The 51614-nt window shown below is 48.0% G+C and carries 53 protein-coding genes and 1 riboswitch; of the genes, 22 read left to right on the top strand and 31 right to left on the bottom strand.

What is annotated here, in order from left to right:
- Nucleotides 1-179: 179 nt before the first annotated feature.
- From D1831_RS07445 to D1831_RS07455, 3 genes are all read right to left on the bottom strand, one after another.
- On the bottom strand, nt 180-872 hold the full coding sequence (locus D1831_RS07445) for a GTP pyrophosphokinase (RefSeq protein WP_125072305.1): 693 nt from the start codon (nt 870-872) through the stop codon (nt 180-182).
- 48 nt (nt 873-920) lie between these two features.
- The gene (locus tag D1831_RS07450) at nt 921-1208 is read right to left on the bottom strand and encodes a hypothetical protein (protein ID WP_125072306.1); all 288 of its coding nucleotides are present in this window, start codon (nt 1206-1208) and stop codon (nt 921-923) included.
- A gap of 96 nt (nt 1209-1304) precedes the next feature.
- Nucleotides 1305-2699, bottom strand: a complete 1395-nt coding sequence (locus tag D1831_RS07455; protein WP_125072307.1) for an FAD-binding oxidoreductase — start codon at nt 2697-2699, stop codon at nt 1305-1307.
- Nucleotides 2700-2953: 254 nt separating this feature from the next.
- Here D1831_RS07455 and D1831_RS07460 point away from each other — a divergent pair, with 254 nt between their 5' ends.
- Nucleotides 2954-3982, top strand: coding sequence for an LCP family protein (locus D1831_RS07460; RefSeq protein WP_125072308.1), 1029 nt, complete (start codon nt 2954-2956; stop codon nt 3980-3982).
- 189 nt (nt 3983-4171) lie between these two features.
- Here the strand turns inward: D1831_RS07460 and D1831_RS07465 are convergent, their stop codons facing one another.
- Nucleotides 4172-4426 carry a hypothetical protein gene (locus D1831_RS07465; protein ID WP_125072309.1) on the bottom strand — a complete coding sequence of 85 codons (255 nt, stop codon included), beginning with the start codon at nt 4424-4426 and terminating at the stop codon, nt 4172-4174.
- 233 nt (nt 4427-4659) lie between these two features.
- Between D1831_RS07465 and D1831_RS07470 the strand changes: the two genes are divergently transcribed.
- Nucleotides 4660-4971, top strand: a complete 312-nt coding sequence (locus D1831_RS07470; RefSeq protein WP_125072310.1) for a hypothetical protein — start codon at nt 4660-4662, stop codon at nt 4969-4971.
- A 104-nt stretch (nt 4972-5075) separates the two neighbouring features.
- Here the strand turns inward: D1831_RS07470 and celB are convergent, their stop codons facing one another.
- From celB to D1831_RS07485, 3 genes are all read right to left on the bottom strand, one after another.
- Nucleotides 5076-6398 carry a PTS cellobiose transporter subunit IIC gene (celB, locus tag D1831_RS07475; RefSeq protein WP_125072311.1) on the bottom strand — a complete coding sequence of 441 codons (1323 nt, stop codon included), beginning with the start codon at nt 6396-6398 and terminating at the stop codon, nt 5076-5078.
- A 310-nt stretch (nt 6399-6708) separates the two neighbouring features.
- Nucleotides 6709-7440, bottom strand: a complete 732-nt coding sequence (locus tag D1831_RS07480; RefSeq protein ID WP_125072312.1) for a MurR/RpiR family transcriptional regulator — start codon at nt 7438-7440, stop codon at nt 6709-6711.
- A gap of 80 nt (nt 7441-7520) precedes the next feature.
- Entirely contained in the window at nt 7521-7808 is a 288-nt protein-coding gene (locus tag D1831_RS07485) for a hypothetical protein (RefSeq protein ID WP_179950305.1), read from the bottom strand.
- A 165-nt stretch (nt 7809-7973) separates the two neighbouring features.
- Here D1831_RS07485 and D1831_RS07490 point away from each other — a divergent pair, with 165 nt between their 5' ends.
- From D1831_RS07490 to D1831_RS07510, 5 genes are all read left to right on the top strand, one after another.
- On the top strand, nt 7974-8675 hold the full coding sequence (locus D1831_RS07490; protein ID WP_125072314.1) for a response regulator transcription factor: 702 nt from the start codon (nt 7974-7976) through the stop codon (nt 8673-8675).
- Entirely contained in the window at nt 8665-10044 is a 1380-nt protein-coding gene (locus D1831_RS07495) for a sensor histidine kinase (protein ID WP_125072315.1), read from the top strand. Before D1831_RS07490 ends, D1831_RS07495 begins: the two co-directional genes overlap by 11 nt.
- Before the next feature lie 1019 nt (nt 10045-11063).
- Nucleotides 11064-11312: a hypothetical protein gene (locus D1831_RS07500; RefSeq protein WP_125072316.1), complete on the top strand. Its 249-nt coding sequence runs from the start codon at nt 11064-11066 to the stop codon at nt 11310-11312.
- A gap of 41 nt (nt 11313-11353) precedes the next feature.
- Nucleotides 11354-11647 carry a hypothetical protein gene (locus tag D1831_RS07505; RefSeq protein WP_125072317.1) on the top strand — a complete coding sequence of 98 codons (294 nt, stop codon included), beginning with the start codon at nt 11354-11356 and terminating at the stop codon, nt 11645-11647.
- A gap of 30 nt (nt 11648-11677) precedes the next feature.
- The gene (locus D1831_RS07510) at nt 11678-12319 is read left to right on the top strand and encodes a hypothetical protein (protein WP_125072318.1); all 642 of its coding nucleotides are present in this window, start codon (nt 11678-11680) and stop codon (nt 12317-12319) included.
- A 25-nt stretch (nt 12320-12344) separates the two neighbouring features.
- Here D1831_RS07510 and D1831_RS07515 read toward each other — a convergent pair whose 3' ends face one another.
- Entirely contained in the window at nt 12345-13709 is a 1365-nt protein-coding gene (locus tag D1831_RS07515; RefSeq protein WP_179950306.1) for an Nramp family divalent metal transporter, read from the bottom strand.
- 201 nt (nt 13710-13910) lie between these two features.
- Nucleotides 13911-14600 carry a TetR/AcrR family transcriptional regulator gene (locus D1831_RS07520; RefSeq protein ID WP_125072320.1) on the bottom strand — a complete coding sequence of 230 codons (690 nt, stop codon included), beginning with the start codon at nt 14598-14600 and terminating at the stop codon, nt 13911-13913.
- Nucleotides 14601-14783: 183 nt separating this feature from the next.
- On the opposite strand from D1831_RS07520, the gene D1831_RS07525 reads away from it, so the two are divergent.
- Complete coding sequence (locus D1831_RS07525; RefSeq protein ID WP_125072321.1) at nt 14784-15227, top strand: Rrf2 family transcriptional regulator; 444 nt, start codon at nt 14784-14786, stop codon at nt 15225-15227.
- A gap of 260 nt (nt 15228-15487) precedes the next feature.
- On the opposite strand, the gene lpdD is transcribed toward D1831_RS07525, so the two are convergent.
- The 4 genes from lpdD to D1831_RS07545 all read right to left on the bottom strand — a co-directional run bounded on the left by lpdD (nt 15488) and on the right by D1831_RS07545 (nt 19755).
- Complete coding sequence (lpdD, locus tag D1831_RS07530; protein WP_125072322.1) at nt 15488-15898, bottom strand: prenylated flavin chaperone LpdD; 411 nt, start codon at nt 15896-15898, stop codon at nt 15488-15490.
- 2 nt (nt 15899-15900) lie between these two features.
- On the bottom strand, nt 15901-16464 hold the full coding sequence (locus tag D1831_RS07535) for a UbiX family flavin prenyltransferase (protein WP_125072323.1): 564 nt from the start codon (nt 16462-16464) through the stop codon (nt 15901-15903).
- 200 nt (nt 16465-16664) lie between these two features.
- A complete protein-coding gene (locus D1831_RS07540; RefSeq protein WP_125072324.1) occupies nt 16665-17477 on the bottom strand; it encodes a chitosanase in 813 nt (270 codons plus the stop codon).
- 94 nt (nt 17478-17571) lie between these two features.
- Nucleotides 17572-19755: a glycoside hydrolase family 65 protein gene (locus D1831_RS07545; RefSeq protein ID WP_158610647.1), complete on the bottom strand. Its 2184-nt coding sequence runs from the start codon at nt 19753-19755 to the stop codon at nt 17572-17574.
- Between the two features lie 196 nt (nt 19756-19951).
- Between D1831_RS07545 and D1831_RS07550 the strand changes: the two genes are divergently transcribed.
- Nucleotides 19952-20734: a hypothetical protein gene (locus D1831_RS07550; protein WP_125072326.1), complete on the top strand. Its 783-nt coding sequence runs from the start codon at nt 19952-19954 to the stop codon at nt 20732-20734.
- A gap of 60 nt (nt 20735-20794) precedes the next feature.
- Here the strand turns inward: D1831_RS07550 and D1831_RS07555 are convergent, their stop codons facing one another.
- The 4 genes from D1831_RS07555 to pnuC all read right to left on the bottom strand — a co-directional run bounded on the left by D1831_RS07555 (nt 20795) and on the right by pnuC (nt 26215).
- Nucleotides 20795-22795 (bottom strand): glucose PTS transporter subunit IIA, encoded by a 2001-nt coding sequence (locus D1831_RS07555; RefSeq protein ID WP_125072327.1) that lies wholly within the window; start codon nt 22793-22795, stop codon nt 20795-20797.
- Between the two features lie 16 nt (nt 22796-22811).
- A complete protein-coding gene (treC, locus tag D1831_RS07560) occupies nt 22812-24461 on the bottom strand; it encodes an alpha,alpha-phosphotrehalase (RefSeq protein ID WP_125072328.1) in 1650 nt (549 codons plus the stop codon).
- A 24-nt stretch (nt 24462-24485) separates the two neighbouring features.
- Nucleotides 24486-25214, bottom strand: a complete 729-nt coding sequence (gene treR, locus D1831_RS07565) for a trehalose operon repressor (RefSeq protein WP_125072329.1) — start codon at nt 25212-25214, stop codon at nt 24486-24488.
- A 221-nt stretch (nt 25215-25435) separates the two neighbouring features.
- Entirely contained in the window at nt 25436-26215 is a 780-nt protein-coding gene (gene pnuC, locus D1831_RS07570; protein ID WP_125072330.1) for a nicotinamide riboside transporter PnuC, read from the bottom strand.
- Nucleotides 26216-26606: 391 nt separating this feature from the next.
- On the opposite strand from pnuC, the gene map reads away from it, so the two are divergent.
- Nucleotides 26607-27398 carry a type I methionyl aminopeptidase gene (gene map, locus D1831_RS07575; RefSeq protein WP_125072331.1) on the top strand — a complete coding sequence of 264 codons (792 nt, stop codon included), beginning with the start codon at nt 26607-26609 and terminating at the stop codon, nt 27396-27398.
- A gap of 150 nt (nt 27399-27548) precedes the next feature.
- On the opposite strand, the gene D1831_RS07580 is transcribed toward map, so the two are convergent.
- Together D1831_RS07580 and D1831_RS07585 are read right to left on the bottom strand one after the other, a co-directional pair.
- Entirely contained in the window at nt 27549-28097 is a 549-nt protein-coding gene (locus D1831_RS07580; protein ID WP_125072332.1) for an NADPH-dependent FMN reductase, read from the bottom strand.
- 136 nt (nt 28098-28233) lie between these two features.
- The gene (locus tag D1831_RS07585) at nt 28234-29583 is read right to left on the bottom strand and encodes a DUF2252 domain-containing protein (protein WP_125072333.1); all 1350 of its coding nucleotides are present in this window, start codon (nt 29581-29583) and stop codon (nt 28234-28236) included.
- A 159-nt stretch (nt 29584-29742) separates the two neighbouring features.
- Between D1831_RS07585 and D1831_RS07590 the strand changes: the two genes are divergently transcribed.
- The 3 genes from D1831_RS07590 to D1831_RS07600 all read left to right on the top strand — a co-directional run bounded on the left by D1831_RS07590 (nt 29743) and on the right by D1831_RS07600 (nt 31355).
- On the top strand, nt 29743-30255 hold the full coding sequence (locus tag D1831_RS07590) for a hypothetical protein (RefSeq protein ID WP_125072334.1): 513 nt from the start codon (nt 29743-29745) through the stop codon (nt 30253-30255).
- 85 nt (nt 30256-30340) lie between these two features.
- Nucleotides 30341-30805 carry a nucleoside-diphosphate kinase gene (ndk, locus tag D1831_RS07595; protein ID WP_125072335.1) on the top strand — a complete coding sequence of 155 codons (465 nt, stop codon included), beginning with the start codon at nt 30341-30343 and terminating at the stop codon, nt 30803-30805.
- A gap of 163 nt (nt 30806-30968) precedes the next feature.
- Nucleotides 30969-31355, top strand: coding sequence for a hypothetical protein (locus tag D1831_RS07600; RefSeq protein WP_125072336.1), 387 nt, complete (start codon nt 30969-30971; stop codon nt 31353-31355).
- 137 nt (nt 31356-31492) lie between these two features.
- Here D1831_RS07600 and D1831_RS07605 read toward each other — a convergent pair whose 3' ends face one another.
- Both D1831_RS07605 and trxA read right to left on the bottom strand, forming a co-directional pair.
- Nucleotides 31493-31732, bottom strand: coding sequence for a hypothetical protein (locus D1831_RS07605; RefSeq protein WP_125072337.1), 240 nt, complete (start codon nt 31730-31732; stop codon nt 31493-31495).
- A gap of 232 nt (nt 31733-31964) precedes the next feature.
- Nucleotides 31965-32300, bottom strand: coding sequence for a thioredoxin (gene trxA, locus D1831_RS07610; RefSeq protein WP_125072338.1), 336 nt, complete (start codon nt 32298-32300; stop codon nt 31965-31967).
- 178 nt (nt 32301-32478) lie between these two features.
- On the opposite strand from trxA, the gene D1831_RS07615 reads away from it, so the two are divergent.
- Complete coding sequence (locus D1831_RS07615; protein WP_125072339.1) at nt 32479-32985, top strand: MerR family transcriptional regulator; 507 nt, start codon at nt 32479-32481, stop codon at nt 32983-32985.
- Between the two features lie 73 nt (nt 32986-33058).
- Here the strand turns inward: D1831_RS07615 and D1831_RS07620 are convergent, their stop codons facing one another.
- The 4 genes from D1831_RS07620 to D1831_RS07635 are packed head-to-tail and all read right to left on the bottom strand — an operon-like array spanning nt 33059 to nt 38632.
- On the bottom strand, nt 33059-34216 hold the full coding sequence (locus D1831_RS07620) for a mannitol-1-phosphate 5-dehydrogenase (protein ID WP_125072340.1): 1158 nt from the start codon (nt 34214-34216) through the stop codon (nt 33059-33061).
- A 1-nt stretch (nt 34217) separates the two neighbouring features.
- A complete protein-coding gene (locus D1831_RS07625; protein WP_057706266.1) occupies nt 34218-34667 on the bottom strand; it encodes a PTS sugar transporter subunit IIA in 450 nt (149 codons plus the stop codon).
- Nucleotides 34668-34681: 14 nt separating this feature from the next.
- Nucleotides 34682-36757 (bottom strand): BglG family transcription antiterminator, encoded by a 2076-nt coding sequence (locus D1831_RS07630; protein WP_125072341.1) that lies wholly within the window; start codon nt 36755-36757, stop codon nt 34682-34684.
- A gap of 36 nt (nt 36758-36793) precedes the next feature.
- Complete coding sequence (locus D1831_RS07635) at nt 36794-38632, bottom strand: PTS mannitol-specific transporter subunit IIBC (protein WP_125072342.1); 1839 nt, start codon at nt 38630-38632, stop codon at nt 36794-36796.
- A 382-nt stretch (nt 38633-39014) separates the two neighbouring features.
- On the opposite strand from D1831_RS07635, the gene D1831_RS07640 reads away from it, so the two are divergent.
- Together D1831_RS07640 and D1831_RS07645 are read left to right on the top strand one after the other, a co-directional pair.
- Nucleotides 39015-40430 (top strand): C69 family dipeptidase, encoded by a 1416-nt coding sequence (locus tag D1831_RS07640; protein ID WP_125072343.1) that lies wholly within the window; start codon nt 39015-39017, stop codon nt 40428-40430.
- Between the two features lie 433 nt (nt 40431-40863).
- Complete coding sequence (locus D1831_RS07645; protein WP_125072344.1) at nt 40864-41520, top strand: hypothetical protein; 657 nt, start codon at nt 40864-40866, stop codon at nt 41518-41520.
- A 77-nt stretch (nt 41521-41597) separates the two neighbouring features.
- Here D1831_RS07645 and D1831_RS07650 read toward each other — a convergent pair whose 3' ends face one another.
- Entirely contained in the window at nt 41598-42311 is a 714-nt protein-coding gene (locus tag D1831_RS07650; RefSeq protein WP_125072345.1) for a glucosamine-6-phosphate deaminase, read from the bottom strand.
- Between the two features lie 324 nt (nt 42312-42635).
- The gene (locus tag D1831_RS07655) at nt 42636-43592 is read right to left on the bottom strand and encodes a L,D-transpeptidase family protein (protein ID WP_125072346.1); all 957 of its coding nucleotides are present in this window, start codon (nt 43590-43592) and stop codon (nt 42636-42638) included.
- Between the two features lie 157 nt (nt 43593-43749).
- On the opposite strand from D1831_RS07655, the gene greA reads away from it, so the two are divergent.
- Nucleotides 43750-44220, top strand: coding sequence for a transcription elongation factor GreA (gene greA, locus D1831_RS07660; RefSeq protein ID WP_125072347.1), 471 nt, complete (start codon nt 43750-43752; stop codon nt 44218-44220).
- 78 nt (nt 44221-44298) lie between these two features.
- On the opposite strand, the gene D1831_RS07665 is transcribed toward greA, so the two are convergent.
- The gene (locus D1831_RS07665) at nt 44299-45129 is read right to left on the bottom strand and encodes an aldo/keto reductase (protein WP_125072348.1); all 831 of its coding nucleotides are present in this window, start codon (nt 45127-45129) and stop codon (nt 44299-44301) included.
- 36 nt (nt 45130-45165) lie between these two features.
- Complete coding sequence (locus D1831_RS07670) at nt 45166-45642, bottom strand: glutathione peroxidase (RefSeq protein ID WP_125072349.1); 477 nt, start codon at nt 45640-45642, stop codon at nt 45166-45168.
- Nucleotides 45643-45791: 149 nt separating this feature from the next.
- A riboswitch (TPP riboswitch) is annotated at nt 45792-45886 on the top strand.
- Between the two features lie 105 nt (nt 45887-45991).
- On the opposite strand from D1831_RS07670, the gene D1831_RS07675 reads away from it, so the two are divergent.
- Genes D1831_RS07675 through D1831_RS07685 form a run of 3 tightly spaced genes read left to right on the top strand, consistent with a single transcriptional unit; the run spans nt 45992 to nt 48659 of the window.
- On the top strand, nt 45992-46567 hold the full coding sequence (locus tag D1831_RS07675) for an ECF transporter S component (protein ID WP_125072350.1): 576 nt from the start codon (nt 45992-45994) through the stop codon (nt 46565-46567).
- A gap of 21 nt (nt 46568-46588) precedes the next feature.
- Complete coding sequence (locus tag D1831_RS07680; protein WP_125072351.1) at nt 46589-48010, top strand: ATP-binding cassette domain-containing protein; 1422 nt, start codon at nt 46589-46591, stop codon at nt 48008-48010.
- Complete coding sequence (locus D1831_RS07685) at nt 48000-48659, top strand: energy-coupling factor transporter transmembrane component T family protein (RefSeq protein ID WP_125072352.1); 660 nt, start codon at nt 48000-48002, stop codon at nt 48657-48659. Before D1831_RS07680 ends, D1831_RS07685 begins: the two co-directional genes overlap by 11 nt.
- A gap of 76 nt (nt 48660-48735) precedes the next feature.
- Here the strand turns inward: D1831_RS07685 and D1831_RS07690 are convergent, their stop codons facing one another.
- A complete protein-coding gene (locus D1831_RS07690; RefSeq protein ID WP_125072353.1) occupies nt 48736-50259 on the bottom strand; it encodes an ABC-F family ATP-binding cassette domain-containing protein in 1524 nt (507 codons plus the stop codon).
- A gap of 323 nt (nt 50260-50582) precedes the next feature.
- Between D1831_RS07690 and D1831_RS07695 the strand changes: the two genes are divergently transcribed.
- The gene (locus D1831_RS07695; protein WP_125072354.1) at nt 50583-50966 is read left to right on the top strand and encodes a fluoride efflux transporter FluC; all 384 of its coding nucleotides are present in this window, start codon (nt 50583-50585) and stop codon (nt 50964-50966) included.
- The gene (locus D1831_RS07700) at nt 50966-51319 is read left to right on the top strand and encodes a CrcB family protein (RefSeq protein ID WP_125072355.1); all 354 of its coding nucleotides are present in this window, start codon (nt 50966-50968) and stop codon (nt 51317-51319) included. The genes D1831_RS07695 and D1831_RS07700 overlap by 1 nt, the downstream gene beginning before the upstream one ends.
- A gap of 213 nt (nt 51320-51532) precedes the next feature.
- On the opposite strand, the gene D1831_RS14930 is transcribed toward D1831_RS07700, so the two are convergent.
- On the bottom strand, nt 51533-51614 hold an 82-nt coding region (locus D1831_RS14930; RefSeq protein ID WP_341483886.1), incomplete at its 5' end, for an IS3 family transposase.

The following is a 51614-nucleotide window of genomic DNA, read 5'->3' on the forward strand; positions in this document are numbered from 1 at the left end:
TAATTTCGTGGAGTATCGGGTGCGACCGGTACTCTTTTTTATTTTCCATTATATCAAAAGCCAGTCCGGAAAAATCCGAAGATTTTTCCAGACTGGCTTTGTTTTTAGAGACTTATGTCACAGCCTCGTTTGGCTAAGTTACGTTCATCTTAACGGGGTGAAAAACGTGTCCAATCAAGTTACAACTTTTTCGGTGGTCGGTTGGGATCGTACATTCGCTGCTTGATATCATCCATTTCCTGGTCAAGCTCCGTAATTAGTTGCGCCTTTTTCGTTAACGACCGCTGCAACGCGGCCTGGTCGGGAACGTTCTTTTTATAATTTAATTCGTGCTCCAAGGACGCCCAAAAATTCATCGCAATCGTTCGAATCTGTAACTCAACTTCGATAATGTTGGGTCCGTCGACCGTGTAAACCGGGACACCCAGTATTAAGTGCAAACTTTGATAGCCGTTGGGCTTCGGGTGGTGAATGTAGTCTTTGACCTTTAACACCTTAATATCCGCCTGAGTCGCCAACAAGTCTTCGACCGTTTTAACGTCACTTAAGAAGCGCACGATCAAGCGAATCCCGGCAACGTCGTGTAGGTTAGTGAAAACGGCGTTCAGCGTTAGCGGGAGGTGTTTACGTTTAAGCTTTCCAACGATACTTTCCGGGGATTTGATCCGGGACTGTTTGCTATCAATTAAAGCGTAACCGTAACGTAATTCGTACTCCCGACTAATGTAATCTAACTTATCTAAAACTAGTTTCATCGCCACTTCGTATCGTAGCGAGTAGGCCTTTAGCTGGTCAACCGCCTGAAGAAGTTCCGGTGGGGCCGGCAAAAACTGATCCCCCGCCGCGGTTGCTTGAGAATTTGCTGTGCTCACTAAATTTCGCTCCAATTATAGACTCTTCAACTCTCTCATGCTTACTGATTACTGAATCGTAACCATCCATTCACGGACAATTTGATCATAATCAATCTGGTACTCTTCGTCACCGGCCAGGTAGGCTAACCGACCCGCTACGTCTTTGAATTCACTTGGAATTAAACCGTGACCTTCGAGGACGTTTAAGTGTCCAACCACCATGCGGTCGGTTAAAAAGTGCTCAAAGCGCTGCCAAAACCGCTCAAAGGTGGCGAAGTCGTGCACGTCAAAGATTTCGTTTCGCAAAACCTCTGCATCAAATTCTAAGCGTACGTTTGAACTTTTTGGCGTCAATAAGCTTCCCTCCATGAATCTGATAATAATTTAATCATAATCATAATTAAAGCGTTCCGCAACCGTTCCGGACGGTCCTCATGATAATCTTAGGGTTTAATTAATCTTCCGCTTCGGGTTAAGAAGATTCATCGGATCAAAAAGGGCTTTGATCTGGTGCTGTAACTGATCAACATCTTCCCCGAGTTCGGCGTTATTCCACTGGTTTTTCAGCATCCCAACGGCGTGTTCACCCGAGATCGTCCCACCTAGTTCCAACGTCTTTTTAAACATCTCCTGGAGCGCAACGATGATCTTTTCCGGGACCGCTTTTTCCGTCTTAGGCCAAACCAGCGTTGGGTGGACGTTTCCGTCACCCGCGTGGCCGGCGGTGTAAATGTCAACGTCGAGGCGTTTCGCCAAGTCCTGAATATAATCCATCAACGGTGCCAACTGTGACAGCGGTACCGCCATGTCCTCCATAATATGGTTCTGTCCCGCAAAGACGGCCGGCAACATATCCCGCCGTAACTGTTCCAGCTGGGCCTGTTCGTCCGGTTCGGTGGTAATCTTGACGTTACCGGCATGCTGTTCGGCCAGTAACCGCTTAACCACGTTCATGCTGGCCTCGCCACCGTTATCGAGCTTAAAGATCAACATTGCCGCACTGTCCTTGGCGTAGTGGGTCTTTTCGTAACGGTCCAAAGCGGCCACGGTATTACCGTCCAGTGCCTCCAGCATCGTTGGGTAAACGCCGGAGATGCGAATTGCGGTAACGGCCTTCGCCAGCGCGGTCATGTTATCAAAGAAGGCCACTCCCATGACCGGGGTCCCCAAAGGAATTGGCAATAGTTTAACCGTCACTTCGGTAATGATACCGAGCGTACCTTCCGAACCGACCATTAACTGTGTCAAGTCATAACCAAAGGCCTGCTTTAACGTCCGCCCACCAAGTTTCAATTCACGCCCATCGGCTAGGACGACCTTAACGCCCAACACGTTATCCTTAGTGGCGCCGTACTTAACCGTGCTCATCCCACCGGCGTTCGTGGCGACGTTGCCACCAATACCAGAGATTGGTTTTGAACCCGGGTCCGGGGCGTAAAACATCCCCTGCTTGCGGGCTTCCTTATCCAAGTCACCGTTAATAACGCCCGGTTCGACGACGGCAATGGAATCGGCCTTACTGATTTCCAAAATGTGGTTCATCTTAGCTGTGGAAAGAATCAGGCCGTCGGTAATCCCATCGGCACCAATTACGGTACTCGTTGTTTGAGCCTGGGGAACGACCGGAATGTGGTATTTACGCGCAACCCTTAACGTTCCCTGAATATCTCGAGTTGAATGGGCTTCTACGTACGCTAACGCCAAGCCGCTATCGTCGTCCGTTAGCTTAGGACTAAACGAATACTTTTGTAACGTTGCGTGATCCGTAAAGACTTCACCGTCTAACACTTGGGCTTTTAAATCATTTAAAACCGTTTCATTACTAAACGCTTTAAAGACTGTCATTATCAAAACCTCGCTTATTTAAATTAAGTATACGGTCAGTATAAAACAAGAATCTAAATCCAACACAAATGCTGTCCGTCCGTTGTATTCAACCTATTTGATTAGTTACCAATCTAAGTTCTTTTAGTGGTATCTATTTTTTGAATTGAGTACACTCAAAATAAGTATTTTCCGGTCGTATACTTACCGGAGTATGCTGGTTATTGAGGTTTTAAAAATTTTGGGGAAGTTTCACTAAGAGAGAGGTTTTTAACATGCGACACATGGGAAAGTCTAAACTCCGTCCAATTTTAATTGCGGGCGGATTGATTGTTTTGATGGTAGCCATTGCGGCGGGACTCATTATTCGGCAGGCTCAGGCCCGCTACCAGTCCGCCGTTTACACTGGCAATAGCCAAAAGGTGGATACCACCAAGCCACTGAGTATCCTACTACTGGGGGTCGATACCGGTGCTGACGGTCGAATCGATAAGGGGAATTCAGATACGATCATGATCGTCACGATTAATCCCCAAACTAAAAAAACGGTTATCACCAGTATTCCGCGGGACTCCTTGGCGGAAATGATTGGTGACAAAAAGACCAACGTTCAAAAGTTAAACGCCGCTTATAACATTGGCGGGTCCAAGATGGCCAAGGCCAGCGTGGGACAATTGCTTAACATCCCCATCAACTACTACGCCACCATTAACATGGGCGGACTTAAGCAGATCGTCGACGCGGTCGGTGGTGTCACCATTACCAGTCCTATCGATAGTAACTTTGACGGTGTTAGCATCTCTAAAGGGACCCACCACCTAAACGGTAAGGAAGCCCTTAGTTATTCCCGGATGCGTTACCAAGATCCCCGTGGGGACTATGGTCGCCAACTCCGGCAACAACAGGTCATGCGAGCCGTCCTCGTCAAGCTGACTAAAACCGGCACCTACAGTCGTTATAACCAATTATTATCGTCCCTTAAGGGTAATCTCAAAACCGACTTAAGTTTTGACGACTTAGTTGGATTAGCAACCCACGACCGGGCTAATTTGAAAAACATTCAGTCGACCCAAATCGTGGGCCAACCAGCGTGGATCAACACGAGTTCCTATCAGATTTTAAGCACCAGTACCCTGCAAAGCGCTTCTGACCGTTTACGGAAAGAGTTGGGTCTGCAACCAACCAAGATCAGTAACATGGAAACAAAACTCAACGCTAAGAACACCGCTTACGACGGTAAGACTAACCTGAACTACGATACTGACGGGTTGGATACCATCACCTATACGGATAGCACTAATTAACGTAAAAGAAGCTGTGACAAAAGTCACAGCTTCTTTTTTATCTCCGAACAATTATTGTCGAAACGTGCGCCAAAAGTCAGCGGGCTCCGCTTAACCACGCATGGCAAACAAGCCAAGCCCAGGATTATTCACCATACGCCGTTAATGCTCACCAGCTAACCGACTTTTGGCACACTCTATTTTAGTTTGTCAGTGGACCCAGGTTTTTAACTGGGTCAATAGCCCACCGGTATCATCGTTAAATTCATATTTCTTACTGCCCCAAGCCGCACTTGCCTGGTCGTGGCTAATTCGTAAGTCACTAACTTTAAAGGCTAATTCTAACGGCTTAAACGCCTGAATTGAGCGAATCCAAATTCGGTCTGCCCGCCGCTGAGCCTCCACAAAAAAGTACCGTTCATTGGTGGTTTTTAAATCAATTTGTTTTAAAATTCCCGTTTCCATCTCAACCGCTCCCTCACTTATTCTACGCACTTACTATAAATGATGGAACGCGTTTCAGGTCAAGTGACAGCGTTTACTATTTTAATTGCAAGTTTTTTTATTACATTTTGGTAACAGCGTGCTAAAACGCTAGTCAAATTAGTCAAACGGTTGTACTATGTCTATAGGAAAATTCATTTAAACACAACGTTATTTGAATGACCAAAAATCCAAGATGAAGGAGTTTTCCCGTGATGATCAATTCTGATTCAGTTCATACACAAGAATACTGCTACTTTATTGAGCTCACCGGCGACCAACAAACCGAATTACTAGCCGCACTCACTCCCACCGAAAAGGCCCTGGGTGACTGGGAACGGGTCTACTCTGCTAAGCTGCCGACGTGGCGTTTATGGACGAATGCAAACGCTGACACGGTTCGTTTTACCGTGACCCATTTAATTGCTCGTTACGGCTTACCCCAAAACGATTATTGGTTAATTCAATATCAGGGGGCTAACCACGGCCACCCGCGAATGTTACACCCCCAATTCCACACCCACTAATGCTTCCAACACGTTGCACACTTACAAGTGCTAAACGTGTTTTTTTATTGCACGCAAAAACGAACCCGCGGACTAACTCCACGAGTTCGTTTAGCAAACCCAGCTTAAGCTTTAGCAGCTTCAGCAGCAGCTTCTTTGGCTGCAAAGGTCTTTTCTTCCTTAACCTTATCACGATCTAAGGCCTTGAAGAAGAAGTAGTAAATGGCACCATCGATAACGATATTAACAACTTGCAATACCGCACCGGAAATGTGACCAGTTGCTAAGAAACCGGAAATAATTGGCGGCGTGGTCCAAGGAACCATGACACCCATGGTCCGGGCTACTAACCCCGTCGACATTGCGAAGTAAGTCGTCGTAACGTTGACTAATGGCGCAGCGATAAATGGAATGGCCATCCGGTAGTTCATAACGATTGGTAAACCAAAGACAATTGGTTCGTTGATGTTGAAAATTGCAGGACCAACGATCAATTTACCTAACGTCTTAAATTCGGCACTCCGTGAAACAAAGGCAATCATGAAGGCCAACCCTAAGGTCGCACCAGAACCACCCATGTGAACAAAGTTATCGAAGAATTGTTGCGTAACGACATTTGGTAAAGCCTTGCCGGCCTTCAAAGCGTCCGCGTTTTGTTGCATGGCAGCCAACCAGATTGGTTGCATAACCCCAGAAACAACGTTGGCACCGTGAATCCCGAAAATCCAAAGTAAACATACGACGAATTCGGCAACCAAGGCCCCTGGTAAGGTGTTACTCAACATCCCTAATGGGCGGGCCAAAACGAAGGAAATCACGTTTGGAATACTTTGCATTGGTGTTGCTTCAACGATCATCCGAAGAATCCACATCAAGAACAAAATAACAAAACCGGGAACTAAGGCCGCAAATGAGTTGCTGACAGCTGGTGGAACACTGTCGGGCATCTTAATCGTCCAATTGCGGTGAACCATAAACACGTAGAAGTCGGTAATAAATAAACCAATTAAAAGGGCTGTGAACAAACCGGCTGAATCAAGTTGTGTTAATGGAACCCAGAGTGCGCCTGCTTTATCCGTGTTTAACGGAATCGTTAACATCCACGCACTTAGAGAAACGATGGAAGCTGAAATTGGATCAACTTTATAACTCTTTGCCAGGTTATAAGAGATCCCGATAACGGCAATCAAACCCATGATATGGAATGAAGCGTTAGTTGGATACTGAACAATTGTTTGCCAGTTCTTACCAAAGGTACTTAACATAAAGTTTTGGTAACCTTGGATTGGGAACTGGGCAATGATCATGAAGACTGACCCAATGATAATCATTGGTACGGCTAGTGTCATCCCATCACGTAACGCGATTAAGTGACGAGAACCAGCAATCTTACCAAAGAACGGAATGAGTCGGTCATTGACGAAGCTAGACTTATTGTTTTCGCTCATGTCGTGACCCCCTAGAATAATTTAAAAACTGAAACCACACCCGTTAACAAGTTTGTCCCGGATATCGCGGAACGGACCCGCAAACTAACCTACTCCCGATAATGGCCAATTATCGTTGATTACGTTGCGTAACTTGTTTCAAAATACTAACTTTTTTATTAGTCAGCATCGTTGAATGCGCTTCCTACAAAATTAATTATACCCGTCACACCACAAATGTATACCCTTTCAAAACAAAGAGTGTACCGTTTCAAATAAAAGAACATGTTCCATTTAAGGAACATGTTCCGATTTCCTATAAAAAATTGGTCTACGCTAGCGGTTGAACCGTCATTGCAAGCTGTTCCAAATAATAAACGACCGGCATTTGCGAGATAATACTACTCCCACTAATCGCCCGAACTTCCGGGGTATCGTATGTCAGGACCGTATCGGCGATCCCGGCTAACGTCGAATGGCTGCTGGCGGTAATGGCAATCAGTTTCGCCCCGTTTTGTTGATAATAAACGCCCTGCTGGATAACGTCGTCGGTTTCACCCGATACCGATAACATCAACAGCACGGTTCCCGATAAGTCGTGGGGCCGGACGGGGCGCGGTTGAAAAACGTTACTCAGCATCATGCTATAAATTCCGAAGTCCGCTAGTAAATGAGTGCCGTAACTGGCCAACCCAGCGCTGGTCCCGGATCCCACTAACACCACCATGTTCGCGTCACGAATGAGCTTGGTTGCTTGCTTGATCTTAGTTGTCACGTCGGGTAAGTTCATCCGGTCAAAAAAGACCCGCATCGGCACAATTGTTTGGGAGAGCGGCTGTTCGGCATCTTTACGCAACTGTTCCTTGAGCATGAACTTAAATTCCGCGTAACCGTCATAGCCCATCCGTTTCAAAAAGCGCAGAATGGTGGTCGCCGAAACGTGACTATGGTCAGCCAGTTGCCGAATCGTCATCGTACTGACTTCGACCGGATGTCCCATAATATATTTATAAATTTCAATTTCCAGCCGGTTAAGCTGTTGAACTTGATCATATGAAAACATCGGCTCACCTCAAATTTTAATAATATTGGTCTATCAGAATATTGATAGTCACAACTGCAAGTTATGGGAATAAATTCCGCTTATCGGTCACCCCAACGACCATCAATCTGTGGTTTGATCTCTAAATCACTCATTTTTAAGTCGCAAGTTGCTACGGCCGCGGTGAGCTTTTCGGTAAATTCGGCCGTTTTATACGGAGAATCAATTGACCACGTTTTAAAATTAGGCGTGCGGTTTAGACGCCCTAACGCCGCAATCGCGGGCACTTCCTTCGGATCAACCGCGGGCGCGGTCTTCTTAACGTTAACGTTATATCCGTAGTGACCACTGTGATATAGTGCGTGCATGGCATCACCAAAAAGTCCCATTGGAATCACTTACCTTCCGTTATTTAATTAATACAAGTTTATCATAAGTGCCATAACGCTTTCGGCCGGAAGCTAAAATCGCCAAAAATAAATCAAAATATCGGTCTTCCATCATAATTATTCGCTATAATTGAACACAAATTGGGTCGTCAGGAGGATATTTTAATGAAAAATACGATTTTAATCGTTGAAGACGAACTGAGTTTGTCAGGATACCTTACAAAAGAATTACAATTTGAGGACTTTAACGTCCTAGTTGCGAACGACGGACTAGCCGCAATGGAAACGTATCAAGCTCACCAAAACGAATTATTACTTATATTATTAGACTGGATGTTGCCAAAACTAGACGGGATGGAAGTACTCCGGCGCATTCGTAAGCACGACCAAGTCCCCGTGATCATCATGACCGCGCGCGACTACGTTGGTGATAAAGTGGCCGGACTTGATAACGGCGCCGACGACTACATTACTAAGCCGTTCGAAATTGAGGAACTTCTGGCGCGGATTCGGGTCGTTCAACGCCGCGCTGAAAACCAAGTGGAGCCTAACCAGATCTACCAATTAGACGACGTTATCTTGGATACTAAGGCTCACCGCGTCACCAACGCCGGTGCGGAAGTCCAACTGACACACCGTGAATACGACTTACTTCAATTCTTCTTAGCCCATCCCGACGAAGTCTTTACCCGTGACGACCTGCTCGACCAGGTCTGGGGTGCGGACTTTCTTGGTCAACAAAACGTCGTCGACGTTTACGTTGGCTACCTGCGCAGTAAAATCGAAACGCCTAACGCCCAGCCACTGATCAAAACGGTACGGGGCGTTGGCTATAAACTAAGGGAGCCGATGACCAATGACAACTAATCAACCGACCCCGACTTACGAACAACTGATCAACCGGGCCATTCGCCGGTTAATGCTGACAATCACCCTCATGGTCAGTATCGTTACCCTGCTGATCGTTGGGGCTCAGCAAACCTTAAATACGACCCGAGAAGCCCACGACTTGATGTCCAGCTTGAATCAGGCCAACATTAAAGACGTACCGAGCTTTATTCACTGGAACAACACAACGACGCGTAATACTAAGCAACCGGCGTTTATCCGGGTCACCACTAAAAAAGCAACCTTGACCACCGCAACCAAAACTAAACAAACTATTTTAACGACGCCCTCTTCTAAAGCTTTTTTCACTAAACGTCAAACGAAGATTTGCGGCCCGTTAGTTTACGTCCGGGGGTTCGGCTTCTTCTTTTCCTATACGCAAAAAAGCGGACAAAATACTTACCAACTCTGGGTCAGTTTGCGCCGCTTGATCAATAGTTTACTGATTTTGATCTGTTTAATGGTCCTCGTCACTCTGTGGGCGGTCACCGTTGGGACTTGGTGGGCCCACCGCTTAGCCACCCGGTTAAGCGCACCGACGATTGCACTGCTTCACGAGACGCAGTATACGTCCAACAATCCCGACCGTGACCAACCGACCCTAAAGGTCCCGGACAGTCCGCGCGAAATCAACGACCTCGGTCAAGCCTTTAACGTCCTATTAGTTGCCCAAAATGAACGTTTGCAACACGAGCGCCAGTTTATTTCGGACGCCTCCCACGAGTTACGGACGCCCATCGCTGCTATCCGTGGTAACCTCAGTCTGATCCGGCGGCGGGGGGACGCCCACCCGGAGGTCATCCCGGAGTCTCTGAAATTTATTGATGAAGAATCGCTGCGGATGCAACACTTAATTGAAAATTTACTCCACCTTTCCCGGGCGGACCGGGCCAAACTGGAATTGACGGACCAAGACCTTTCGTTTTTACTTCTACAGTTAAGCGAGCACTACCAGCCGTCCATCGACCAGCCCTTAAAACTCGCCATTGACCCGAATATCCACGTGGCCGGCAACGCCGAAATGCTTCAACAAATCGTGGTCGCGTTACTCGACAACGCCCACAAGTATTCGCCGCATGACCAGCCAATCACCCTCAGTCTCAGTCAAACGGAGACCCAGGTTAACTTAGCGGTTGCCGACCTGGGCGAAGGTATCCCGGACGACCAAAAACAAGCCGTGTTCCAACGCTTTTACCGGGTCGATCAATCCCGTTCACAAGAAATCGAAGGTAGCGGGTTGGGGCTCGCCATCGTCCAACAGTTAGTGGCCCTGAACAACGCCAAAATCACGATTACTAACAACCAACCGCGGGGAAGCATCTTCACCGTTAGTTGGGACAAGGCTTAATTTTTAACTCAACTCCCATTGCAAAACACCAGCAGCCCTCCCAATGCGGGGCGTTGCTGGCGTTTTGCAACAGTAAATTATGAAATTATCCCAGTTAGTTTTACCTAAAATGGATGACAGCTAGGATCGCCGCTTTGAAGGCGCTGATGAGCTCACATTTAGTTATCATACTCGCCTCCCGTTCGGCGCTAACTGAGCTGGAGCGTGGTGGGCACGAGTTGAAGCCCACCGAAACCCACGCCGGTCTCCAACCTCGGCCTTTGACATAAAGGTCGAAAAAACCGACCGTAAGTCAAATTTCACCACTGAGCTCATCAGCGCTGTCACTCCCGGCTTAAATTGGTCGTTGGCGCCATGTCTGCCATACAATTTTGGCGTCTTAATGGCATCTCTACATTTAGTAATTGTTTCTGGAATTTCTGTCATGGAAATACCGTAATTAGCACTTTTTGTTAGTAGATGATCATCATTCAATTAATACCAAATCTTTGGTCACTTTTCACGGCGCCAACGACTAGTTTAGCCGGGAAGGAGTGTCGTGATGGGCTCAGCAGTGAAATTTCTCTTGGTCGGGGTCCCTTCCCGGCCTAGTGAAAGACCAAGCTTGGAGACAAGCGGGCTATGCTTGGCTTCAAGTTGTGTCCACTGCGTTCCAGCCCAATCACGGCCGACTGGACGGCGGAAACCACTCACTAAACTGAAATATTTCTGCACGTCCCCACTTACGGTTGGGAATAGATCCTAACCTGGATCAGCTTAGAAAGAATTCATTTAAAATAGAGATTTCACCCGGATTGCCAATCCACACCACAACTAATAAACAAACTTCAACAACAACTCTAAGCACCAAGAACGCGATTACATCAGCGTTCTTGGTGCTTTTTATGAATTCTAAGGCCGAATCTAAGAATTTCTTAGATAAAGTTTATTGAAACGCGGTAGTTGGTTAGGCGGATTCTCGGTAGACTATAGTCATTCAATTAAACAAATCAAGCCATTCAGGCAAGGAGATCATCCATATGTTATTAGATACCGATCCAAAGATTAAAAATATCAGCGCCGCTCAAATCGTGAAGGTGATGTACCCGTTGGTAATTGCTAAAACCGAAGACGGTGAATACGTTAAGGTTAAGCTTAGCGATGACCAGATGCAGGACCCGTTGTTCTGGGATACGTTAAGAAACATTAATAAATCTAAGTTATGGGTGCCGCTTGGCAAACACTTCCACCAGTTACTTTCCAACGACTGGCTCGTCCCAACCGTTTAACAGTTAAAAAATATAACCAAACTAAAAGGAGTTTGATGATGATGAAAAAATTATTTACGAAATTAACGATTACTTTAATGGCCGCCGGAACCTTGTACGCAACGACCGCAACGGCCTCCGCAAATACCACCACAGCACCTGAACAAACGTCCAGTACCTTAGTTAACCGGGTCGATCGGGAAACCAACCTAGCCATGGCGACCGCCACCACTAAACCGGCACACGATTTAACCCCCCGGGCCACTAAATTAGCGACTAAGTCCATTCAAAGTCAGATGCTCGATACCATTGATACCAGTAGTCAAAGCCTAGATAAAATGAAGTATACGAAATAACCGTCCCCCTATGAAAGGAGTTGTCCGCCGATGAGCCAGCTAACTAAAGCCATTACCCGCCAACTACAACGTCAATACCAACAACCGGTTTTAAAAGATGCTAGTGGCAGCTGGTACACCGGTGCCGACGTCCTAGAAGACTTAGCACTCTGTGAAACCAGCCTGCAACAGCAAAACGTCCACGCCGGACAAGCCATCCTGATTAGTCCTACGCAAGTCGCAACCATTCCGGGACTACTACTTGCGAGCTGGCAACTCGGCCTCACGGTGACCCTGACACCGCCCAGTAATCAGCTCCCCGAGTTAGCGCCCCAGGTTTACGCAGCGATGGTCTACTCGCCCCACCAGACGGAACGCCTTGCGACCCAACTCGACCCCCACGAAATTAGCATGCTGACCCTGATTTTAAACACCGCACCGCGATTCACGTACCTCGTACACGACAACGCCGCGCCACTGACCCGGGCCAGCCGTCCCGACTTGATTCTCCCAGCCAGTCGGATTCAGTTGACCCAAAAGGAACTACTCACCATTGCGGAACACCACGGCCCCCAGGATCAGTTGGCCGACCTGTATGATTTTAAACACGGCCTGCTCCCCTGCGTGACCGACTTGCTAACTGCCACCCCGTTTACCCTGCTCCCAACGAAAAACGCGTGCTTACCAAGCTAACCTGGTAAGCACGCGTTTTTGATGGCTATTTAACAATATTGAGTGTTTGTAAAATCAACCAAACGTTTAATACGATCAGAACCGCGGTAATAACCCAGGCGGTCCACTTGACCCACTGCCGGTTTTTGAAGTTCCCCATTAGTTGCGGGTCACTCGTAAACTTAACCAGTGGAATCATGGCAAACGGTAGAGCGATACTTAGGAACACTTGCGACAAGGTCAGCAGACTTTCAATCTTGGCTTCGTTGCCGTGGTAGTAAATTGCAAAGGCCAGTACCGGCGCTACGGAAATTAACCGGGTCAACAACCGTTGGGCCCAAAGCGGCATCCGTAACCGGATAAAACCTTCCATAATAATTTGCCCCGAAAGCGTCCCGGTGATCGTGGAACTTTGACCAGACGAGAGTAACGCAACGGCAAACAACATACTCAGTACCGGACTAGCAATGGCGCCCACGATTTTACTATCGCCCAGCGCGTTGTACAAATCAACAAACCGTCCCAGGTCACCCTTAGTCCCGAAGAACAGGGCAGCCCCTAGAATCAAGAGCAAACTGTTTACTACGAATGCTACCGACAATTGAATGTTGGAATCAATGGTCGTAAACTTCACGGCCTTAGCAACTTCTTTTTCGTTGCTCCGGTCAACCTGCCGAGTTTGTGAGATCGACGAACCTAAGTACAAGTTATGCGGCATCACGGTCGCCCCAACGATCCCTAACGCTAAGTACAGCATTGAGGAATTGGTGACAATTTCCGTGGTTGGAACGTAGCCCTTCAACATTTGGGGGACGTTTGGTTGGGAGATGATCACTTCGTATAAGAAAACGAAGAGGATCACGGCCACCAACGTCGCCACAATGGCTTCAATTTTACGGAAACCTAATTTCATTAACAGTAACAGGAGTAGTACGTCGGCGGTCGTAATTAGGATCCCGACAATCAGCGGAAATCCAAATAACAGTTTTAACGCGATCCCGGAACCAATAATCTCGGCCATGTCGGTCGCAATAATGGCAAGTTCTGTAATGATCCAAAGGAAGATGCCCATCGCTTTGGAAGTGCGTTCCCGCGTTAACTGTGCTAAGTCTTTCCCAGTAACAATTCCAAGGCGCGCCGCCATTGCTTGCAGTAACATCGCAATCAAACTCGAAAGTAAGATTACGGAAAGCAGCGCGTATTTATACTGTGAACCCCCGGCAATCGACGTGATCCAGTTCCCCGGATCCATGTAACCGACTGCCACCAGAGCGCCCGGTCCGGTGTAGGCAATCAAAGTTCGCCAGAAGCTGGCGTTCTTTGGGACCCGGACACTCCCATTCACTTCGTCCAAGCTCTTACTATCGGCACCCGTTGAATGAATCGCCTTTTCCGATTCGGTGGCGTTCATTGACGAGCGGTCCTTCGTTTTTGCTGATTTCATTATGAAACCCTCTCTTCTATTGGTTTAGAATTCAGGTTGTGGACTACTGTGTGATCCTCAACAGTGCGGCTCAAATTGAGCACTCACTTTAATTCCAATTGGTAGTATATCATCATCAATAAAATAGTCAAATGTTTTCAATTATTTGTTTGGCATTCCTAAATTGACTTAAAAGCTGGTCTCATCAACGTGTAAGGGGATTCGGCGGGGGTTCAACCCGTTAACTAAAAAATCACTGAGATACCGGGTCGCCTGTTGACTAGTGAGGCGGTCAACTTGGGGATAGAGTACCTTTTCAACCACGTATCCGCCCAGCGTTGAGAAAACTAGTTGCAAGATCATCCGGTTCGGCCAGTCAACTAGCTCTCCCGCCGCCTTCAACCGGTCCATTGCCTGGTTAGCCTGCGCTAGGATCGTTGGTGAAACCATCCCTAGTACCGCCGCGCGATCGGCCGCGTTGTTAAAAAATTGGGATAAAATCACCGCAAGTGACGCTTGGTTACGGGCGACAAAATCTACCCGGTCCTGAACGAGGGCCACGACGAAGCTTTCCAACGTATCACTGTCCTTATCCAGTACGGCCTGATCCAGGGTGTTCAACATGGTGGGTAAGATGTTCTTAACGATTGGTTGCATAATGGCGTCTAAAATCCCGTTTTTATTCACGAAATTATGGAAGAGGGTCCCCTCAGCCACCCCCGCCCGCTCAGCAATTTCCCGCGTGCCGACTTCCTCGTACCCCTTTTCCGAAAATAAGTCCAGCGCCGCGGCTAAAATTTGCCGTTGCGTCCGCGTTATTCGACCATCCTTCCCCAATGAGGCCGCATAATAGGCCTGGATGGTTTCAATTTCACTCATGATGTTGCTCCTTTTTGCAGTAACTGCTCAATTTTGGTAACCTCATCATATCTGATTCGGTTGACCGAAACAACCATTTAGAACAAAAGTTACACGTTAGTTGGTCTAGAGAACAATGATTGCTTTTAAAATCCCGATAGTTTATAATCTCGGTAATTAATAAAGTTACAGGAAGTGATAAAGATGCGGGTTTCTACTCGTTTCAGTGATGCCATCCATTTACTGGCATACCTCAAAATATACGCTGACACCCGGTTAACCTCCGACGCCATCGCCAATAGTATTGAAACCAGTCCGGTCGTTGTTCGGCGCCTCATGAGCAAGCTCCGACACGCCGGTTTGATCACTACCACGCCCGGCACCGCTCAACCCGCGTTAGCTAAGCCCCTTAGTGCTATTTCCCTGCTAAGCGTTTTTTACGCCGTCGAGGGGGATAAACCGTTATTCGCGGTCGACCCAAAGACCAACCCCGCCTGCATTGTCGGCGGTAACATTCAAACCGTTTTGAAGCAATACTATCAGGACGCCCAAACTGCGGCGGAAGCCCGGTTAGCCCGAACGAGTTTGCAAGACATCGTCGATAACATCCTCGTTGAACAAGCCAAGAAGGATGCCCAGTCACATTAAATCGCTATCAAGGGGCGGGCTGAAAAAAACTGATATCACAGTGCGCACTTAAAGAACCGGGAACAAAACGGTTAAAATTCAGTTTCACTTTTCTAGTCTGTGGTGTCGAAACGTGTGCCCAAAGCCAGTTTGTTCCGCTTAACAAACAGAGGTTGTGACAAAAGTCACAACCTCTGTTTTATCTCCGAATAATTATTTTCGAAACGGGTTTCAAAAATCAGCGGCTTTTGGCCCACTCTTTTTCACGTGACCGTTCATTTTTATTGGGGCTGTTCATCCTGACCGTAATATTTTGGTTGGGACACGTTAGCCGGGTGGTGGGTCAACCAGTCGACGATGGCCGCCCCTAAATCCGCGGTCATCGGTCCCGCCGCCGCAATTTGTGCCTTGGTAATCTGGTTAACATGGATACCGGCCGTAATCGTACAACTGCCCGTTAAATGGGGCTTTAAGATGGTCGCTAACCGTTCCGAAATAAAGTTGTCCTTATGAAAACGACCGTCGTGACTCGGAAACTTAACCGTTTGCGCGGCGGTATCTGCCGTCACCGTAGTTACGTCACCAATGTGCGGGTTGGTGCCCCCCGTCACGACGACTAGTAAGTCAAAACCAATTCGTTGAACGGTCGCGGTCATTTGATAACCGGCCCGTTCCGTTTTAAAAGTTGGCACGCTTAGTCCCCCTCCCAACGCCGATCAGTCTCGTTTTGAATGTGAAACGCGTCTAGAATCTTCATCGTCTGGTGATTGACCAAATCCTGAATAGTTTTGGGATGGTTATAAAAAGCCGGGACTGGTGGCACGATCTGGGCACCAAGTTTCGCTAGCTTAGTCAAGTTCTCCAAATGAATCACACTTAACGGTGTTTCACGTGGAACAATCACGAGTTTGCGCTGTTCCTTGATGGTCACGTCGGCCGCCCGGGAGATCAGGTTATCACCAAAGCCGTACGCGATTCCCGCCACCGTCTTCATACTAGCGGGCACAATCACCATCCCATCATTTAAAAAGGAGCCACTGGCAATCGTAGCACCCTGGTCGTTAACGTTATACGTGTAATCCGCTAAGGCCGTGAGTTCTTTTAGATGATAATCCGTTTCCAACTCCAAATTTTTCTTAGCCCACGTACTCATCACTAAGTGGACTTCCACGTCGGTTCTTTGATGCAGTTTTTCCAATAAATCAACGGCGTAGATCGTTCCCGACGCCCCGGTAATGCCAATAATGATTCGTTTCATATTTAATTCCTCATTTTTTCAAAAAAATATTCAGTGCTGCTTCGCTTAACCCTACCCCTTTATCTTACGGCTCCCCGTCAGTCCGAACAAATCGAGTTTGGACTGGTTAATATTCTAATATTGACTAATAAAAAATTGGCAACAATGTAAAAGGGTCACCGGAATAATTCCAGTAACCCTTGATCATCCCAAATTTAGTTTTAGCGCATCAATTGCCGGAGACGCGTCCGTGTTAACGTAAACGACTGGCCGTACATTTTCCAAGTAAGCGGTAATTGTAAGTGGTCCTTACCGGCGACCACGAATTGCCACTGTGCATACAGCCGGGACAAATCGTGGTGCGCCGTTTCCTGACGCATTACCTTTGCCCGCACGGTTAAAAAAGTTCGCAGATACGTTTTGCTCGTTCCACCCCGTGCCGGGGTCTGGGCCCGCCGCCGGGCCGCTTGTCGAATCCCGCCAAAACTAGTCGCGTCGTGACCAGGGCCGTGCACAACCATGGCGTCGTAGTAAATATATTGTCCCAGTGGGCCCAAACCATCCGTTTGCGCCGCGTGAACGGCGGGACGCAGGTACATTTGATCAACCACGTCATCTTGAGCACGCACTAAACGCTGGTCCTTAGCCGCTTGGTGCCAATCACGCACAAAGGCGTTGCCCAACCCCCGGTGACTGGCCGTCCCGTTAACTTTGCGCAGTGCCGGTATATATTTTACTAACCGGTTACGGGGAACTAATTGGCGGTAACGTTTAACCACTTTTAGCAGGTCACCGGTTCCCGAAGTAAAACCAATAATTCCCGCGGTATAACCCCGACCATCGTGAATATCCTCCACGTAACGGTACTGGTGACGGTATTCCAGCGAAGAATTCTCAGCACTGGAAACTAGTGCAAAGGTCGTTGCCCGCAGTTTCCCAGTTCTAATCGTTTGGTGCTGATAATACCACCAGTAACCACCGCCGAGGCCTAAAATAATTTCTAGACCAACTAACCAACCCCACCATTTTCGCATTGTCCGACCCCACCCTATCAAGATTCACCACTTAGTTTACGCTTTTTTATCAATTAGGGGGCCGACAAATCGGCGGCACTGTCGCTAATTTGCGTTACGGGGTTAACGTGATTAAGCGGCGCGCCTGGTCAATTGTGACGTTGGCTGTTGAACCACCGGTCACGGTTAGTTGAGTGGGGGTTACCGTCACGGCATAGACTTGATTACGGTAACGCAGCTTAAACGTACAGCGGGTCCAAGTTTGTGGTAAAACCGGGTGCAGCGTTGCGTGCTCGTCATCGACCGTTAAGCCCATGAGGCCCCACGCAAACGTGATCCAACTACCACCCATGGCGGCTAAATGCAGGCCGTCCGCCGTGTTACCCTGCAAATTTTGCAAATCGGTATTGACCGTGTGTTTAAAGAATTTGATCGCTCCGGCCGCTTCTCCCAACCGGGCGGCGGCAATGGCGTAGATTGCGGGCGATAACGACGAATCGTGCGTCGTGATGGGCTCGTAGTAATCATAGTTGGTCTGCACTTGAGCCTGCGTAAACTGTTCGGGTAGCAAAACCATCGCTAGTAACAAGTCGGCCTGCTTTAACACTTGCAGCCGGTATAAAACTAACGGGTGGTAGTGCATCAGCAACGGGAAGTGGTCCCGCGGAATCTGCTTTAAGTCGATGCGCCGCTTTGACAAAAAGCTATCGTCCTGGGCAATCAGGTTTCCGTGAATCTCAAAGTACATTTGGTCGGCCGCGGCACGGAAGTCCTCCCACTCACTCGGTGTGACCCCGAAACGTTGTAAGTCGCTTAATTCAAAGTGTTGCGTTAAGTAGCGCAGCTCAAATTGTACTAAGAAATTCGTGTAGGCGTTGTTATCCACTAGGGCGGTGTACTCGTCGGGGCCGGTCACGGTATTTAAAACGAAGCCCTTGTGCGGGTCAAAATTCCCGTACCCCAAGTAAAACCGACTAGTTGCTAACAACAGCTCCGCCCCGTATTTCTGCATGAAGTCGTCATCGTGGGTGATCTGGTAATACCGAATCACGAGGTAGGCGACGTCGGCATCAATGTGGATGGCCGCCGTGCTGGCTGGGAAGTACGCCGACGACTCCTCCCCGTTAATGGTCCGCCACGGGAACAGGGCACCCGTTAAACCTAAGGATTTAGCGTATGCTTCGGCGTGGGCTAATTGCTTATAACGAACCATCAGTAACCGCCGCGCCAGCTCCGGGTGATTCCAGTAGAAGAACGGTGCTTCGTAAATTTCGGTATCCCAGAAGTAGTGACCACCGTAGCCGCTCCCCGTCAGGCCCTTAGCGGCAATGCCTTGCTGGCCACCGTGAATTCCGAGGGCCTGTAGGAGTCCGAACTGGGAAAACCGAATGCCGCGTTGCGACTCGTCATCTCCGGTGATCTCAATGTCACTGGTTTGCCAGAAATCTGTTAGGGCCGCCGTTTGGGCCGCTGCAATCTCCGCAAACGGCCGGGTCAATTCACTGGTGATTGTAGTATCGAGGACCACCTTCCCCAGCATGTGCCAAACCGTTTTAGTCATGGCTACCGGCTGACGCGTCAGGTCAAAGGTACTCATCCAGTTACCGTCCTTTAACCACCGGCCGGGTTGATCGTAATGGGTAATGGTACTTAACTTCTGCCGACTATGTGAAGCCGTGAAGGTCGTTCCGCGCATCGTAACCGAAAACGGGGTGATCTTCTGGTGTGCTAAGATGTCGGTCGTGTCGTAACCCGCCAACCGGGGATCAAACGTCTTCGGTTGGACCATCCCCCGGACGTGTAATCCCGAGACGATTCGTAACTTTCCGCCGTCAAAATTAAGCGCCCGTACCTGAATGCGCTGGGTCAGCAGCGCCGCCGTTTTTAAACTCGTTATCCGGGTCAAAACAATTTCAATTTGGTGGCCGGTGCTGCGCTCTTCCCAGGTCAACGTGTGTTGAAACTGTCCCGTTTGCATGGATAACTGGTAGTGTTCCGCTAAAATTTTACCCTGATTTAAATCAACGGGGACGTCGTCTAACCATAATTCAAACCGTGTGGGGGCTGGGAGGGGAATCATCATCTGGTTACGTTGCGGGAAACCGAACTGGGCTTCACCGTAATGAATTTGTTCGTAATCGTAAAAACCGTTCACGTATACAACGGTGTCCGTCAGGGGTCCCGCTTGCAAGCCGGGAATTTCTGCTAAATCTTTAATTCCAATTAAACCGTTGCTAACCGTTAACTGCGAGGCCAGTTCCCTAGTCGGCTGGTCCGCTTCAATTGTCCATAAACTCATCAACAAACCTCCTAAAACACTTCCTAATACTAGCAAAAACATTCGCTTTCGCCGTCCATTATAACGCCCAACCGAAGGTGAACTGGTCGCAACGCCACTTCTTAGTAAAAAGCCGAACAAAAATGAGTCTTTAACGTGTTGTTTACCATGATTTGACCTATACTTAAGGCGGTGTACCAGTTAGGAGGGGATACCCATGGCCAAACGTCGGATTACTCACGATCCACATCAATTTGTCAACGCCGCAGACGATCGGCGACGCTTACAGCTCGCCGTTCAAACGGCTTTACCGACTAACGTCCACGTTTTAGCCCGTAACTTCGCACGTTCCAGTGCCAGCTCCTACTGGTTGCTCATGCTAGATCAGCCGCACGGTTGCACCCCTAATTTTTTAACCCTGCGCATTGCTGATCATAAACTATGGCTGACCAATCATGATCAACTAACCGTGACTTGGGAGGCCGGCAACTTTGCCGCCGTCCAACAAACGTTGCGCAACCGGTTAACCGCCAAAACGCTCCAACGTTATAGTTACCACCTCAGTTCGACCGACATTATCACCCTGCGTTTGATTTTACACTTAGAACAACACCAATTGATCTGGCTCGTCCAGCTTTCACCGGTGATTGCCAAAGCCTATAAGAATCAACGTTTGGACCTTCACGATGATTTTCCCAGCGCCAAACTATTACTCGGCAACATGAATAATAGCAGCCTGCAACTGGTGCCAGTTACGCAACCAGGTTTTCAGGACCGGCTGGGTCGGTACTTCGGTCGTAACCTGCTTTTTTCACAATTTACCAGTCACCAACTGTTGCGTTTGTTACCAACCAACCAATGGATTCGACCGCTGCTTAAAGAATTGCCGCCCACCCCGCACTTGGAACAGCAGCTTGCGGCCACCTACGGCACTAACTTTGTCCGCATCTACGTCGAAGCCATCCGGCAACAGGCCCAGTTAGCGGCACTGTCCTCATAACAAATAGTGGTACCCGGAGATAAATTCCAGGTACCACTATTTTGATGCCACTATTCTTACTTACGCGGTTTGGCCTAAGTGCCGTTTTTGTGGTGCGACCTTGACCGCCGCGGCGTCTTCGTCCTTAAATCCGAATAACCAGGTTAAAGTGAACGAAACGATGACCGTCGCAATTGATGCGATCCAGAAACCCCAGAAACTAAAGTCCAGTCCCTTCGGGTTCACGAAGGACGTCGCCCCAATAAAGGCGCCGGTAAAGCCCCACATGTTGACCCGCATCAGACCAGTCAGAAAACCACCGACCGCGGCCCCAATACTGGCCGTTACGAACGCGCGACCGTACTTCAAGTTGATCCCGTACATCGCTGGTTCGGTAACCCCACAAAAGGCGGAAATCGTCGCTGGCCAGGCTAATTCTTGAATGTTAGCTAATTTTGATTTTAAGGCAATTGCTAAAACGGCGCCCCCCTGTGCAACCATCGTTGCGGAAACGATGGCGTTCAAGTAACTGTGTCCGGTCGTGGCAATGTCGTTGGCAACGATTGGGATAATCGCCCAATGCAGTCCAAAGATAACGAGTACTTGGTAAAAAGCCCCGATAATCAGGCCCGAAATGGCGGGACTCAGATTGTAAACGGCCACGATACCGTTGGCTAAGGCCGTTGACAGTACCGTAATGATTGGGCCTAAGAAGAGCAGAATGGCACCCGAAATAATTACAACTTCAAATAATGGCACAAAAATCATGCGTAAAACCGTTGGAATGACGCGTTTAAGCCACGGTTCCAACTTACTAGCCAGCCAAGCACCGGCAATCATTGGAAAAATTGAGTACGTGTAAGACGCCACGTGGACCGGTAAACCAAAGAAATCGGCGTTAATAGTCATCCCGAATAACGTACTCAGCGTTTTACCGTTAGCCGCGATGGCAACGATCGACGGGTACGCCAACACGCCCCCAACGATTCCCATGATAACGGGATCAGCACCTAACTTTTTACCAGCCGTGAACCCAACGAAGATTGGCAGGAAGTAAAAGACTGAATCACTCATCGCGTTGATAATGACGTAAGTTGAAGCGGTCGTATTGACTAATTTAAAGGTAATCAAGACGGCCAGGATCCCTTTTAGAATCCCCGAGGCGGCTAACAACCCGATAACCGGAATCATTGAACCGGTAATGACCCCAATTAAATTACTGAAGCCCCACTTGATCAACCCCCAGGTCGTATCCGGACGATTGGCAGCCGCGTTAGTTTCCGCGACGGCCTTCGCCGTTTCGGCATCGTTTGAAAATTCGGGGCCAATTTGCTTGATCACCGCGTCGTATACGTCGGTAACGGCCGGGCCAATCACAACTTGGTACTGGCCCCCAGCCTTCGCAATGTCGATGACCCCCTTCAAGTTCGCCACCACCTCGTCGTTAGCTTTACTTTCATCCTTTAAATAAAAGCGTAACCGGGTAATACAGTGAATTAAGCTATTAATATTTTCAACCCCGCCCACGTTTTCAACGATATCGGCGGCTAATTGGTCGTACTTACCCGCTTTAGGCAACCGACCCTGGCGCTTGGCGTTGAAGGTGTTGGCGTTTAAACGTCCCGTAGCGGCCACGCTTCCGGCCGTCTGGTCACCAGTCGTCACGTCCAGGTGGTCCAGCTTATCGCTTGAATTAGTGACCGCTAAGACTACCGTGGTCTGTTTATTGGCCGCGGTAATCTGTTCTAGATCCATGGTCGCAATAACGTCGCCGGCTTGAACTTCATCGTCAGCCTGGACGTTAAGGGTAAAGGGTTGCCCCTTTAAATCGACCGTATCAATGCCCAAGTGAACCAGCACTTCTAAATGATTATCGGGAGTCGTAAAACCAAGGGCGTGCTTAGTGGCCGCCACCATCGTGACCTTCCCGCTAACGGGCGCCACGATTTGACCGTTAGTCGGCTGGATGCCGAAACCCAACCCCATCATCCCCGCTGAAAAGACGGGATCCTTAACGTTTTTCAACGGCATAACGTTACCACTGACGGGTGTTAAAATTTGAACCGTTTGTGCGTGTACCATGTTTATTCCTCCATTCTTAACCTAACTCGCGTGACAAAACAACTGATTGGTACGGCTTTAAGACCATGGCCGCTTGGACGGTCACGTCGTCATAATTTGATAGTAAAACGTGCGCGTTGACCATTTCAGCCGGGATCGTGACCGTCGTGGCGTTGGGATAAAAGTTATTTAAAACGAGTAATTGCTGCTTTCCCAGTGTCCGCCAGTAACCAAAGACTTGGTCATCGTCCAACCGCCACGTCCGGTATGCGCCGTCGGCAACGACCGGGACCGTTTTGCGCAGGCGGATCAACGTCTGGTAATAGTTAAACAGTTCACCGTGAGCCAGTTCAGCTTCAACGTTGATTTTCGTCTGATTGGTGGGCCGTAACCATGGGCGGCCCGTCGTAAAGCCCGCGTTCGCACTCGCATCCCACTGCATCGGGGTCCGTGAATTATCCCGGGCCTTCGTTTTAACGATCGTAAAGGCGTCGGTGCGACTGTAACCACTTCGAACGAGGGCCCGGTAAGCGTTTAAGGCTTCCACGTCCACGTAATCCGCCATCGCTTGATAATCAGGGTCAGTCATTCCGATTTCCTCCCCCATGTAAATAAACGGGGTCCCGCGCATCAAATGAATGACCGTTGCCAGCATTTCCGCCGATTTGATCCGGTACTGACCGGCATCGCCAAAGCGGTTGATGGCCCGCGGCTGGTCGTGATTATTCCAAAACAGGGCTTGCCAGCCATTACCGGCGTCCATCCCCGTTGCCCAATCATCTAGTAACCGTTTCAGACGGGGAAAATCAAACGGCATTCGCGACCACTTGCGCCCATCCACGTAGTCGGTTTTTAGGTGGTGAAAGTTAAAAACCATGGACAGTTCGTGGTTGTCGGGATTGGTGTACCCCACACTATTGGCAATCGTCGTGGAAGACATTTCGCCGACCGTAACACTGTTCGCGTCCCGACCAAAACTCGCGGCGTTGAGTTCTTTCAAGTAGTCTTGAACAACCGGCGTGTCGGTGTACAACCGTTTGGATTCGGTACCCGCGGGTGCGTCAACGAGTTGCTCGGCTTTCCCGGTCACGTTAATCACGTCGAACCGAAATCCGGTCACGCCCTTTCCCCGCCAAAAATTCACGACGTCGGCGCAGGCCGCCCGGACTTCCGGGTTATGCCAATCTAGGTCCGCCTGCGTTTTATCGTAAAGGTGCAGGTAGTACTGGTCCGTATCACCAAACCGCGACCACGCCGGCCCGCCAAACTTGGATTCCCAATTCGTGGGTAGACTACCGTCGGCCTGCGCCGGTCGGAGGTAGTAGAACCGTTGATACTTTTGATCTCCGGCCAGGGCCTTTTGGAACCACGCGTGTTGCGTGGACGTGTGGTTGAGCACCATGTCCAACATGGTCCCGATTCCCACCGCTTTTAACTTAGCCACTAGCTCTTCAAAATCGGCCATCGTTCCAAACGTTGGGTCGACCCGGTAATAGTCGGCAATGTCGTAACCGTTATCATTTTGCGGTGACACGAAAAAAGGATTAAACCAAATCATGTCAACGTTTAACTTTTGGAGGTACGGAATCTTTTGAATAATTCCCCGTAGGTCCCCAATACCATCCCCATCGCTATCGTAAAAGGACTTCGGGTAAATTTGATAGATCACCTGTTGTGATAGTTTCATCGTTATTCTCCACTCTCTTATAGTTTATAAAGGGTTATGCTGGCGGCGGGCGAAGTCGCGGAAGCGGAACTTATCGGCCCGGTGCCGCGACTCCGTGAATTGAAAGGCCCGGGCATCCGTCAAACTGGTCACGCTGCGGACGACTGCCATGTAGGCGCCGTCGTCTAAGTGCAACTGCTGGCGGTCCTCAGCGTTAGCCGGTTCCATCGTAATTTCCTTCGTCGCGTACCCAATTTCTAATTCCAATTCATCTTCAAAGTAGGCGTATAGTGAATCCTCCGCCGCCCGTTTAGGAACTTCGGGCACGACCGTTTTCAAAATATAATCCTTATCGATAATATCCGGTTCATCATCAATGACCCGAACCCGTTTTATAACTGTCACCGGCGCCTCCGTCAGATCCACGCCAAGGGACGCGAAGGCCGCTACTGGCAGCGTTCCGTTCGGCTCATAGTCGTAGACCACGTTTTTAGTAGTAATGTGCAGCTTTTGTGCCAATTCCTTATAACTCACGATTCCCGACACCGGAAATTCATACTGTCGGTGTTCGATCACCAGTGAGCCCTTACCCCGAATCTTCTGAATATAGCCGTTTTCAGCTAAAGCAGCGAGGGCTTTCCGCCCCGTTTCCCGGGAAATCCCGTAAAGTTCACAGAGTTGGTTCTCACTTGGCAAGTACGTTCCCAGTTTGTAAACTTCCCCATCGATCTTTTGCATTAAATCGTCATAAACCAGCGCTGATTTATTGACCATGACCACCGCTCCTTCCTGTTACCGTTTTCATTTATGAATATAAACTTGTTTAGACAAGTTGTCAAACGTTTAATTTATTAATTTAACAATCGTTGATATATCAGCGATAAATCAGTATTATCAGCTTGTATAAGTTGCCTAGACAAGCTGTCTATTCTGTCTAGACAAGCAAAAAAAGAGTGCTCCCGGCAAATCCCGGAAACACCCTTCGTTGTTAATAATTAATGATTTAATCCTAGTGCTTGATCGTCAGTCGCCGCATCCTTAGCTGCCGCTTGTTCTTGCGCGATTAAGCGGGCCCGTTCGTGCTTGTTATACCAAGGCGAAACGGTGAAGGCTAAAATATCGTTAATCAAGTAGATCGAGCTGTTAATGAACATGGCTAAAGTGGCGGAACCTTGGCGGAACGAAATGAACCAGAGCACCATTTGAGCCAAGCCGGAAGCCACCCACCAGAAGTACTGGTTGTTGTAACGGAGGAAGCAGATCACCCCAGCCGTTAAGCAGATGGCAAAACTAATCGCGTCCACCCACGGCCGCGGATCGTCGGTCAAGGCACTAATCAAGTAGCCCGAAATTCCGTAAACAACCAACGTTGAAACGATTGCCACGATCCAGGTCCGACCAGTAAACTTGCGAATCTTAGAAACCATGTTAACGTTCCAACCAGCACTCAGTAGTACCGGAATGTCCAACGTCACAACGTAGGCTAACTGTTCGCCAATGCTAAGGTAGTTCTTAGCCGAAAAACCGACCACAATGAAGCAAGCGGCGGAAATTAAGCCTAGCCAGCCGTTGACCGATTTGGCCGCGTTAATGGCCAAAACACAAAGAACCCCCAACGTGGTCCCAATAAATGTTAGAATGGATAACGTCGTGATTGGGGCGTTAACCAGGGTCATCACCTGGCAGCCCAGGCTAAAGAAGAATAAGTAGTAGTTCTGTTGTGGCCAACCTTTCAATTGGTGTGATAAGAATTTTAAATAATTACTCAAAATCATGCTCCTCTTTCCGTTTATCTTATGGTGCGGTTGTTGGTGTCCAGTTGGCCAACTGATCACGTTATACTACCATATGTAGTAATCTCGTTCGAAACAACACTATATATTGTATCATTATCTTTGCTGATGAAAAGTCCTAAATTGTAAATTAGCAAACGGTTGTAAGCAACCAATCCGGATTAAGCCCGTTGGACGGGTCTTTTTAAGCCGGAAATTTTTTTGCGTTTTTTTCCGGTAACGTTTTCGCTAATTTCAGAACTAATTTTAGTTTTCATTCCCCGCAACTCCCAGGTTGCACCGAACAATGCGTTTTGTCGGATATTAACCGTTGCTGTATACTAGGGATGGACATTATTTACCTACAATTTATTTAATTTTTTTGGAGGATCACATGATAACTCTTAAATCAGATCGAGAAATTAAGGGGATGCAAGAAGCCGGCGACATCATGGTCGGCCTCTTCCACGCCTTGGAAGATTACATCAAACCGGGAATCACAACTTGGGACGTTGATCACTACGCTTACGAATACATCACCGCCCACGACGCCACTCCCGGCGAATTAAACTTTGAAGGTTACAAGTACTCAACTTGTGTCAGTGTCAACGACATGATTTGTCACGGTTGCCCTAGCAAAGACATTTTAATTAAGGACGGCGACTTATTGAAAGTCGACACCGTTATTAACTACCACGGCTACTTAAGCGACTCCTGCCACGCCTTCGTTGCCGGGACCCCGTCACCCGAAGTTAAGAAACTCATGGACGTGACGTTAAAGGCCCTCTACCTCGGGATTGACCAGGCCGTCGTTGGTAACCGGATCGGTGACATCGGCTGGGCCATCCAAAACTACGCTGAAAACGAAATGGGTTACGGCGTCGTTCGTGAATACATCGGTCACGGCATTGGACCGACGATGCACGAAAAGCCCGACGTTCCCCACTACGGTGAAGCGGGTCACGGGACCCGTCTTAAAGCTGGTATGACCATCACCATCGAACCAATGGTCAACATTGGCGACTGGCGTTCTGGTGAAACCGCCGATGACGGCTGGACCGTTCGGACACTCGATGGCAGCTTAAGTTGCCAATACGAACACACCTTAGTCGTTACCGACGACGGTCCCAAGATCTTGTCATCGTTTGACAATGATTTTGATGCGAAGTACCTCTGGAAAAAATAATAATTAACATCAAAAGAGGCTGTGACTTTTGTCACAGCCTCGCTTTTATCTCCGAATAATTATTATCGAAACATGCGCTAAAAGTCAGCTAACCGACTTTTGGCACACTCCGTTTTTGATTAACAACATATTAGGACTTTATAGATGGAACTATTTAACAAACTTGGCAGCAAATTCACTAAATTGCTTACCAGCACCCGCTAGGAAGGACTGGGTACCTTCATTGGTAATGTGGCCATTTTCGTCGGCTAACTTGTCGGTGTTGCCAATGTATAATTCGGGCTGTTGCATCGTTGGCATGTCTAAAAATACCAATGATTGACGTAAAACGTGGTGAGCTAACACACCGGCGATACCAGAGATTGATTGGGAAGCAACTAGCGCTGGTTTTCCACCCCAAACACTTTGACCCCAAGGACGAGAAGCCACGTCCAAAGCGTTCTTCAAAGCGGCTGGAATGCTCCGGTTATGTTCCGGCGTAACGAAGATGAAGGCGTCTTGGGCTGCCACGGCGTTTCGGAACTCCGTATATTCAACCGGTGAATCTTCATCATAGTCCTGATTGTAAAGTGGCAACTTGGCAATGTCTAAATACGTTACTTCGGCGTCCGCTGGTAGTCCGGCAACGATTGCGTCGGCCACCCCTTTAGAATAAGAATTTTTACGAATAGAGCCTACGATTACACCATATTTTGTCATATTTTTGAACAGTCCTTTCAATTCAATTTAACTTACTAATAGTAAGTATATCAATAAACAGTTAAAGTGCAATTATTTAGACTTCCCCTTTTAAAAAAATGGAAATTAGCAGCCGCTAATTCCCATTGCACCACGTTTATGGCATCTCTAAAAAGTCTTGATAATCATTTTCAACCCGTTTAACGTAAGCTTCGGCCCAATTAGCCATCGCTTCGTCAAACTTAGCGGAACTACCCACGTAGCCCCGAATCATGGCCGCCGTCGGACTCTGGGCATGGGCCTGCGCCAAGATCATGGCGCAGGTGCGCGCGTACGCCGAAAACTGGCCCCAATCCAAGGTTGGAATATCAATGGATTCCTTCATATCCCTGAACTGACGAACGTAGAAACTCTTATCGGCCATCTGAAAGTAACCTAAAAACACGTCCGAAGTCGCTTGTAAAATTCGCTGTGAACTCACGATCCGTTGACCTTCTGAAAGCTCTAAGGCGGCGGTTAACGCCTGGCGGGACTGGCTACCAACTTTTCTAGTTGGTAGGGCTTCTTTAATTTGCAAAACCATGTGACTACCATCCGTACTCGTCAACAACACTAGGTAGCACAAGGAGCCAAAACTCCCGACCCCGACGCTGTGTCGAATAATGTCGGTCACTTCGTATTGTGATAGCAGCAGCGCTACGTCGGTCCGAACGTTTAATAAATACTCTTGAATGCCGTGTTTTAAGCCGCGGTAAGTCTTTTTATCAACGTGTACGGACCGGGGCGCGTTATCTTTAAACTGACGCTCGCCCCGGCTATTCGTCCACGTAAACTTGCGAACGACCTGTTCTGAATTCCGTTTTTGGGCCTTTTTAACGAGATCGGCAATGAAATTGGCCGTATCATCCGGTTCACCGCCGAAATTTAACACCGCCTGCACTTCGTTGTCCCGGTAAAAACGGTCCAACGTTGTTTGGTCAAACATCCGTTTAATGGCTTCACGATAGCTGGCACTCGCCGCTTGAACCAGCTTATCAATCTTCTTAGGCTTAAAATCCGAATCCCGCGCGGCTAAAATAATACTAACCAACAACCGCCGCAGATCCCATTCCCACGGGTGAATTCCAGCTTCATCAAAGTCGTTTAAATCAAAAACTAGGCGCCGTTCCGGTGACGCGTAAAAACCAAAGTTCCCTAAGTGGGCGTCACCACAAACCACGGCGGGAATCCCCGTTGATTTTTGATAATCTAAATCATAGTCCATCAGTTCCACGGAGCCCCGGAAAAAGGCGAACGCGGAAGCGGACATCCGTTCACGCCGCAAGGGTAAGAGTTCCGGCACTAACATTGCCCGTACGTGTTTCAAGTATTCCGCCGCGTTACGCTTAACCGGCGTAAACGTTCCGAGCTGTTCAAACGACGTGGTTTGGCGCCGGGCCTTACCCAGCGCAATTAATTCGGCAACCGTGTGGTGTTGACGAATGTGTGTTAAATCCAGTGGTGGCATGTTGTATCAATCCCTTTTGTTTTAAACTGCCTCCATTATAACGATTTATCCCATTAAAACGAAAGGATTCACTAATCAAATCGTTACAAATGTCACTAGTATTTAACAACCGCTAACGGGTACAATAACAACCAGACTTTTATCATACAGGAGATTTTCATGCAAAACTTAAATTTAACCAACCTCATTTTTGCCGCTTTCGTCCTAGTCTGGATCGTTCGTCGTCAACTGGCTCCCAAAGTGATCCGCTTTAAAGGCAAGGTTTACGTGGTCATTATTCTGGTTGGCCTGCTTACGATCAGCGACGCTTTTACTAAGCAGCACCTCACCATCCAGCCCGGCCAAGCCGTTCTTTTTGGTGGGGCCAGTCTGCTAAGCGCGGTCGTATTTGGCGGATTGCGCGCCTGGTCCTACCGCTTTTGGGTCAACGACGACGGTCTCGTCATGCGGCAAGGTAACTGGCTGACCCTGACCTTCTGGATCATTAGCATAACCGGTCATTTGCTGGCAGACCGATTATGGACCGGTAGCTCGGTAACCATCACACTTTATTTAGGTCTCACCCTACTCATCCAACGTGGTGGAGTTTGGTGGCTCGCACACCGAGCTTACCCACAGGCACTCCGGGCTAATGAAGTCGCTCAAGCGCGCCATTCCGCGAAAAACAAATAGTTTTGGTTGACGCACTCATCGAATTCACCTACAATTTAAGCAACATAGGCGGAAGCGCTTACTTAAATTGAGGGGGTCACAGATTATGGCAAATTCAGAAAAAACTTTAGTTCTTGTAAAACCCGACGGCGTTGCTGAAGGGCACATTGGCGACATTATTACTCGTATTGAACAAAAAGGTTATCAAATTTCCGCCCTGAAAGTGATCAAAGCTACACCCGAGCAGCTTCAAGCTCACTACAGCGAGAAGCTCGAAAAACCTTACTTTAAAGAAATTGAAACGTACATGATGGAGGGTCCGTTAGTCGCCATTATCGTTAGCGGGACTAGTGTCGTCAAAGCCATTCACCACCTGGCTGGTAATACCCGTCCGTCCGACGCCCAACCCGGCACTATCCGGGGAGATTACGCCCACGATTATCCGGACGGAATTTTACGAAACATCATCCACACAGCCGATAGCCGGGAAAACGCCCACCACGAAATTGCCATCTGGTTCCCAGAACTGGCCGTTTCTTCCCGAAAGCCCTTAACTGAAACTAGCATTTAATTCTTAGCAATCCCCGGCCAGTCCGGGGATTTTTTGTTTGGCAATTGAACAAAGCTAACCCGTAAGGTCACGCAACTAACCCGCCTAAAATGTCAGAATTTTCGCACAAACGGACCTTGCCCAGTATGCTTGAACTAATCGATAAAGGTTGGGGGGACTTTTAATGAACTTAGTAGTAGGACCATATTTACGTCGGCAACATACCGCGAGCACGCCTAAATTTTCAATGTACGCCGCGTTAAAACGAATCGATGAATGTCTCCAATTGATCAAACGTACGGGGATGATTGGTTTAACGGATTCGACGGCAACGCTGGGGTTAAACTTGACCCACTTAATGGGGTCAAACGTCGTAGTTACTAACGACCAACGCAGTTTTAATATTATCGTTCAGGATCGGGAAGAAACGTTTACTTTGACCGGATGCATTATTCAAGATACTTTTCATAACATTATGAACCCGTTAGAACCCGGCTATTTAATTTCACTGAATCGCCAATTAATTGCCAACAGCGATGACTTAATTGAAACGATTTATAACCGCCTCTAACAAACTGATTTTCAGCAGCCACTTTGATAACATTGCCACGAAAAAAGCATAAATTACTCCGTTTATGATGTGAGTAATTTATGCTTTTTGAAATTTTATTCCGCAGACTTTATTTGCCCGTAGCAATGGTCCACAAATTACGAGGTTAGCGACTGCTCGGCCGAAACGGGCGCCACTTGCGGTACGCGTAACACCTCTTGCGGAATCTGTAATTGTTTTTTTACGGGATCACGTTGTTCGTCCCGGCGTTCCAGTGCCTGATTCACCACGTAGACCCGCGGTTTTGGTTGGTGCTTGGACGTTTGTACGGATTCAAAAATTAACGCCGCCCCAAAGGCCACAATCCCTAAACGTAATAGCCAAACTAGTCTTTTCATAAAAGCGTCCTCCCCCTGAACGATTTAATGTTCATTTTAATGTACCACGACATCCCCATTTATACCGCTAGAACCGCGCCATTTTCATTATTAATAACTTTTCCGTTCTAACCACGCCCCGTACGCGAATTAGTTTTCATGAAAACTTAGTAGACTTTAATTTGACACAAGCTAATATTTATTAACAATATAAGTTTTAAAATAAAAAAACGTCCCGTTAAGGACGCCTAACTTAGTTGGCCGTTGCGACTTCGGCTAATTTCTGATCAAGGTACTTCTTCAGGGCCGCCTGCGGATGGAAACCAACGACCTTTTCAGCGGGTTGGCCGTTCTTAAAGATCACTAAGGCCGGAATACTCATAATTTGAAAACGTTCAGCGATGGCCTTGTTTTGATCAACGTCCACCGATGCAAATTTTATTTGGCCATCGTAATCCTCATCCAGCGCCTCTAAAGCCGGCGTCTGCATTTTACAGGGACCACACCAATCCGCCCAAAAATCAACCACCGTTAGGGCCGTCCCGTCCGCCACCGTTTCAAAAGTAGTGCTATCGACTGGTTCAATCATGATGCTTCATTCCCCACTTCACTTAGTTTTACGTCTTATCATAGCATGTTTTAGTGAATTTACCGGCCTAAATGTTTGACCCCTAGTCACTAATCCAACGCAAAACGGTACCCGTTCAGTCGCAAATTCGATATAATAGCGTTATAGAAACGATATTAACGAAAAGGAGACCTTTACCATGACTGAACCAACCGCAACGCCCGACCAAGCAACCAAACTAGTGGCCTCCGTTGCTGCCCAGCAGCTCGGCATTAAAGCCGTCACCCTGCGAAAATACAGCACCCTCGTTGAAAAACAATTAGCCGACGAGACCCGTTTTCGAACCGCTGATAATAGTCACCGGCTCTACAGTCCCGCCGACTTAGAAACGTTTAAAGCCGCCATCGCCTTAACGGAACGGGGCGTTACCCTCGCCAACGCCCTAGAACAAACCTTTGACCCGCACAGCCATCCAGTCGCACCGGCACCAAAACAACCGACACCGGCTAGTGCTCCGGAACCCACAACAAAGGCTGTCACCACTCAATCGGAGGGACCGAGTAACGCCGAGCTTGCCAAACAACAGGCAATCATTATTCGGCGCCTCGATTCACTGAATTACCGGCTTAACCTCGTACTGGACCGCTTGGACGACCAGGCTAAGCAACAAGCTGCTAAACCGTGGTGGCAATTTTGGACTAAGTAGCCCCGTTTTTTATAAAAATAAAGTACCGAATCACTATGGCGGTTTGTGATTCGGTACTTTATTTTAATTTACTTTATTTAACGGCAGCTAGGTGCTTTTCGTAAGCCGCCTTAATTTCTTTGATCAAGTCTTCATCCTTCAAACCAGTGGTTTCACGGATAACTTGTTCAATTGGTTCGTCCTTCAACATGGCTTGTAACTTAACGCTTTCACTATCGTTTGGATAGTTGAAGAAGAACATTTCACCGGCAGTGTCCACTAGGGAACTGTAGTCACGGCCACGTTCCTTCAATTCGCGAATTGGGCGGATGAAGCGTTCGTCATAACCAAGCTTCCGGATCGGTGTCCGGCCAACCCGTTCGATATCATCTGAGATATATGGGTTTTCAAACCGGCTCAAAATCTTCTTTTGGTAAGCGTGGTGTACTTCGGGATCAAAGCCCCACTTTTGAATCAGCAGGTCCCCGGTTTCACCTAAGACGCGCTTAGCTTGGTCAACCACGCTATCGTCCTTAACGGCTTCACCAATGGTCTTGTAACCCTTGATGTTCCCAGTGTAAGCAACGGTTGCGTGACCAGTGTTAACGGAGAATAATTTGCGTTCAATGTATGGTTCCAAGTCGTCCGCGTAGTCGACACCCTTTAATTGAATCTTCGGGTTCTTCATTTGAGACTTGTCGATCACCCATTCCTTGAATGGTTCAACGGAAACAAACAGGGGATCGTCGTGTTTTTGCAGTGGAACGATCCGGTCAACGGCGGCGTTTGGGAAGCCGGCGTTTTCGTTGGCCCAAGCTTGTTCGCTGTCATCTAAGGATTCGTAAACGGACTTCTTTAATGATTGGCTCCCACCGATCATGTTTTCGCACGCAATAATGTCAATTGGAGTCGTATTATTGTTAGCATGCCGTAACTTTAACCCGTCGGCAATTAGTGGCGCGATGAACTTCAAGATCTTTGGTCCAATCGCGGTCGTAACCATATCAGCTTTGGCAATTTCTTCAGCAACCGCTTTAGGATCTTTGCCGTTGTTAATGCCCTTTACATCGTGAACTTCAATATGCTTTTGGCCTTCTGCAGCCAATTCAATGGTGTAGCCATTGCGTTTATTTAATTCATCAATCAAAGTTTCGTTAACATCAACGAAAGTGATCTTAAAGCCGTTGTCAGCCAAGGTTTCGCCAATGAAGCCCCGACCAATATTACCTGCGCCAAAATGTACGTCTAACATTCTAATCAACTTCCTTTAATAGATTTATGATTTCATCTTCAGATTGAGCGTCCGCTAACTTGGCAACGTTGGCAACGTCGCTGCAGTATATGGCAATCTGAGACAAGAGGTTCAAGTGTTCACCGTTCAACCCAGCAATGCCGAAGATCACCGTAACGGTTTTATCATCGTCGTTGTTGCCCGGGTCGCCCCAGCTCACACCCATTGGTACTTGGACCACGGAAATCCCGGTCTTTTTAATGTGTTTCATGCCATCTTCAGTACCATGGGGGATGGCAATGAAATTACCCATATAAACGGAGACATCTTTATTACGCGCTTGCATCGCGTCAATGTATTCCGGCTCGACACAGCCGCCATCGACCAATAGTTGACCGGCTAAGCGGATGCCTTCTTCTTGCGTGGCCACTTGTTGGTTCAACGCAATCATTTTTTTATCTAAAGCTTCCATTCTATTCACCTACTCTATTTCGTTAGTTCGTTTAAAAAGGCTTTGCTAATTAACTGATATAGTTGTTGGCGATCACCGGTCATAAAAGTCTGGGTATTATCCACACTTTCGATGACTAACGCACTCAACTTACCCATTAAGCGATTTTCAAAATCGCTAATGTTCTCGGGACCGAGCATCAACACGATTCGTTGAAGTCGAATCTCACTTTGATCCATGCTTTTAAAGGTGATCGGCTGATCCAGTTCAAAGATGGCACAATACGGTGCGGTGACCTGTTGACTTAACGTGTGAACTAGTGCCAGGTTGGTGTTGGGGATACCAACCGGCGCCCGACTCAAACGGTGTAACAATCGCCCAGCGACTTCTAGGGGGTCATGAATCAAATTTGAATCAATGTGTTTGGTGATCTTAACTAAGGTCTCCGCCACGGTTTCACGGTCATTTCTAATGGGGGTGATCGTGAAACGATCCAAAATTTGTTTGGCGATTGTCATTCGCTGATACACGGTATCGAAATCTAGGCTGGTCGTTGAATCGTCAACGACTGGTGAATCAACCTCCAGTGTACTTGGATAGTACTGGTGGATGTATTCACGCAACGCACTGACTTCGTTTTCAAGTAACAACGGGCTCACCACGCGGTAGTTCAACTTAAAACCGGGGAGCGTGGTCGTCGAGAGAATCATGTCAAAATCTTGTAAGTTGATCTGACCAAGGTTCCCGATCCGGGCGACCTCGATGGTGGTAATCTCCGGAACTAGGCGTGCCAAACGGGTCTTCAAGATCCGGGCGGTCGTCATTCCGTTAGGACAGAGTACCAACACCTTTAAAGCTTGGTGACTCAACTGTTGTTCATAGGTACTGGCAAAATGAATCAACAAGTACGTTAACTCATCCGCCTTAAAATCTTGATCCGGGAAGGTGCTGGCAAAGCCCCGCACCACCGCCGAATACAACTTAGGGTACTGTTCACGCACTTCCTGGAGTTCCGGACTCGGTGGTACCGGTCCGTTTACACCGTTGCGCTGTAAAGCAATCTGCATGTGCGCCGTCAAATTATTCAGTAAGCGGTCATCGGTTCCAAACGACCAGTTAAAGTTATGGGCAACCGCGTCAATGAACTTTTTGACTTGGTAAGTCAGCTGTAAGTCGTAGTTTGATAACGAAGCGTCCTGATCGATTCGGAAGGTCAATCCCTTGATCTGCTGAGCTAGAAAATCAATTTCTGCTCCGGTAATCTCGGTTTTAACTTCCGCCGGTAACTGCGTCATGATTGCTAAGGCAATCCGCTGGTACTTCAAGAAGTCGTCACGGTTAATGCCCCGTAAATACGTGACCCGTTTGCCACTATCCAAGCGCATCACACCGGTCGTTAAGGTGATGATCAACTGTTGCAGCTGACCATCCGGAACCGATGAGAAGTACTTTTTCTTTAGATCACGGACGGCGTGGTAACAAACTAACAACGTCGCGGCATCCAGCAAGTTCAAGAAGTACGACTGTTCATCAATGGCGGAGACCGCCAATCCGCGGTTCAATTTGCCAATCGTTTTGAAGAACTCATAATCATTGATTTCGTTATTCAAAATGGTGGCAAACAGGTTGCGGACGTTGCCCTCAGTCCCCGCGACTTGGATGCCCCGGGATTTAAGGCGTTCAATGGATAAATCGTAATCATCAAACGGCGTTGCCAGCGCGGTGAGGTCGTTTGAGATGGTCGCCACGCTAACGTCGAAGTCCAACGCCAACTCCTTCAACTTCATCGACCGGTCCGACATAAGGATCCGACAAGCTAGCGCGTTTTGACGCGTTTGCGAGTCAAACGCCGGTGCAATTTCGTGACCAGCCGTTAATTGTTCTTTGAAGGCAGCCAACGCCGGTTGCGAACCAGTCAACTGAAAATGGTGACTTTCATTAACAATTTTTAGACCCGCGTTTTGTAGCACCAGTTCTAAATTGCTGAACTCCCGGTAAATCGTGCGCCGGCTACTACTGAGACCGGTTTCAATCTGACCCATCGAAAGACCGTTGGGAGTTGCTAATAATAACTGTAATAATTCGTCTTGACGCTGCGTGAACTTAACCATGGTGCCACCTCATATAATAACGGTATTTATATTGATTTATTTCAATTCCGATACCATCTTATCATACTTAGGTGAGCTCAAAAGATCATCGGTTACTAGGATCTGGACTTGTGTGTAGCGGGTCCGTAAGTTCTTAGCAGCTTCTGGACTTGAGACCACTAACAGGCTGTTTGTATCACTTAATTCATCAATACCTAAGTTCTTAACATCAATTTGCTTATTAGCTTTCTTCAAACGATCCTTCATTAAGGAAGTGGCCATGGTTGCCGTCCCTAAGTGATCGTCGTGGTGAACAAAGACGATTTCGTTAACGATGCTCAAATCTAAGTCAGCGGGTAATTCATCCGAGTGATCATCGGTCGCAACCGGTGCTTCTGAAGCTGGTGCCGGTTCATCACTAACTTGATCACGGGCCTTTAAGTTAACGACAACTTGGTCGTACTTAGGACTGCTTAAGAAGTTATCAACGGCTAACCGAAGGGCGTGTGGTGCTTTTTGTGCGGCCCGGTCGGCCAATTCGTTTTGCGTAATGACTAATAATCCTGGTTCGTCTTTCAAATTACTGATGGCCGTGTTAGTTACGGACATGTTGATACCGGCCTTCTTAACCTTGTCACGCAGTAAGGAAGCACCCATTGCGGATGAACCCATCCCGGCGTCACAAGCAAAGATGATGTGGTCAACGTCTTTATATGACGCAATCACGTCGGAAGCTTCGGCGTCACTGACTTCAACGGTCGCGCCACCGTTCTTCATGTTGCTCATTTGACCTTGAGCAGCAGCTAAATCGGCAGTAGCACCAGACTTGTCACGCTTCAAGACAATCGCAGCAACAATGAAGGAAGCTAAGGTTGCTAACGTTACCCCTAAAATCAAACCTAAGTAGTTTGAAACGGAACGTGGTGACATCACGAATAGCATGATGATTGAACCAGGTGATGGGGTTGATTTGAGGCCGACGTTTAACAAACTAAACGTTGCGGTACCGGTAACCCCACCGGCAATAACGGCTAAGAACAATGCCGGCTTCATTAAAACGTATGGGAAGTAAATTTCGTGAATCCCACCGAAGAAATGAATAATCATGGCACTTGGAGCGGAAGCTTTCGCGGTACCCTTACCGAATAAGGCGAAGGCTAACAGGATCCCAAGACCTGGACCTGGATCCGGTTCCAGTAAGAACAGGATCGACTTCCCAGCACTGGCAGCGGCTTGAATCCCAAGTGGTGTCAAAATACCTTGGTTAATCGCGTTATTTAAGAACAAGATCTTAGCAGGCTCAATAAAGACGTTTGCTAATGGTAATAGCTGCATCTTGATGATCCAGTTAACACCAGCGGCCATGGCCGCACTCGCACCCCCGACCAATGGGCCGATGGCGAAGTAACCGAGGATGGCTAACAGCATCCCCATAATCCCAGCGGAGAAGTTATTAACTAACATTTCAAAACCACTGTGAACTTTATCAGAAATGGCATCGTCCCATTTCTTAATTGCCCAACCACCTAAAGGACCCATAATCATGGCCCCAATAAACATTGGGATGGTCGAACCAACAATCACACCCATCGTAGCGATCGCACCAACGACCCCACCACGGTGACCGGCAATCATATTCCCGCCGGTAAACGCTATCAATAATGGCAATAAGTAGTGGACCATCGGTTGAATCATCTTAGCCAAATCGGCATTTGGGAACCAGCCGCCGGCCATGAAGATGGCGGTGATTAGCCCCCAAGCGATGAAGGCACCGATGTTCGGCATAACCATGTTACTCAGGGCACTCCCGAATTTTTGAACGCGGGCCTTCACTCCGACTTTCTTTTTTGCAGCGGGAGCGGTTGGCGTTGCGTTCGTATTTACATTTTCACTCATCTTGTAAAGCTCCTTCCTTTTTCTTAACGTCTCTATCATATCGGGGATAGAAAACGGTTTCAAGAAGTTCTAGGCAGACCCGTGGCACGTAAAGTTGTGCCAAAATTAAACTCACCAATTCACAATTGGCAAAGTTGGCACACTTTTGGTAGTTGCCGTTATATCAAGGATAGCAATCATTATCATCGGTTTGTTAACTCAATTATGATTGTGTTTTCACAAGTGATTTTCGTGAAAGCCGCCCGTTAACGACTATTATTTTTCAAGCATTCTTCGGCGTCGCCCATTAATTTAGTTCCACCAACCATTTTCAATTTCCCTTTTATCCGTTGAAATTCGTTTTCAGACTCCTATACTGGAATTAACTAAGGGGGAATAACTAATGAAGAAAGATTCTGATTGTACTGAAATATTAGTCGGGAAAGCCGCCAGCATGGACGGTTCCACGATTGTTGCCCGTAACGAAGACGGTTACGGTCCAATCAACCCGATCAAGTTCGTGGTCCACGAAGCTAAGGACCAGACCAACGCTACTTACAAATCCGTTACGACCGGGGTAACGGTCCCACTTCCCGACCACGCTTACCGTTACACGGCAACCCCACAGGCCGACCAAAGCGATGGTCAGTATGAAGAGGCCGGAATTAACGAATTAAACGTCGGCATGAGTGCCACTGAAACAACCGCTACTAACGCCCGGGTACTAGGTTACGATCCGTTAGTTCACGACGGGGTTGATGAAGAAGCCATGGTCACCCTCGTTTTGCCTTACATCAAAAGTGCTAAGGAAGGTGTCCAACGTTTAGGCGCCCTGCTTGAAAAATACGGGACCGGCGAAAGTAACAGTATTGCTTTCAACGATCAAAATGATATTTGGATTCTCGAAACAGCCGGTGGCCACCACTGGGGCGCCGTCCGGGTTCCCGATGATACCTACGCCATCGTGCCGAATCAAACCGTCGTTCAAGAAATGGACCTCAGCGACTCTGATAACTTCCTCGGCGCAACCGACTTAACCGAATTCGTTGAAAAGAACCATTTGAACCCGAATCCGGGCCACTTTAACTTCCGTGAAATTTTTGGGACCCACAGTGAAGCCGACGCTTACTACAACACGCCCCGGACCTGGTACGGTCAAAAGTTGTTTAACCCTGAAATTGAACAACAACCAACCGATCAAGACATGCCAATGTTCCGGCAACCAAGCAAAAAGTTAGCAATCGAAGACGTGCAGTTTTTCCTATCTTCACACTATAACGGTACCCCGTACGACCCGTTTGGGACCTTCGCTTCCGGTAACGAGCGTGAACAAAAACGTTACCGTTCAATCGCCATGGATCGTAACCAGTGTTCCTCCATCTTGCAGATTCGAAACGACGTACCGAACGAACAAGCCGCCATTCAATGGGTTGCAATGGGCTTCTTCGCCTACGCTCCGTACGTACCGTTCTTTACCAACGTTAACGACACGCCCCGTGATTACCAAAACACAACGGATAAGGTTGACGTCAATAACGTTTACTGGTTATCCAAGACGCTGTCCGTTCTGATTGAACCGCACTGGCACGAATTTGCGGAAGCCGTTAACGCCTACCGGGACGGTTGCCAATCTTACGCCCGCGGTCAAGTTGCTAAAGCCGACACCACCATCAACGGTGACGCCACCGCCTTTTTGACCCGTGCAAACGCTGAAACCGCTGGCGAGATTTCTAAACGGACCCACGAGCTATTTGATCAACTCGTTAAACACGGCCTGCTACTCTCAAGAACAACGTGGGAAAAGGGACAAAACCTTTAAAAAGCAAAAAAATTGACTACCGTCACTGGTAGCCAATTTTTTTGGTTGTTTTAGTCCACAAGTATCATTACACTGGCCGGGCTAGGTGTCATAAGGAACCAAACCATGCCAATGACAATCATTGCCAATCCAATTCCCGCAATAATCATCAGTTGCGGTTGACGCCTTCGAATACCGATGCCCCCGATAGCAATCAGTGCCACGATCAATACAAGTAGTACGCCCGTTATCCCGATATTTTCCACCCCGATTTTTTAAACTAACCTTAGTTTAGCGTTGCTGGTCGGTCCCCCGCAAGTCCGTACCCAACAATTTACCATTAATTATAGTTAGCCACCGGTTACTTAAATTATTTAGGCCGATTTAATTAGAGCTTTCTTCAATACCGATAAGCGCTATACTTATTACGTTATTTATATTTGGAGGGGATCACATGCACAAACTTGTTAAAGAAATCGTTGTCACCACCACCCTACTAGGTGCCGGCATCGTGGGGCTAAATCAACAGTCCTTAACTGCTCAGGCGGCCGTTAAAACTCATAAATTAACTAGTTTACCCAAGAAGTTTCGGGGGACTTGGTACACCAATTACAAGGGAAAAACTAGTAAATTTAAGGTTAGTGCAAAACGCTTTGGACGCTCAAAATACCGCGCTAAACGCGACCCCAACAGTTACGTTGCCGTTAGTGAATTAACTTTTACACCGTTTCAAGTAAAAGGTGCCCACGCAAATACTTTATATCTCATGCACGGTGAAGGTTCCGAATTACTGCGCCAGACCACGATCAAGCACCAAAAAGCTTTGATTTCATATAATCAAGAAGAACATTATTCAGAATTCACTATCTTCACCAAATCAAAAAAGAGTTCGGTTCAAAAATTTTGGTCAGACTCTAATCCATATGGAAACATTCCATATACCGTTAAATACGCTAAAAAGCAACGTTCTTCTTACAATAAAATCAATAAATCCATTAAAAAATATTTTGGAAAAGCAGTGACCAAACACGTCGTTCGGGGCGGAAAACAAGTCCATCACGTAAAAATCACTTATTACAGTCCCGTTAAACGTATTTGGAATTCCAAATAGCCTAAAAATCGTCCGGCACCCACTTAACTGGTTGCCGGACGATTTTCGGTTTAAAGCTTAAATTTTAGAATTTTAGTCTAGTATTTTTTGCTTAACTTGCTTGCAGCCGCTTCGTCAATAATAACGGTAACGTCTGGGTGGTTTTGCAAAATACTTGCTGGTAAGTCAACGGTGTCAGGACCTTCGATCATACCCTTAACAGCGTCAGCCTTGTTTTCGCCAAAGGCTTCGAGCAATAAGTGCTTGCTCTTCATGATGGAAGCTAAGCCCATTGAGAAGGCTTGCTTAGGAACATCATTTTCGCTGGCGAAGAAGCGTGAGTTGGCTTCGATAGTTGATTCCGTTAAGTTAACCACGTGAGTTGTCACGTCGCGGGAAGTCCCTGGTTCGTTAAAACCAATGTGACCATTCCGGCCAAGGCCTAAAATTTGTAAGTCAATTGGGTGTTCGTCGATAATCTTGTCATAACGTTTAACTTCGGCTTCTGGATCAGCAGCTAAACCGTTTGGTAAGAATGATTCTTTAAATGGTTTTTTATCAAATAAGTTTGATTGCATAAAGTACTTGTAACTTTGTTCGTTGCTTGGCTTAATACCAACGTATTCATCTAAGTTAATGGATGTGCAGTTACTGAAATCTAAATCACTGTTGACGATTTCTTTGTAAGTTGTAACGGGTGTCGAACCAGTTGCCAACCCAAATACTTTAGCCCCATTGTCCAAGGCATCCTTAAATACTTTGTATCCTTCTTTGCCGCCGGCAGCTTGATCCTTTACTACGATAACTTTCATAATTAACTGACTCCCTCTTTGTTTGGTATAGTCCAATTGTATATTGGTCTAGACTAAAATTCAAGGGGTTTGCCTCAAATAATTGATTTTTATTTGGGACCGTTCTCATTTGCGTCTCATTCAGCTTTGACTTAATAACAAATAAATTGTATTTTCCTATTATTTTGCCTATACTTAACTTGTTCGTAACTCCGTAGAGCGTGAGAAACTCTACGACTAGCCAAGGCCTGGAAAGCTATTGGCTATTTTTTTACGCTCATTTCCGGTCATACCGTCTTCTCGTTGCAATTTAATCAAAAAATAAGCCCCATTGAAAATTTATTTTTAGTAACGCGTCAACTGGGCCGCCGTGGGAACGTTCACGACGTACGCTTTTTTACCAAGTTGCCCCACTAATTTTTTCATCGCGCTTAGGCTGATGGCAACGCATCCCGCGGTCGGCCACTGATTTTTAACGTGGATGAAGAATCCCGAACCGTTGGCCTTGCCCCGATTATTCATGACAACGGCAAGTTGATACTGATTATGCGGTGCTGCCTTCGTGTAATCAATCAAATGTTCATTTTTGGCGTTAGCCCAGGACCGATTTTGCCAAGTGTTGTACTGGGCGTCGTTTAGATCCTCAATCCAGTAAGTCGTCTTTTTAATTTTGCGGTACTTAAGGCCGCCCGTTTTGACTTTTCCGGCCTTTCCAAACGCAAAACTCAGGGGATAAGCCCCGATAGGAGTCGTACTACTGCCCTCTTGGGAGCGTCCAATACCGTTCGTCCCGATGCGGCTAGCCGCACTCATTTTTTTGTGCCAAACGTGTTGCTTATTTTGAGTCCATAATTGGAGCGTTGCCGTCGTCCGTCCCTTTTGAACCACCGTCACGATTTGGTTGGCCCGCTTGGCAACTTTCATATTCGTTACCCGGTTTTCAGTTGCGCTGACCGGTTTCAAATAACCTCGCCACAACCAGCCCGTCGCGTTATTACGGCTATTGCGCACCCAGTAATAGACCGTTGGCTTACCTTTTTTCATCACGGTCATTTTTTTAGTCGCCGTCCACCGCGTCTTCGGATAATTAACCAACTTATGATTAGCCTTAAATTGCCAGTGCTTTAAACTACCGTTATTGCGGTACGTTTTGGCCGTTCGACTATTGGAATAGTAAGTTTTTGCCGTTATCTTTTTAGTTTGAGTCCGCTGATAAGTTGGACTAGCCTGGGCAACGGACCAACTTCCTCCGAGTAAGCCAACTCCCGCTACTAAACTGACCATAAATTTTTCCCACTTCATGACGTTTCAATTCCCCCGTTCCGTTATTTAAGCAATAACGTTATTTATAAATAATATTACTTGATTAACTAAGTAATCGCGACCAAATCATCATTGAATTTATCCCCCAGTGCGGTAAACTATTCCCAGAAAATCAAGACAGCCGAGGTTTGATACTATGGAACCAACTTTTAATAAAATGACCCCCGCGGGTTACCACGCCATTGAGCAAGAAATCGAAGACTTGAAACAACAACGTCCCCACCGCATTAAGGTCTTAGCGGCCGCAGCGGCCTTAGGCGACCGTTCAGAAAACGCCGAGTACACGAATGCCAAGCGGGACCTTGGACGCTTAGAGAGCCGCCTACGCTTTCTCAATAAACAACTCCAATACGCTCAAATAGTTGAACCGGCCGACAACGATAAGCTTGATATTGGTAAGTTTGTGACCGTTGAATTCATGGACGACCACGATCAACTGACCTATCAGCTCGTCGGTAAGCAGGAAGCTAACTTAGAGGAAAATAAAATTTCCTTCACCTCCCCCATCGGTAAGGCACTCGCCAACCACGGCGTTAACGACGTCGTGACCGTCAGCGCGCCCAACGGTGACTACCAAGTTAAGATCATCGCCGTTAAACGAAACTAAAAAAGTGCGTCAATCACCCTCAACTTATCGTGAGTGATCGACGCACTTTGACGTTTATTCTATACTATTTTAATTCCATTAAAATTCTTGATAAACCGCGGGGTCCTGGTTCTTTAGCCGGCCATCCGCGGAACTCATCCCATTAATGGTAGCCATGTCGTCCGCATTAATTTCAAAATCAAAAATATCTTGATTACCAAGTTGGCGCTTAGGCGTGGAAGACTTAGGAATCGGTAAGGTGCCGAGCTGAACTTCCCACCGTAAGATCAATTGACCAACGTTTTTTTGATAACGCGCCGCGATGGCTTTAAGGGTAGGATTCTGTAACATTTCACTGGCCCGGCCAAGCGGACTCCAATCCTGCGTTAGGATTCCGTGAGCCTGATCGTATTCCCGCTGAGTCTGCTGGTTAAAGTACGGGTGAAGTTCCACCTGATTAATAACGGGCAGGACCCCGGTTTCCTTTTCCAAGCGGTCCAAGTGTTCCGGCAGAAAGTTGGAAACGCCAATCGAACGTACGAGACCTAACTTTTGGGCGTCAATTAACGCTTGCCAAGCTTCAACGTAGTGGTCCTCCTTGGGGTTGGGCCAGTGGATCAAATACAAATCATAGTAATCTAAGCCGGCCCGGTAGAGCGATTCCTGAATGGTCGCAATGGCTTCGTCGTAGGCGTGGTGCCGACCGGGAAGCTTCGAGGAAACGATCAATTCGGAACGTGGTACGGACGAGCGCCGAATCGCTTCACCAACGGCACCTTCATTTTCATAGTTAAAAGCCGTATCCAATAAGCGGTAACCACGGTCAATCGCTGAATCAATAACTTGAACACCGTGGGCCCCATTCAACTTGTAAGTCCCGAACCCCACCTTAGGAACGGTTAGCCCGTCCCGTAACGTATAACTTTCCAAAAAAATCACTCCTTAAATTATTTTTTAGTCATAAACTTAGCGGTCCGCCAACGCATCCCGGATGGCCGTTTCAAACGCTACCGGCCGGGTCGTGGGTGCAAACCGGTTCAAGACCCGGCCATCCCGACCAATTAAAAACTTCGTGAAGTTCCACTTAATGCGCCCGTGACCGGCCGTTTGTTTTAAGTAGCGAAATAGCGGATCGGCCCGTTCACCGTTGACGAATACCCGTTTGGTCATGGGAAACGTCACGCCGTAGTGCCGCTGACAATAGTCGTGGGTTGCGGTGTCGTCGGCCTTTTCCTGGTGAAACTGGTTCGACGGCAGACCTAAAACGACTAGTCCTTCGCCCCGATACTTTTGATACAATTCCTCTAAACCCTTGAACTGGGGAGCCAGGCCGCAATTACTGGCCGTATTCACAATCAGTAACACTTGCCCCCGGTACTGGGAAAGTGCGAGGGTGTCACCATTCATTTCAGTTTCCGTAAAATCATAAATTGACGTCGCCACGAGCAACCCCTCCTTAATCACATTAAATTTTTGGACTAACTAACCTTAGTAAACCACAAATTGATGATTTTCTAGTGAACTTTGCTTTCAAACTGATAAATTTTGTTTGCGCTTCCGAAATAAAACCGTTACACTGAGTTTATCATCCACAATAGCAACTGGGGTGCCAACTACGGCTGAGATAATACCCATTGAACCTGAATCTGGACAATGCCAGCGCAGGAAGCAATGCTTTATTTGGGGAACCATCAATCACGACTTAGCCGCCTACCACCGCTCCACACGTGGTAGGCGTTTTTTGTCGCACGGGGGCTGTGGGTGAACAATTATTTTATGGGAGGTTTTACTCGTGAAGTGGGTAAAAGACTGGTATTTAAGCGACATTATTTTATTAGCATTAATTGGCGTTTTCTTTGGCATCATTTTTCTAGGAACCAACTACGTTTATGACGTTCTTACCGCCGTATTTGCGCCCCTAGGACTCAGCCAAATTCCTAACGAACTGCTTCTGGGCCTCTGGTGCATGCCCGGAATGCTCGCCGGATACATGCTGCGAATCAAAGGTGCATCGGTTTTAGGTGAATTTCTCGCGTCGGTCGTCGAAATGTTGTTTGGCGGCCAGTGGGGCGCGTCGACCATGATTTCGGGAATCTTACAAGGAATTGGTTCTGAACTAGGATTTACACTGACCCGCTACAAGCATTATGACTGGTTAGGTTTAGCTGCCACGGCCGCAACCACCACGATCGTCACCTTCGGCTGGGACCTCGCCCGGAGCGGTTACGGTAAGTTACAGCTGTGGTTGTTGCTCCTGTTCTTCGTGGTGCGGTTCTGCTCGATGTTCGTCTTTGGCGGCTTGTTGACCCGGGCCATTACCGACTTATTAGACCGTAGTCACGTGCTCAAAACGACCCACACTAACTAACTTTTTTGGAGGCTTCTACCCATGGCGACGATTGCGCTTGAACACTTATCCTATACTTACCAAACGGCGCAGACGCCCATTTTTGAGCACGTCACGGCAAAGTTCCCCGCCCATCAATTCACCCTATTGACGGGGCCTTCGGGGACCGGCAAGTCGACCCTCTTACAACTGATGGCGGGGCTCCTACCCTTGCCGGCCGATCACGGCCACATTTGCTATGACCAAACGCAACTGCAAAACATTTCTGCCCCGGACCGTTCTAAGCGGGTCGCCATGATGTTTCAGAATCCTAACCAGCAGTTTGCCATGGATACGGTCGAACACGAGCTTATTTTTGCACTAGAAAACCAACGAACGGACCCCCACATTATTCATCACCGACTAACCAGCGCCCTTGATTTTATTGGAATTCGGGAGTTGCAACACCGGTTGTTAAACCAACTATCGGGGGGCGAAAAGCAAAAGGTGGCTCTGGCCGTCATCGTCGCCATGGACAGCGACGTTATTTTGTTAGACGAGCCGTTTGCCAGTGTCGATCCAGACGCCCGGGTCAGTTTACTCCGGCGGCTAGTTGAGTTGCGTGATCAGCGGGGCAAGACCATCATCTTAGCCGACCACGATTACGCCGGCTACGACCAAATTGTCGACCACGTTTTACAAATTACACCGACACACCAGGTGGTCGAATTGTCCCGTAGTGACTGGCCCGCCTTCTTTGCGGCCTTTCAACCTCAAACGTTACCGGCCTGGTTCCTGCCAGTACCGGTCGACCAGCCGCTCTTTGCCCTCCACCAAGTCGGGCTACGGCAGGGCCAACACGAGTTGGTGCGTCCAACCGATCTACAGCTACACGCGCACCGTAACACCCTGATCACTGGCGCCAACGGAACTGGCAAGTCCACGCTCTTTGAAGCCCTGGTTCGCCTCAACCCGTACAGTGGCACCATTAATTATGACGGCCATGACATTCAAAAATTGCGCCGTAAACGTTATGCCCGGCACGTCGCCCTCCTGTTTCAGGACGCCGAGGCCCAATTTTTTAACATTACGGTTGCCGAAGAACTGGCTCAAAGTCAAAAATACGCGTACGGGGACTACTTTACCCCCACCCGCATCCAATCGGCCTTGACCCAGTTAAACTTAGCCGGACGTGATGAGCAGGTCATTTATACCCTGAGCGAGGGTCAAAAAAAGAAGCTTCAAATTTTGTTAATGCTGATTATGCAGTCACCGGTCCTACTAATGGACGAACCGCTGAAGGGGCTCGATCTAAGTTCCATTCACGCCCTAGTCAAGTTACTTCAAACGGTGCAGGCGGCGACCCAGCAGACCCTGATCATCATTAGCCACCAACTAACCGGGCTGACACCGTTGATTGATTACCATTTACGCCTGGCCGACCACCAGTTGCAATACGTTGGGGAGGTACGCCATGAATCCTAGTTTGAAGCTGTTACTCTTACTAATTGTGGCGTTAGAAATCTCGTTTACCACCATCGTCAGCTTAAACGTCGCCCTAGTGATCCTCGCCGGCATCTACTTACTGGCTAAGCGGGTCAAACTGCGAACCCTCCTCTGGTTATTGATCGTGCCCCTAATTCCCGCTATCGGTCTCTGGAGCACCCAGTACATTAACGGGACTGGTCAAAAAGAATTGATGGCCTGGGTCCTGTTTACCCGGATCTACGCCTTCGTTTTTACCGGCGCTACCCTAACGTTAACCACCGACGTACTTGAACTGACCGATTCGCTCGAACAAAACTGCCACCTACCCGCCAAATTTGCGTACGGCGTGCTGGCTGCTTACAACTTAGCACCTAAAATTAAGCACGAAGTCCAAGTGATTCGCGCAGCCGGTTTAATGCGGGGCCAAACGTTATCATTTTGGTCCCCCCAGCTCTATTTCAAGGCCATTTTAATTTCCATTACTTGGTCTCAAAATTTAGCTCAGGCCATGGCGTCCCACGGGTTTGTTGAGGACGCCCCGCGGACCCACTACCGTAAAGTTCGCGTCCGCCCCGTGGACTGGGGGCTGCTAATTGGTGGTATCATCCTGTTACAACTCGGCGTATTCGTGATGCCGTGGCACTAATTTATTGACGTTAATTACAATTAAACGAGCCGTTTTCAGTGTTTTGACCCCTGAAAACGACCCGTTTTTAATTTAATTAATTTTTAGTTGCAGCGTCAATTTTTCGTTTAAGTGCCTGAATATCCGCCGTTTTTGCGTTCGAATCCGCCATCAACTGATCGTACTTAAACCGTAATAACGGTAAATCAACCGTTGCCGATTGCGCCCGATGGGGAACCGTATTCGGATCAACTAACTGCTGATGCTTAAGGGTTAGCGTCCGGGTCGCGACGGCCGTCCGAAACGGTTCGTCGTGGGAAACAAAAATAACGGTTCCCGGATAATTTTGCAAGTAGTCCGCCAAGGCGTCGAGCGCGTCAACGTCCAAGTAGTTGGTCGGTTCGTCCAACATTAAAACGTTGTAGTTTCCAACCAAGATGCGTACTAACTGTAATTTGACCAGTTCCCCACCACTAAGTTCAGCCACCAACTGCGGATAAAACCGGGCGGGTAACCCCAATGCTCCTAACACGTTACGGATGGTTTGGTCCGGCAAGTTACTGGCCCGCCGCACCGTTTGCCAAACCGTTAACTCACCATTGAGCGCCGTCATGTCCTGGTTAAACACCCCAACTTTAGCGGCTGGCGCCAAGGTTAATCCCCTGGTTTGACCAGCCAAAACGGCTTCCAACAAGGTTGTTTTTCCACTACCGTTGGGGCCCACCAAGGCCACCCGAGCGCCGGGCTTGATTTGAAAAGTGGCGCGCGTCAGTAATGTTTTTCCGTACGCGGCTAGTGTTACGTTTAAAGCCGTCACCACCGTCTTACCCGTAAAACGGGGGAAATCGGTTGCCACTAACTTAAAGCCACTCTGCGTAAACGGCTTTGCCACCGTTACCTCACGTTCGCCCCGTTCAACTAATTTTTTGGCGCTCCGGTCCATTTTTGCCGCGGTAGCTTCCCGTAACGATTTAGAGTTCGCCCGTTCGGCGGCGGTCATTCGACTACTGCCCTTGCGAATTCGTTGGGCCTTTTCATGGCGCGCCTGGGTCGCCTTTTTTAAGTCCTGTAAATGGCGATGTTGCCGGGTATAGGCCGCCTCCTGGGTCGCAAGTTGTTGCCGGGTAATTGCTTGATACTGCGCGTAGTTCCCCGGATAGGCTTGAAATTCCTGGTTCGCCACGGCCCACGTCTCGGTCGTTACGGCGTTTAATAGCTGTCGATCGTGCGAAATTAAAAGCAGTAATCCCCGAAACTGGCGTAATTGTTTGGCTAACCAGTCCTGGTGCGTTTCATCTAAATTAGACGACGGTTCGTCCAAAATTAGAATTTCAGGGCGTTTATTCAGCGCCGCCCGCACCCGGGCCAACATTGCCTGACCACCGCTCTGCTCAAACGTAGGCGCAATTTGCGGCACGTAGACCACCGGTGCGTTTACGATCAACTGACCTTCAAAGTCGTGGTCTTCTCCCGTCAACATGTGGGCCAACGTGGATTTACCAGCACCGTTGCGGCCGACAATGCCGATATGGGCGCTGTCCGACGCGGTTAGTGATTGAATCGTAAATAACGGCCGCCCCGCAATTAATTTTTGTACGTAGCTTAATTTTATTTCTGTCATTTTAAAATCCCCCTTAAAACCGGGATTCTTGGTGGTACCTGGGCACAATCGCGCACAAAAAAAGCGTTCCCGAACCGGGAGCGCTGGCTACGGACTTCGCCAGCACCACTAATTAATCCCAAAACGGACAGTCCACCCCTTAAACGTGGTAATGACTGTTCAGTTACTAGAATTAATTAGTTGCGCATTGGCTGAAATCCTCCGTGTTTTCATAAGTTATTTTATACAATAGCATGGTTAATTTAATTTGGCAACCGGGTAGAGTTGTCTTTAAACATAACTTTCAGTAAACTTAAACTAATTTCTGAAAGCGGGTGTTCGTTGTGAAAAAGATTCTGGCCATCGCCAGCTTTTCCGTCCTCGGTGGTGGATTACGTGAATTGCTTAGTTTAGTGGTCACTTGGCCACAACACTTCTGGATTACGGCCATCATTAACGTTACGGGGGCGTTTCTTTTAAGTTTGGTCACCGGTTTATTGCCGGCCCGGCTGCCGGTTTCCGAAAACGTGGTGACTGGCATGAGTGTTGGTCTGGTAGGAAGTTTTACCACCTTTTCAACTTTTACTAACGAAGCGCTACAATTATTGCGGGGTGAGCATAGCGTTTTGGGTGTGCTTTACGTCGTAACGAGTCTCGGACTGGGGTTACTGGCCGGCCTAGCCGGTAACCTGCTTAGTGAGCGCTGGTCACCAGTGGAGGTCGATTAATGCTGACTTTAACGCTACTCGCTGGCGGTGGTGCGGCAATTGGTGCCCTCGGCCGCTTTGCGATTATGCACTTTGCCCGCCCACTAAACGACCGCTGGCCACTTCCAATCGCTACGCTCTTCATTAACTTGACTGGCGCATTCCTATTGGGCCTTTTACTGGCACGCACCCTGCCCCTCAACTGGCAGGTTTTTCTTGGGACCGGTATTACGGGTGGTTACACCACTTTTTCAACTATGATCAACGAAGTCGTCCTGTTAGCTCGTCATCACCACTGGCACGTGGCCTGGACGTACTTGGGAACCAGCTTAATTGGCGGATTAGCCCTGGCTTTCCTCGGAAACATTTTATAAACTATAATTAATCTGTTTTTTTGGGAAAAACTATTATTATGAAAAAATTCATCACTAATCATCCGTGTTGGAGTATTACGCTCCTACTCGTCATCTACACAATTACGGCACTAATCACGAGTTTAAACGGCTTAGGCTTTTAGTCCTCAAGTCACAAAAACCTGGCAACGGGACTGCTCCGAGTCAAGTAGACAGTTCAAATAATTAAAATAGCTATGCAGTTTTTAGAATGGCATGATTCCGAAATTCTTTCGGGGTCATGCCATTTAGTGTTTCTTGGCGACGCTTGTAGTTA

Source organism: Lactiplantibacillus garii (assembly GCF_003885105.1).
Taxonomy (GTDB): Bacteria; Bacillota; Bacilli; order Lactobacillales; family Lactobacillaceae; genus Lactiplantibacillus; species Lactiplantibacillus garii.

Coding starts and splice junctions, on each gene's coding strand:
- D1831_RS07455 (WP_125072307.1), bottom strand. CDS start 2,699: ATGACAGTCTTTAAAGCGTTTAGTAATGAAACGGTTTTAAATGATTTA.
- D1831_RS07460 (WP_125072308.1), top strand. CDS start 2,954: ATGCGACACATGGGAAAGTCTAAACTCCGTCCAATTTTAATTGCGGGC.
- D1831_RS07465 (WP_125072309.1), bottom strand. CDS start 4,426: ATGGAAACGGGAATTTTAAAACAAATTGATTTAAAAACCACCAATGAA.
- D1831_RS07470 (WP_125072310.1), top strand. CDS start 4,660: ATGATCAATTCTGATTCAGTTCATACACAAGAATACTGCTACTTTATT.
- celB (WP_125072311.1), bottom strand. CDS start 6,398: ATGAGCGAAAACAATAAGTCTAGCTTCGTCAATGACCGACTCATTCCG.
- D1831_RS07480 (WP_125072312.1), bottom strand. CDS start 7,440: ATGTTTTCATATGATCAAGTTCAACAGCTTAACCGGCTGGAAATTGAA.
- D1831_RS07485 (WP_179950305.1), bottom strand. CDS start 7,808: ATGGGACTTTTTGGTGATGCCATGCACGCACTATATCACAGTGGTCAC.
- D1831_RS07490 (WP_125072314.1), top strand. CDS start 7,974: ATGAAAAATACGATTTTAATCGTTGAAGACGAACTGAGTTTGTCAGGA.
- D1831_RS07495 (WP_125072315.1), top strand. CDS start 8,665: ATGACAACTAATCAACCGACCCCGACTTACGAACAACTGATCAACCGG.
- D1831_RS07500 (WP_125072316.1), top strand. CDS start 11,064: ATGTTATTAGATACCGATCCAAAGATTAAAAATATCAGCGCCGCTCAA.
- D1831_RS07505 (WP_125072317.1), top strand. CDS start 11,354: ATGAAAAAATTATTTACGAAATTAACGATTACTTTAATGGCCGCCGGA.
- D1831_RS07510 (WP_125072318.1), top strand. CDS start 11,678: ATGAGCCAGCTAACTAAAGCCATTACCCGCCAACTACAACGTCAATAC.
- D1831_RS07515 (WP_179950306.1), bottom strand. CDS start 13,709: ATGAACGCCACCGAATCGGAAAAGGCGATTCATTCAACGGGTGCCGAT.
- D1831_RS07520 (WP_125072320.1), bottom strand. CDS start 14,600: ATGAGTGAAATTGAAACCATCCAGGCCTATTATGCGGCCTCATTGGGG.
- D1831_RS07525 (WP_125072321.1), top strand. CDS start 14,784: ATGCGGGTTTCTACTCGTTTCAGTGATGCCATCCATTTACTGGCATAC.
- D1831_RS07535 (WP_125072323.1), bottom strand. CDS start 16,464: ATGAAACGAATCATTATTGGCATTACCGGGGCGTCGGGAACGATCTAC.
- D1831_RS07540 (WP_125072324.1), bottom strand. CDS start 17,477: ATGCGAAAATGGTGGGGTTGGTTAGTTGGTCTAGAAATTATTTTAGGC.
- D1831_RS07545 (WP_158610647.1), bottom strand. CDS start 19,755: ATGAGTTTATGGACAATTGAAGCGGACCAGCCGACTAGGGAACTGGCC.
- D1831_RS07550 (WP_125072326.1), top strand. CDS start 19,952: ATGGCCAAACGTCGGATTACTCACGATCCACATCAATTTGTCAACGCC.
- D1831_RS07555 (WP_125072327.1), bottom strand. CDS start 22,795: ATGGTACACGCACAAACGGTTCAAATTTTAACACCCGTCAGTGGTAAC.
- treC (WP_125072328.1), bottom strand. CDS start 24,461: ATGAAACTATCACAACAGGTGATCTATCAAATTTACCCGAAGTCCTTT.
- treR (WP_125072329.1), bottom strand. CDS start 25,214: ATGGTCAATAAATCAGCGCTGGTTTATGACGATTTAATGCAAAAGATC.
- pnuC (WP_125072330.1), bottom strand. CDS start 26,215: ATGATTTTGAGTAATTATTTAAAATTCTTATCACACCAATTGAAAGGT.
- map (WP_125072331.1), top strand. CDS start 26,607: ATGATAACTCTTAAATCAGATCGAGAAATTAAGGGGATGCAAGAAGCC.
- D1831_RS07580 (WP_125072332.1), bottom strand. CDS start 28,097: ATGACAAAATATGGTGTAATCGTAGGCTCTATTCGTAAAAATTCTTAT.
- D1831_RS07585 (WP_125072333.1), bottom strand. CDS start 29,583: ATGCCACCACTGGATTTAACACACATTCGTCAACACCACACGGTTGCC.
- D1831_RS07590 (WP_125072334.1), top strand. CDS start 29,743: ATGCAAAACTTAAATTTAACCAACCTCATTTTTGCCGCTTTCGTCCTA.
- ndk (WP_125072335.1), top strand. CDS start 30,341: ATGGCAAATTCAGAAAAAACTTTAGTTCTTGTAAAACCCGACGGCGTT.
- D1831_RS07600 (WP_125072336.1), top strand. CDS start 30,969: ATGAACTTAGTAGTAGGACCATATTTACGTCGGCAACATACCGCGAGC.
- D1831_RS07605 (WP_125072337.1), bottom strand. CDS start 31,732: ATGAAAAGACTAGTTTGGCTATTACGTTTAGGGATTGTGGCCTTTGGG.
- trxA (WP_125072338.1), bottom strand. CDS start 32,300: ATGATTGAACCAGTCGATAGCACTACTTTTGAAACGGTGGCGGACGGG.
- D1831_RS07615 (WP_125072339.1), top strand. CDS start 32,479: ATGACTGAACCAACCGCAACGCCCGACCAAGCAACCAAACTAGTGGCC.
- D1831_RS07620 (WP_125072340.1), bottom strand. CDS start 34,216: ATGTTAGACGTACATTTTGGCGCAGGTAATATTGGTCGGGGCTTCATT.
- D1831_RS07625 (WP_057706266.1), bottom strand. CDS start 34,667: ATGGAAGCTTTAGATAAAAAAATGATTGCGTTGAACCAACAAGTGGCC.
- D1831_RS07630 (WP_125072341.1), bottom strand. CDS start 36,757: ATGGTTAAGTTCACGCAGCGTCAAGACGAATTATTACAGTTATTATTA.
- D1831_RS07635 (WP_125072342.1), bottom strand. CDS start 38,632: ATGAGTGAAAATGTAAATACGAACGCAACGCCAACCGCTCCCGCTGCA.
- D1831_RS07640 (WP_125072343.1), top strand. CDS start 39,015: ATGAAGAAAGATTCTGATTGTACTGAAATATTAGTCGGGAAAGCCGCC.
- D1831_RS07645 (WP_125072344.1), top strand. CDS start 40,864: ATGCACAAACTTGTTAAAGAAATCGTTGTCACCACCACCCTACTAGGT.
- D1831_RS07650 (WP_125072345.1), bottom strand. CDS start 42,311: ATGAAAGTTATCGTAGTAAAGGATCAAGCTGCCGGCGGCAAAGAAGGA.
- D1831_RS07655 (WP_125072346.1), bottom strand. CDS start 43,592: ATGAAGTGGGAAAAATTTATGGTCAGTTTAGTAGCGGGAGTTGGCTTA.
- greA (WP_125072347.1), top strand. CDS start 43,750: ATGGAACCAACTTTTAATAAAATGACCCCCGCGGGTTACCACGCCATT.
- D1831_RS07680 (WP_125072351.1), top strand. CDS start 46,589: ATGGCGACGATTGCGCTTGAACACTTATCCTATACTTACCAAACGGCG.
- D1831_RS07685 (WP_125072352.1), top strand. CDS start 48,000: ATGAATCCTAGTTTGAAGCTGTTACTCTTACTAATTGTGGCGTTAGAA.
- D1831_RS07690 (WP_125072353.1), bottom strand. CDS start 50,259: ATGACAGAAATAAAATTAAGCTACGTACAAAAATTAATTGCGGGGCGG.
- D1831_RS07700 (WP_125072355.1), top strand. CDS start 50,966: ATGCTGACTTTAACGCTACTCGCTGGCGGTGGTGCGGCAATTGGTGCC.